At 77.6% G+C, this 57048-nt stretch carries 52 protein-coding genes and 1 pseudogene (1 of these 53 only partly in view); 21 read left to right on the forward strand and 32 right to left on the reverse strand.

The annotated features are described in order from the left end of the window. Positions 1-586: 586 nt before the first annotated feature. Positions 587-2062 carry a cardiolipin synthase gene (cls, locus tag ACRYMN_RS01315; protein ID WP_432491395.1) on the reverse strand — a complete coding sequence of 492 codons (1476 nt, stop codon included), beginning with the start codon at positions 2060-2062 and terminating at the stop codon, positions 587-589. Positions 2063-2073: 11 nt separating this feature from the next. Beyond that, on the reverse strand, positions 2074-2721 hold the full coding sequence (locus ACRYMN_RS01320) for a VOC family protein (protein WP_432491175.1): 648 nt from the start codon (positions 2719-2721) through the stop codon (positions 2074-2076). An 87-nt stretch (positions 2722-2808) separates the two neighbouring features. Between ACRYMN_RS01320 and ACRYMN_RS01325 the strand changes: the two genes are divergently transcribed. The 3 genes from ACRYMN_RS01325 to ACRYMN_RS01335 all read left to right on the forward strand — a co-directional run bounded on the left by ACRYMN_RS01325 (position 2809) and on the right by ACRYMN_RS01335 (position 6496). Beyond that, entirely contained in the window at positions 2809-4962 is a 2154-nt protein-coding gene (locus ACRYMN_RS01325) for a RecQ family ATP-dependent DNA helicase (protein WP_432491177.1), read from the forward strand. Positions 4963-5099: 137 nt separating this feature from the next. Next, positions 5100-5471, forward strand: a complete 372-nt coding sequence (locus ACRYMN_RS01330) for a VOC family protein (protein WP_432491397.1) — start codon at positions 5100-5102, stop codon at positions 5469-5471. 74 nt (positions 5472-5545) lie between these two features. Beyond that, entirely contained in the window at positions 5546-6496 is a 951-nt protein-coding gene (locus ACRYMN_RS01335; RefSeq protein WP_432491179.1) for a PfkB family carbohydrate kinase, read from the forward strand. A gap of 68 nt (positions 6497-6564) precedes the next feature. Here ACRYMN_RS01335 and ACRYMN_RS01340 read toward each other — a convergent pair whose 3' ends face one another. Beyond that, positions 6565-7179, reverse strand: a complete 615-nt coding sequence (locus ACRYMN_RS01340; protein ID WP_432491181.1) for a DedA family protein — start codon at positions 7177-7179, stop codon at positions 6565-6567. Positions 7180-7323: 144 nt separating this feature from the next. On the opposite strand from ACRYMN_RS01340, the gene ACRYMN_RS01345 reads away from it, so the two are divergent. Beyond that, positions 7324-7677, forward strand: coding sequence for an ArsR/SmtB family transcription factor (locus tag ACRYMN_RS01345; protein ID WP_432491183.1), 354 nt, complete (start codon positions 7324-7326; stop codon positions 7675-7677). Then, entirely contained in the window at positions 7674-8639 is a 966-nt protein-coding gene (locus ACRYMN_RS01350; protein ID WP_432491185.1) for a cation diffusion facilitator family transporter, read from the forward strand. The genes ACRYMN_RS01345 and ACRYMN_RS01350 overlap by 4 nt, the downstream gene beginning before the upstream one ends. 59 nt (positions 8640-8698) lie before the next feature. Here ACRYMN_RS01350 and ACRYMN_RS01355 read toward each other — a convergent pair whose 3' ends face one another. Further along, positions 8699-9607 (reverse strand): TIGR03620 family F420-dependent LLM class oxidoreductase, encoded by a 909-nt coding sequence (locus ACRYMN_RS01355; RefSeq protein WP_432491187.1) that lies wholly within the window; start codon positions 9605-9607, stop codon positions 8699-8701. 142 nt (positions 9608-9749) lie between these two features. Between ACRYMN_RS01355 and ACRYMN_RS01360 the strand changes: the two genes are divergently transcribed. Beyond that, positions 9750-10103 (forward strand): DUF3817 domain-containing protein, encoded by a 354-nt coding sequence (locus ACRYMN_RS01360; protein WP_432491189.1) that lies wholly within the window; start codon positions 9750-9752, stop codon positions 10101-10103. Positions 10104-10127: 24 nt separating this feature from the next. Here ACRYMN_RS01360 and ACRYMN_RS01365 read toward each other — a convergent pair whose 3' ends face one another. The 4 genes from ACRYMN_RS01365 to ACRYMN_RS01380 all read right to left on the reverse strand — a co-directional run bounded on the left by ACRYMN_RS01365 (position 10128) and on the right by ACRYMN_RS01380 (position 14036). Beyond that, the gene (locus ACRYMN_RS01365) at positions 10128-11174 is read right to left on the reverse strand and encodes an FAD-dependent oxidoreductase (protein ID WP_432491191.1); all 1047 of its coding nucleotides are present in this window, start codon (positions 11172-11174) and stop codon (positions 10128-10130) included. A gap of 92 nt (positions 11175-11266) precedes the next feature. Continuing rightward, on the reverse strand, positions 11267-11845 hold the full coding sequence (locus tag ACRYMN_RS01370) for an NYN domain-containing protein (RefSeq protein WP_432491193.1): 579 nt from the start codon (positions 11843-11845) through the stop codon (positions 11267-11269). Positions 11846-11894: 49 nt separating this feature from the next. Further along, the gene (locus tag ACRYMN_RS01375; RefSeq protein ID WP_432491195.1) at positions 11895-12911 is read right to left on the reverse strand and encodes a cell wall-binding repeat-containing protein; all 1017 of its coding nucleotides are present in this window, start codon (positions 12909-12911) and stop codon (positions 11895-11897) included. 123 nt (positions 12912-13034) lie between these two features. Then, positions 13035-14036: a helix-turn-helix transcriptional regulator gene (locus tag ACRYMN_RS01380; protein WP_432491197.1), complete on the reverse strand. Its 1002-nt coding sequence runs from the start codon at positions 14034-14036 to the stop codon at positions 13035-13037. Positions 14037-14101: 65 nt separating this feature from the next. Between ACRYMN_RS01380 and ACRYMN_RS01385 the strand changes: the two genes are divergently transcribed. Further along, the gene (locus ACRYMN_RS01385) at positions 14102-14647 is read left to right on the forward strand and encodes a DinB family protein (RefSeq protein WP_432491199.1); all 546 of its coding nucleotides are present in this window, start codon (positions 14102-14104) and stop codon (positions 14645-14647) included. A 75-nt stretch (positions 14648-14722) separates the two neighbouring features. Next, positions 14723-15292 (forward strand): hypothetical protein, encoded by a 570-nt coding sequence (locus tag ACRYMN_RS01390; RefSeq protein WP_432491201.1) that lies wholly within the window; start codon positions 14723-14725, stop codon positions 15290-15292. A gap of 42 nt (positions 15293-15334) precedes the next feature. Here ACRYMN_RS01390 and ACRYMN_RS01395 read toward each other — a convergent pair whose 3' ends face one another. The 5 genes from ACRYMN_RS01395 to ACRYMN_RS01415 form a co-directional block, all read right to left on the reverse strand. Continuing rightward, the gene (locus ACRYMN_RS01395) at positions 15335-15958 is read right to left on the reverse strand and encodes a hypothetical protein (protein ID WP_432491203.1); all 624 of its coding nucleotides are present in this window, start codon (positions 15956-15958) and stop codon (positions 15335-15337) included. Positions 15959-15969: 11 nt separating this feature from the next. Next, positions 15970-16830 (reverse strand): Sir2 family NAD-dependent protein deacetylase, encoded by an 861-nt coding sequence (locus ACRYMN_RS01400; protein WP_432491205.1) that lies wholly within the window; start codon positions 16828-16830, stop codon positions 15970-15972. A gap of 60 nt (positions 16831-16890) precedes the next feature. Next, positions 16891-17634, reverse strand: coding sequence for an SDR family oxidoreductase (locus tag ACRYMN_RS01405; protein WP_432491207.1), 744 nt, complete (start codon positions 17632-17634; stop codon positions 16891-16893). A 10-nt stretch (positions 17635-17644) separates the two neighbouring features. Beyond that, positions 17645-18559: an AlkA N-terminal domain-containing protein gene (locus tag ACRYMN_RS01410; protein WP_432491399.1), complete on the reverse strand. Its 915-nt coding sequence runs from the start codon at positions 18557-18559 to the stop codon at positions 17645-17647. Positions 18560-18645: 86 nt separating this feature from the next. Next, positions 18646-20100, reverse strand: a complete 1455-nt coding sequence (locus ACRYMN_RS01415; protein WP_432491209.1) for a DNA polymerase IV — start codon at positions 20098-20100, stop codon at positions 18646-18648. A 109-nt stretch (positions 20101-20209) separates the two neighbouring features. Between ACRYMN_RS01415 and ACRYMN_RS01420 the strand changes: the two genes are divergently transcribed. Together ACRYMN_RS01420 and ACRYMN_RS01425 are read left to right on the forward strand one after the other, a co-directional pair. Continuing rightward, positions 20210-20965, forward strand: a complete 756-nt coding sequence (locus tag ACRYMN_RS01420; RefSeq protein ID WP_432491211.1) for a sulfite exporter TauE/SafE family protein — start codon at positions 20210-20212, stop codon at positions 20963-20965. Between the two features lie 24 nt (positions 20966-20989). Further along, positions 20990-22051: a winged helix DNA-binding domain-containing protein gene (locus ACRYMN_RS01425; protein ID WP_432491213.1), complete on the forward strand. Its 1062-nt coding sequence runs from the start codon at positions 20990-20992 to the stop codon at positions 22049-22051. A gap of 25 nt (positions 22052-22076) precedes the next feature. On the opposite strand, the gene ACRYMN_RS01430 is transcribed toward ACRYMN_RS01425, so the two are convergent. Together ACRYMN_RS01430 and ACRYMN_RS01435 are read right to left on the reverse strand one after the other, a co-directional pair. Continuing rightward, on the reverse strand, positions 22077-23030 hold the full coding sequence (locus ACRYMN_RS01430; RefSeq protein WP_432491215.1) for a phosphotriesterase family protein: 954 nt from the start codon (positions 23028-23030) through the stop codon (positions 22077-22079). A 189-nt stretch (positions 23031-23219) separates the two neighbouring features. Continuing rightward, a complete protein-coding gene (locus ACRYMN_RS01435; RefSeq protein WP_432491217.1) occupies positions 23220-24359 on the reverse strand; it encodes a pyridoxal phosphate-dependent aminotransferase in 1140 nt (379 codons plus the stop codon). 173 nt (positions 24360-24532) lie between these two features. Here ACRYMN_RS01435 and ACRYMN_RS01440 point away from each other — a divergent pair, with 173 nt between their 5' ends. The 3 genes from ACRYMN_RS01440 to ACRYMN_RS01450 are packed head-to-tail and all read left to right on the forward strand — an operon-like array spanning position 24533 to position 26423. After that, on the forward strand, positions 24533-25027 hold the full coding sequence (locus tag ACRYMN_RS01440) for an anthrone oxygenase family protein (protein WP_432491219.1): 495 nt from the start codon (positions 24533-24535) through the stop codon (positions 25025-25027). 33 nt (positions 25028-25060) lie between these two features. Beyond that, positions 25061-25540, forward strand: coding sequence for a heme-degrading domain-containing protein (locus ACRYMN_RS01445; protein WP_432491221.1), 480 nt, complete (start codon positions 25061-25063; stop codon positions 25538-25540). Between the two features lie 49 nt (positions 25541-25589). Continuing rightward, on the forward strand, positions 25590-26423 hold the full coding sequence (locus ACRYMN_RS01450) for a putative protein N(5)-glutamine methyltransferase (protein ID WP_432491223.1): 834 nt from the start codon (positions 25590-25592) through the stop codon (positions 26421-26423). On the opposite strand, the gene ACRYMN_RS01455 is transcribed toward ACRYMN_RS01450, so the two are convergent. Then, positions 26378-26734 (reverse strand): cupin domain-containing protein, encoded by a 357-nt coding sequence (locus tag ACRYMN_RS01455; protein WP_432491225.1) that lies wholly within the window; start codon positions 26732-26734, stop codon positions 26378-26380. The genes ACRYMN_RS01450 and ACRYMN_RS01455 overlap by 46 nt on opposite strands. 215 nt (positions 26735-26949) lie before the next feature. On the opposite strand from ACRYMN_RS01455, the gene ACRYMN_RS01460 reads away from it, so the two are divergent. Continuing rightward, positions 26950-27537: a DUF1697 domain-containing protein gene (locus ACRYMN_RS01460; protein ID WP_432491227.1), complete on the forward strand. Its 588-nt coding sequence runs from the start codon at positions 26950-26952 to the stop codon at positions 27535-27537. A gap of 51 nt (positions 27538-27588) precedes the next feature. On the opposite strand, the gene ACRYMN_RS01465 is transcribed toward ACRYMN_RS01460, so the two are convergent. The 3 genes from ACRYMN_RS01465 to ACRYMN_RS01475 form a co-directional block, all read right to left on the reverse strand. Continuing rightward, positions 27589-27726: a hypothetical protein gene (locus ACRYMN_RS01465; RefSeq protein WP_432491229.1), complete on the reverse strand. Its 138-nt coding sequence runs from the start codon at positions 27724-27726 to the stop codon at positions 27589-27591. 21 nt (positions 27727-27747) lie between these two features. Next, positions 27748-28056 carry a hypothetical protein gene (locus ACRYMN_RS01470; RefSeq protein WP_432491231.1) on the reverse strand — a complete coding sequence of 103 codons (309 nt, stop codon included), beginning with the start codon at positions 28054-28056 and terminating at the stop codon, positions 27748-27750. 180 nt (positions 28057-28236) lie between these two features. Beyond that, the gene (locus tag ACRYMN_RS01475; RefSeq protein WP_432491401.1) at positions 28237-31704 is read right to left on the reverse strand and encodes a replicative DNA helicase; all 3468 of its coding nucleotides are present in this window, start codon (positions 31702-31704) and stop codon (positions 28237-28239) included. A gap of 519 nt (positions 31705-32223) precedes the next feature. Here ACRYMN_RS01475 and ACRYMN_RS01480 point away from each other — a divergent pair. Then, positions 32224-33504 (forward strand): MATE family efflux transporter, encoded by a 1281-nt coding sequence (locus ACRYMN_RS01480; protein WP_432491233.1) that lies wholly within the window; start codon positions 32224-32226, stop codon positions 33502-33504. A 141-nt stretch (positions 33505-33645) separates the two neighbouring features. Next, the gene (locus tag ACRYMN_RS01485) at positions 33646-34188 is read left to right on the forward strand and encodes a riboflavin kinase (RefSeq protein ID WP_432491235.1); all 543 of its coding nucleotides are present in this window, start codon (positions 33646-33648) and stop codon (positions 34186-34188) included. A 112-nt stretch (positions 34189-34300) separates the two neighbouring features. Here the strand turns inward: ACRYMN_RS01485 and rplI are convergent, their stop codons facing one another. The 6 genes from rplI to ACRYMN_RS01515 form a co-directional block, all read right to left on the reverse strand. Then, entirely contained in the window at positions 34301-34753 is a 453-nt protein-coding gene (gene rplI / locus ACRYMN_RS01490; RefSeq protein WP_432491237.1) for a 50S ribosomal protein L9, read from the reverse strand. 17 nt (positions 34754-34770) lie between these two features. Beyond that, positions 34771-35007, reverse strand: coding sequence for a 30S ribosomal protein S18 (gene rpsR, locus ACRYMN_RS01495; RefSeq protein ID WP_012085900.1), 237 nt, complete (start codon positions 35005-35007; stop codon positions 34771-34773). 161 nt (positions 35008-35168) lie between these two features. After that, positions 35169-35753, reverse strand: a complete 585-nt coding sequence (locus ACRYMN_RS01500; RefSeq protein ID WP_432491239.1) for a single-stranded DNA-binding protein — start codon at positions 35751-35753, stop codon at positions 35169-35171. Further along, complete coding sequence (gene rpsF / locus ACRYMN_RS01505) at positions 35753-36049, reverse strand: 30S ribosomal protein S6 (protein ID WP_242123198.1); 297 nt, start codon at positions 36047-36049, stop codon at positions 35753-35755. Before rpsF ends, ACRYMN_RS01500 begins: the two co-directional genes overlap by 1 nt. 212 nt (positions 36050-36261) lie before the next feature. After that, on the reverse strand, positions 36262-37716 hold the full coding sequence (locus tag ACRYMN_RS01510; RefSeq protein WP_432491241.1) for a hypothetical protein: 1455 nt from the start codon (positions 37714-37716) through the stop codon (positions 36262-36264). Positions 37717-37730: 14 nt separating this feature from the next. Further along, on the reverse strand, positions 37731-40187 hold the full coding sequence (locus tag ACRYMN_RS01515) for a transglycosylase domain-containing protein (protein WP_432491243.1): 2457 nt from the start codon (positions 40185-40187) through the stop codon (positions 37731-37733). A gap of 303 nt (positions 40188-40490) precedes the next feature. Here ACRYMN_RS01515 and ACRYMN_RS01520 point away from each other — a divergent pair, with 303 nt between their 5' ends. Then, the gene (locus tag ACRYMN_RS01520; RefSeq protein ID WP_432491245.1) at positions 40491-41864 is read left to right on the forward strand and encodes an MFS transporter; all 1374 of its coding nucleotides are present in this window, start codon (positions 40491-40493) and stop codon (positions 41862-41864) included. A gap of 58 nt (positions 41865-41922) precedes the next feature. Here the strand turns inward: ACRYMN_RS01520 and ACRYMN_RS01525 are convergent, their stop codons facing one another. The 3 genes from ACRYMN_RS01525 to ACRYMN_RS01535 all read right to left on the reverse strand — a co-directional run bounded on the left by ACRYMN_RS01525 (position 41923) and on the right by ACRYMN_RS01535 (position 46898). Beyond that, complete coding sequence (locus tag ACRYMN_RS01525; RefSeq protein ID WP_432491247.1) at positions 41923-43845, reverse strand: serine/threonine-protein kinase; 1923 nt, start codon at positions 43843-43845, stop codon at positions 41923-41925. A gap of 112 nt (positions 43846-43957) precedes the next feature. Next, positions 43958-46303, reverse strand: a complete 2346-nt coding sequence (locus ACRYMN_RS01530) for a molybdopterin-dependent oxidoreductase (RefSeq protein ID WP_432491249.1) — start codon at positions 46301-46303, stop codon at positions 43958-43960. Between the two features lie 58 nt (positions 46304-46361). After that, on the reverse strand, positions 46362-46898 hold the full coding sequence (locus tag ACRYMN_RS01535; RefSeq protein WP_432491251.1) for a Uma2 family endonuclease: 537 nt from the start codon (positions 46896-46898) through the stop codon (positions 46362-46364). A 119-nt stretch (positions 46899-47017) separates the two neighbouring features. On the opposite strand from ACRYMN_RS01535, the gene ACRYMN_RS01540 reads away from it, so the two are divergent. Next, complete coding sequence (locus tag ACRYMN_RS01540; RefSeq protein WP_432491253.1) at positions 47018-48925, forward strand: diguanylate cyclase domain-containing protein; 1908 nt, start codon at positions 47018-47020, stop codon at positions 48923-48925. Positions 48926-48947: 22 nt separating this feature from the next. Here the strand turns inward: ACRYMN_RS01540 and ACRYMN_RS01545 are convergent. After that, positions 48948-49614, reverse strand: a pseudogene (locus tag ACRYMN_RS01545) (response regulator). After that, entirely contained in the window at positions 49611-50756 is a 1146-nt protein-coding gene (locus ACRYMN_RS01550; protein ID WP_432491255.1) for a sensor histidine kinase, read from the reverse strand. The pseudogene ACRYMN_RS01545 and the gene ACRYMN_RS01550 overlap by 4 nt, the downstream one beginning before the upstream one ends. A 301-nt stretch (positions 50757-51057) precedes the next feature. On the opposite strand from ACRYMN_RS01550, the gene ACRYMN_RS01555 reads away from it, so the two are divergent. The 3 genes from ACRYMN_RS01555 (at position 51058) to ACRYMN_RS01565 (ending at position 54274) form a co-directional block, all read left to right on the forward strand. Further along, a complete protein-coding gene (locus ACRYMN_RS01555) occupies positions 51058-51975 on the forward strand; it encodes a CPBP family glutamic-type intramembrane protease (RefSeq protein WP_432491257.1) in 918 nt (305 codons plus the stop codon). Positions 51976-52043: 68 nt separating this feature from the next. Then, on the forward strand, positions 52044-53075 hold the full coding sequence (locus ACRYMN_RS01560; RefSeq protein ID WP_432491259.1) for a glycoside hydrolase 5 family protein: 1032 nt from the start codon (positions 52044-52046) through the stop codon (positions 53073-53075). A 182-nt stretch (positions 53076-53257) separates the two neighbouring features. Further along, positions 53258-54274 carry a hypothetical protein gene (locus tag ACRYMN_RS01565; RefSeq protein ID WP_432491261.1) on the forward strand — a complete coding sequence of 339 codons (1017 nt, stop codon included), beginning with the start codon at positions 53258-53260 and terminating at the stop codon, positions 54272-54274. Positions 54275-54312: 38 nt separating this feature from the next. Here the strand turns inward: ACRYMN_RS01565 and ACRYMN_RS01570 are convergent, their stop codons facing one another. Together ACRYMN_RS01570 and ACRYMN_RS01575 are read right to left on the reverse strand one after the other, a co-directional pair. Beyond that, the gene (locus tag ACRYMN_RS01570) at positions 54313-56616 is read right to left on the reverse strand and encodes an ATP-binding cassette domain-containing protein (RefSeq protein ID WP_432491263.1); all 2304 of its coding nucleotides are present in this window, start codon (positions 56614-56616) and stop codon (positions 54313-54315) included. Positions 56617-56774: 158 nt separating this feature from the next. Beyond that, positions 56775-57048, reverse strand: partial view of an alpha/beta hydrolase gene (locus ACRYMN_RS01575; RefSeq protein WP_432491265.1) — the 3' portion only. Its footprint extends 443 nt past the window's final position; only the last 274 of its 717 coding nucleotides appear in the window; its start codon lies off the right edge, out of view — the gene reads right to left on this strand; its stop codon occupies positions 56775-56777.

Genomic DNA, 57048 nt, shown 5'->3' on the forward strand with positions numbered 1-57048 from the left:
AACCATAGACACCTCCCGGGCGAACCCGGAAAGCACCAGATCTTATGACTAGCTTGGTTTGACCTCTGATCTCGAAACCCCCACCCCCTGGCGAGGGAGCGGAGGACCAACACCAAAGGAATCCCCAACAGCAGCACCACCCGGCCCCGAACGAGACCAGGCACCACCACTGCCACGGGGTTGATTGTCTGGCATCAACACTTGGCACACTGTTGAGTTCTCAAGAACCGGACGCACCGGCACCCACCAGTCCACTCGGACCAGCCGGTCACCGCGCTTTTCGGCTCCGCCACCTTACCCCAGCACCAGGGCCCTCAAACACCAGGACCTCGATCTGCGACCAGGCGCCGGGAGCCGGCACCGCTCGGGGCAACCCCGTACCCATCGGACAGGCACCGGGTGCGCTGAAGCACCCGGTCGAAGATCCTCAGGAGTGGGGGACGACACCCTCACCCGCCACGGGGACCGGCCGGTGACCCGTCCGTTCCTCCCCGCTGCGCGGTGTGACCACTACGTTAACCACGCCCCACCGGGCGGTCAAATCGCGGTGCTCCGGGCGGGGCCGGGCGTCCCGGCCGCCGCGCGATCACTGCAGGGCGGACGTCAGCCGGGCCAGGTTCTCCTTGATCACGTGGGTGCGCGAGCGCGCGAGCCACTGCTCCAGGGTCAGCTCCGTGCAGCGCCGGCGGTAGTCGTCCTCCACGCGGCGCAGGTCGTCGGCGAAGGAGCGCCCGCAGACCATGAGGGTCAGCTCCAGGTCCAGCAGGAAGGAGCGCATGTCCATGTTGGACGAGCCGATGACCCCCACCTCCTCGTCCACCGTCAGGTGCTTGGCGTGCAGGACGTACGGTGCCGGGTAGCGGTGGATGCGCACCCCGGCGCGCAGCAGCTCCTCGTAGTAGGAGCACTCCGCGTAGTGCACCAGGGCCTGGTCGCCGTGCTCGGAGACGAAGAGCTCGACCTCCACCCCGCGCTCGGCGGCGGTGGTGATCGCGTTGAGCATCGACTCGTCCGGCACGAAGTACGGGCTCGTGATCGAGATGCGCCGCTGCGCCGAGTAGAAGAGGGCGTTGAAGAGCTTGAGGTTGTTCTCCCCCTCGAAGCCGGGACCGCTGGGCACCACCTGGCACTCCAGCCGGCCCGGCGAGCCCTCCGGGGAGACCTCGGGCCGCTCCGCCTCGAGCAGCTCGTCGGTCTCGGAGTACCAGTCGGTGATGAAGATGGCGTCCACGCCGGAGACGACCGGCCCCTCCAGGCGGACCATGAGGTCCTGCCACTGCAGGCCGCGGCGCACGTTGCCGCGCCGGTCGTAGCTGCGGTCGATGACGTTCTGCGAGCCCACCCAGGCGACGTCGCCGTCCACCACGAGCAGCTTGCGGTGGTTGCGCAGGTCGGGGCGCTGGTACTTCAGCTTGTGCAGCTGCACCGGCAGCATCGGGTGCCACTCGATGCCGCAGTCCTCCAGGAAGCGCACCGTGCGCCGGTAGCCGGGGTAGCGGATGGCGCCGAGGTGGTCGATGAGCACCCGCACCCGCACGCCGCGCCGCGCCGCGCTGCGCAGCGCCTCGAAGAACGGCTCGCTCGTCGGGTCCAGGGTCATCAGGTAGAACTCGACGTGCACGTGGTGGGTGGCCGCGTCCACGGAGCGGGCCATCGCGCGGATCGTCTCGTCGTAGTCGCCGCACAGCTGGGCGCTGTTGCCCCCCACCAGCGGCATCGAGCCGAGGTTGCGGTTGAGCTCTACGATCCCGGCCAGCCAGGGCGGCCAGGGGTGCTCGGTGCTCACCAGGTCCATCCCGCGCGTGGAGTCGAGGATCAGCTGGTTGATCTCGCGCTGCTTGCGGCGGCGCGCGCGCGGCAGCTTCGGGTTGCCGATGACCAGGAAGGCGATGACGCCCACGTAGGGGATGAAGAAGATCGTCAGCAGCCACGCCAGCGCCGAGCTGGGGCGCCGGTTGACGGGGACGACGGCGATGGCGGTCAGGCGCACGACGAGGTCGACGACCAGCAGCGCGACCGCCGACGCCGTCAGCGAGGGCGCCCACTCGGGCAGCGCGGGGATCACCGGCCGCCTCAGACCTGCACGACGCCGCGGGGCGTCTCGAAGGTGACCGCCCGCAGGCCGCGCTGGCCCTCGGAGTCGGGGTCGAGCCAGGTGAAGCTGATGCGGTCGGCGGCGAACTCCGGGGACAGGCCCATCCAGCGGCGCACGTGGTCCGGGTCGCCGGCGATGGTCAGCCCCGCCAGGCGGGTGCCGCCGGCCAGCGCGATCGCGGAGGGGTGCTGGGTGCGCGGGCCCTGCCACTCGATGAGCAGGGGCAGCTGGGGGTCCTCGCGCAGGCCCGGGGCGCCGATCTGCCGCCAGCGCAGCTCCACGCCGTCGGGGCGGCGGCGCACGCCCTCCTCGGCCACCTCGCCCAGGCGCTCCTCGTAGGCGGGCAGCCCCTCGACGGTCACCGCCCAGGTGAACCAGCCCCCGCCCGCCTCGGAGCGGCAGCGCACCGCCTGCCCGAAGACGGCCTTCTCGGCGACGGGGTGGTCGAGGACCTCGACCACCTCCACGTAGCAGCCCTGCGACAGCGGCAGGACGACGTTGCGGGTGCCGAAGCGCGGGTGCGGACCGCCGTCGACGACGCGCACGCCGAGCAGGGACGCCAGCCTGCGGGCGGTGGCCTGCAGGCCCTCGGGACCGGCGGCGTAGCCGACGTGGTCGACGCGCATGGCCACAGCCTCTCAGGCGCCCGGGACGCCCCCGCGCCCCGGGGCGGCGGCCGGGCCGTGTCCGGGGCGGGTGGCAGCATCCACGACGTGCCCGCAGCAGCCCCCTCCCCCGCCGTGCCCGACACCACCGACCGGGCCGCGCTGCGCGCCGAGGCGGAGGAGGTGCTGCGCCGCCTCGTCGGCGACGGCGGCGCCCGGCTGCGCGAGGACCAGTGGACCGCGATCGAGGCGCTCGTGGCCGACCGCCGCCGCGCCCTGGTCGTCCAGCGCACCGGCTGGGGCAAGTCGGCGGTGTACTTCGTGGCCACCGCGCTGCTGCGCGCGCGCGGCGCCGGTCCCACCGTGATCGTCTCGCCGCTGCTGGCGCTCATGCGCAACCAGGTCGCGGCCGCCGAGCGGGCCGGGGTGCGCGCGGTGACGGTGAACTCCACCAACGCCGAGGAGTGGGGGCGCGTGTACGAGGACGTGCGCGCCGGCGCCGTCGACGTGCTGCTCGTCTCCCCCGAGCGCCTGAACAACCCGGGCTTCCGCGACGAGGTGCTGCCGCCGCTGGCCGCGACCACCGGCCTGCTCGTGGTCGACGAGGCGCACTGCGTCTCCGACTGGGGGCACGACTTCCGCCCCGACTACCGCCGCATCCGCACGCTGCTGGCCGACCTGCCCGAGGGTATCCCCGTGCTGGCCACGACGGCCACCGCCAACGCGCGCGTCACCGCCGACGTCGCCGAGCAGCTGTCGGTCACGGGCACGCGCACGCTGGAGGACGTGCTCGTGCTGCGCGGGTCGCTGGACCGCGAGTCGCTGCGGCTGGCGGTGCTGCGCCTGCCCACCCACGCGCACCGCCTTGCCTGGCTGGTGGAGCACCTGCCGCAGCTGCCCGGCTCGGGCATCGTCTACGTGCTCACCGTCTCCGCGGCCGCCGACGTCGCCGACCACCTGCGCGCGCACGGCGTCGAGGCTGTGGCCTACACCGGCCAGACGGACCCCGCCGAGCGCCTGCAGGCCGAGGACGACCTCGTCCACGACCGCGTCAAGGCGCTCGTGGCCACCAGCGCGCTGGGCATGGGCTTCGACAAGCCTGACCTGGGCTTCGTGGTGCACCTGGGCGCCCCGTCCTCGCCGATCGCCTACTACCAGCAGGTCGGCCGCGCCGGCCGCGGCATCGACAGCGCCGAGGTCGTCCTGCTGCCCGGCGCGGAGGACCGCGACATCTGGCGCTACTTCGCCTCGATCGGCTTCCCCGGCGAGCAGGACGTGCGCGCGGCCCTGGCCGCCCTGGACGAGGCGGGCGCACCGGTGTCCACCCAGGCGCTGGAGACGCGCGTGGCGCTGCGCCGCAACCGGCTGGAGATGATGCTCAAGGTCCTCGACGTGGACGGCGCGGTGCGCCGGGTCCGCGGGGGCTGGCGGTCCACCGGCCGCCCGTGGAGCTACGACGCCGAGCGCTACGCGCGCGTGGCCGAGACCCGCGAGGAGGAGCAGCGGGCGATGCTCGACTACCAGGCGACCACCGGTTGCCGGCTGGAGTTCCTGCGCCGCGCGCTGGACGACCCGGACGCCGCGCCCTGCGGGCGCTGCGACAACTGCGGCGGCTACGACGTGCCGCGCGACGTCGACGAGGGGGCCGTCGAGCGCGCCGGCAGCGACCTGGCGCGGCCCGGGGTGCCGGTGGAGCCCAAGAAGCTGTGGCCCTCCGGGCTGGCCTCCCTGGGGGTGCCGCTGTCGGGCAAGATCGCCCCCGCCGAGCGCCCCGGCGAGGGGCGGGCGGTCGCGCGCACCACCGACCTCGGGTGGGGCTCGGCCGTGCGCGAGCTGTTCGCCCCCGGCGCACCCGACCAGGACACGCCCGTGCCGCTGCGGCGCGCGGCGGCCGCCGTGCTCGACGACTGGGCGCGCGGGCTGGGCCTGGACGGCGTCGTGGCGATGTGCTCGGCGTCGCGGCCGCGGCTGGTGGCGCACCTGGCCGACGGCCTGGCGCGCTACACCGGCCTGCCGCTGGTGGCGACGTTCGAGCTGTCGCCGGACGCCGGCCCCACCCGCAGCGACGTCAACTCCGCGCACCGGCTGGCGCAGGTCAGCGAGCGCTTCCGGCTGCCGGCCAGCGCCGCCGTAGAGGGGCGCACCCTGCTGCTCGTGGACGACCGCACCCGCAGCGGCTGGACGCTGGCCGTGGCCGCCCGCGAGCTGCGCCGCGCCGGCGCCGCGCAGGTGCACCCGTTCGTGCTGGCCGACGGCGAGTGACCGGCGCGGGCGCGGGACCCTCCCAGAACCCCTCTCAGGACCCTTCGACGACGCAGGAGGACGCGGTGGACGAGGAGAGCGGCCCGGCGGCGGGCACGGTGCACCCCGGGGGCACCCGCCCGGCGGTGCGGCTGGGCATGGTGGTGCTGGACACCCCCGACCCGCGGGGGCTGGCCACCTTCTACGCGCAGCTGCTCGGCTGGCGGGTGGACCCGGCAGACACCTCCGACGACTGGGTCAGCGTGCGCGGCGGGGGCGGCACCGCGCTGGGCTTCCAGCGCGCCCCGGAGCTGCCGCGCCCGACGTGGCCGGCCGGGGACGTGCACCAGCAGCTGCACCTGGACCTGGACGTCGACGACTACGACGAGCCGGAGGCGCGCGCCCTGGCGCTGGGCGCCACCGTGCTCGACGCCGGGCGCGACCACCTGGGCTTCCGCGTGTACGCCGACCCCAGCGGCCACCCGTTCTGCCTGTGCCGGCAGGACCCGGCCGGCGAGCCGCAGGAGTAGCCCCACCGCCCCCGAGCGCGCTCCCCGCGGTGCACGGCGTGCGCGAGCGCGCGGGCGCTGCGACGCTTCGCACCGTGACCCCGGAGCGCGCCACCACAGGCATCGTCGAGGGCGTCGTGGCCGTCGTCGGGCAGGTGGGTCGCGACCTCGTCCTCGCCGTGGACGACGTGCCCGGCCCCGGCGGGTCGGTGGAGGTGCGCGAGCGCCGCGAGGTGCTCGGCGGCAAGGGCGCCAACCAGGCGGTCGCCGCCGCGCAGCTGGGCACGTCCGCGGCGCTGGTGGGCGTGGTCGGCGACGACCCGGCCGGCGAGCAGGTGCTCGAGCAGGCCCGGCGCGACGGCATCGACGTGCGTTGCGTGGTGCGCCGCCCGGGCGCCACCACGGCGCTGCTCGTCGACGTCGTCTCCGGCGGGCGGCGCCGGCTGCTGGAGCACGTGCCGCAGGAGGTGCTGCTGACCGTGCAGGACGTCGAGGCCGCCACCGGGCTGCTGCGTCGCGCCGCCGCGGTCCTGGTGCAGCTGCAGCAGCCGGCCGGGGCCGTCTCCGCGGCGCTGCGCACCGCCCGCGGGGCGGGCCGCTTCGTCGTCGTCGACGGGGCCTCGCAGGACCCGGCGCTGCGCGAGGAGGTGCTCGCCTGCGCCACCGTGCTGCGCGCCGACGCGCACGAGGCCGAGCTGTTCCTCGGCCGTGAGCTGCACGGCCCCGAGGAGGTCCTGGCCGCGGCGTCCGAGCTGGTCGCCCGCGGACCGCGCCTGGTGGTGCTGGAGGCCGGTGCGGCGGGCAACGCCGCGGCGTGGCGGGGCGGCGGGGAGCTGGTGCCGCTGACCGACGTGGACGTGGTCGACCCCACCGGCGGCGGCGACTCCTTCACCGCCGCGCTGACCGTGGCGCTGCTGCGCGGCGAGGAGGTGGAGCGGGCGGTGCGGTGGGCCACCGCCGCCTCCGGCTCGACGGTGCGCCGCGCCGGCGGACGCCCGGCGCTGTCGGCGGACGAGCTCGACGAGCAGGCGGACCTGCTCGTCTGACGCCACCTCCCCCGCGCGGTGCCCCGCGGGGGCGGCGCGCAGCGGGCGCCGCGGCGGCCGGGCGGTGCTCAGCGGTGGCGCGAGGAGCGCAGCACCTGCACCAGGACGGGCACCAGGGTGATCAGCACGAAGACCCCCACGAGCGGGAGCAGGTAGCCCTCCAGCCCCGGCACGCGGCTGCCCAGCAGGTGGCCGAGCAGCACCAGGCCCGTCGACCAGACCAGCCCGCCGACGACCTGCCACACCGTGAAGGCGGCCACCGGCATCCCCAGGGTGCCGGCGAGGGGGTTCATCAGCGTGCGCACGACGGGGACGAACCGGGCCAGGACCACGGCGCGGCGGTAGCCGTAGCGCTGCAGCACGGCGCGGGCGCGCTGCACGCCCGCGCTGCGGCGCGGGTGACCCGGCCGCTCCAGCAGCGCCGGGCCCGCGCGGCGGCCGATGAGGTACCCGGTCTGCGCCCCCAGCAGCGCCCCGGCGGCCGCGCCGGCCAGCACGGCGCCCAGCGGCAGGTGCGCGCCCGAGCCCGCCGGGGTGGCGGCCAGCAGCCCGGCGGTCAGCAGCAGGGAGTCGCCCGGCAGGAAGAAGCCCACGAGCAGGCCCGTCTCGGCGAAGAGGACGGCGAAGACGCCGAACGCGCCGGCGGAGGCCAGCAGCGCCTCCGGGTCGAGCAGTCCGCTCACCGTGCTCCTCCCGTCCGCCCCGGTAGACGCTACGGAGGCGCACCGGCGGCGGCAACCGCGGCGGCAGCGGCCGGGTCCGCCACAGGGGCCGGCGGGGCGGGCGGCGGCAGGACATCGGTACACGTTCGCGTGTACCGTCGAGGGGTGAGCGGCTCCCCCGCGGACGTGCTGTCCCGCTTCGGCCACGCCCTGTCCGACCCCACCCGCGCGCGCCTGCTGCTGGCGCTGCGCGAGGCCCCCGGGTACCCGGCCGAGCTCGCCGGCAGCTTGGGGGTCTCCCGGCAGAGCCTGTCCAACCACCTGGCGTGCCTGCGCGCGTGCGGGCTGGTCGTCACCGCGCCGGAGGGCCGGCGGGTGCGCTACGAGCTGGCCGACCCGCGGCTGCACCACGCGCTGGACGACCTGCTCGGCGTCGTCCTCGCCGTGGAGCAGGCGCTGTGCGCGCACGCGCACGCCGACGCGCACGCCGACGCGCACGCCGGCGCGGTGGCGCGGTGAGCGCCGGCCACGGCCACGGCCACGGCCACGGCCACGGCCACGGCCACGGCCACGGCCACGGGCACGGGCACGCCGAGCAGGACCGCCGGCGGCTGGCGGGCGCGCTGGCCGTGACGGCCGCGGTGCTGGTGGCCGAGGTCGTCGGCGCCTGGGTCTCCGGCAGCCTGGCCCTGCTGGCCGACGCCGCGCACGTGCTCACCGACGTGGCCGGCCTGGCGGTCGCGCTGGTCGCCGCCCACCTGGCCACCCGCCCGCCGAGCCCGAGGCGCACGTGGGGCTACCGGCGCGCCGAGGTGCTGGCCGCGACGCTGCAGGCGGCGGCGCTGCTGGCCGTGGGCGCCTTCGTCCTCGTCGAGGGCGTGCGCCGGCTGCTGGAGCCGCCGCCGGTGTCCTCCACGGCGATGCTCGTCTTCGGCGCCGTGGGCCTGCTGGGCAACGTCGTGGCGCTGCTGGTGCTGCTGCGCGGCGGGGGCGCGCGCGGGGTCAACGTGCGCGCCGCGGTGCTGGAGGTGGTCAACGACGCCCTCGGCTCGGTGGCCGTGCTCGTGGCCGCGGCCGTCATCGCGCTGACGGGCTGGACGCGCGCGGACGCCGTCGTCTCCGTGCTCATCGGCGCGCTCATCGTGCCGCGCACGGTGAAGCTGCTGCGCGAGACGACGGGCGTGCTGCTGGAGGCGACACCGCCCGGGCTGGACCTCGACGAGGTGCGCCGGCACCTGCTGGAGCTGCCGCACGTGCAGGAGGTGCACGACCTGCACGCCAGCCAGATCACCTCCGGGCTGCCCGTGCTCTCCGCGCACGTCGTGCTGGACGACACGTGCTTCCTGGACGGGCACGCCCCGGAGATCCTGGACCGGCTGCAGGCGTGCGTGGCCGAGCACTTCCCCGTGGCCGTCGAGCACGCCACGTTCCAGCTCGAGCCCGCCGGCCACGGCGGGCACGAGACCGCCACCCACGACTGAGCGCGAGCGGCGGCCGCCGGGCCGCCGGAGAGCCGCCGGGGAGCCGCCGTGAGGGGCCGTCAGCCGATGAGGGCCTGCGCCAGCTCGTGCCAGGAGCGCAGCGGGAACTCGTCGCCGGAGGCGGTGAGGACCTGCACGGCCACCTCGTCCGCGCCGGCGTCGACGTGCCGGGCGATGCCGGCGACGACGGTGGCGGTGTCGCCCCAGGGGATCAGCTCGTCCACGAGCCGGTCGCTGCCGCCGTCGGCGAAGTCCTCGTCACCGTAGCCGAAGCGGCGCAGGTTGTTCGTGTAGTTCGGCAGGGACAGGTAGCCGGTGGCGTAGCGGCGGGCGACCTCGCGGGCGCGCACCGGGTCGCTCTCGTGGACGACGGCGACCTCCGGTGCCAGCAGCGCCCCCTCGCCGAGGACCTCGCGCGCGGAGGAGGTGTGGGCGGGGGGCGTGAAGTAGGGGTGCGCCCCCAGGGAGCGCTCGCGCGCCAGGTGCAGCATGCGCGGGCCCAGCGCGGCCAGCGCGCGCCGCTCGCGCGGCACGCCCCCGTCGGCGTCCAGGGCGTCGAGGTGCTCCACGGTGCGCGAGTAGGGCTTGGAGTAGTCCTGGCCGGAGCGCTCGACGATGGCGGCGTGGCTGTTGCCCAGGCCCAGCAGGAACCGGCCGGGGTGGCGGCGCTCGAGGTCGGCGAACCCCTCGCGGGTCTGCTCGGGCGTGGCGGCGTACACGCTGACGATGCCGCTGGCCACGCCGATCTCCTCGGTGGCCTCGAGCAGCTCGCCGAAGACCGGGTGCAGGCCCGGGTCGAAGCCGCCGGAGAGCCAGATGCGCGCGTACCCGAACGCCTCGACCTCGCGGGCGGCCGCGCGCGCGTCCTCGCGGCGCGCGGGGTCGGCCCACGGGGCGCCGCCCCACAGGCTGATGCGCGCCCGCGCGGCGGGCTTGGTGCTGTCGGGGGCCAGGAGCGGGTCCGTCACGCCCTCACGCTAGGCAGCGCCCGGGCACCGCGCACCCGCACCACCGGGGGCGGGGTGATCGAGGACACGTCGCCGGCGGCGCCCGTGCCCGCCGCGACGCGCGAGACTGGGAGCGACCCCGCCGTCGCCGAGGAGGAGAGCCGTGCCCGCCGCCGCCCGCTGGTTCCGCGTCATCGCGTTCGTCGAGGCGGCGTCCTGGACGCTGCTGCTCGTCGCGATGTTCCTCAAGTACGTGCTGGACGTCGAGACCCCGCACGAGGGCGGCGTGCCGATCGCCGGGCCGATCCACGGCGCCGCGTTCGTCGTCTACCTGCTCTCCGCGCTGTGGGCGGCGTGGCGGCTGAAGTGGCGCCCGGGCACCGTCCTGCTGGCGCTGGCGGCCAGCGTGCCGCCCCTGTTCACGGTCGTGTTCGAGCGGTGGGCCGCGCGCACCGGCCGCCTGGCCGGCCCGGCCGCCGCACCGCGGGCGCGCGCCGGAGCGGGCGCCCGCGGCTGACCGCGACGCTCAGCCCACCGGCGCTCAGAGCACCGGCGCGGCCGCCCCCGCGCGCCGGCGCGCGACCGCTGCGGCGGCGTCCTCGGCGATGAGGTCCGCGTTCAGGGCCGCCCCCGCCATCACCCCGGCCGCGGCGGAGGAGCCCACCTGCGCCATCGGGTCGGCGACGTTGCCCGCCACCCGCAGGCCCGGCACGTCGGTGGACCCGGCGGGCCCGGCGCGCAGCGCGCTGCCCACGACGTGCCCCATCACCTCCACGTCCACCGGCGCCAGGCCCAGCCCGGCCAGGAACGGCGCGCGCACCACCGGGCGCGAGGCGACCGCCAGCGCCCGCGCGGGCAGGACGCGACCACCGGCCAGCTCCACGCCGACCAGCGCGTCGCCCTCCACCCGCAGGGCGGCGGCCGGGCCCTCGACGACCGCGATGCCCAGCGCGTCGAACTGCTCGCGCTGCTCCTCCGACGGCTCGGCGCCGTGCAGCACGAGCGCGACGTCGGCGCTGAGCTGGCGCCACACCAGCACCTGGTGGAAGGACAACGGGCTCGTCGCCAGCACGGCGATCGGCTGCTCGCGCACCTCCCAGCCGTGGCAGTACGGGCAGTGCACGACGTCGCGGCCCCACCGCTCGCGCACCCCCGGCACCTCGGGCAGCTCGTCGACGACCCCGGCGGTCACCAGCAGCGCCCGCGAGCACAGCGCGCGCCCGTCGGCCAGGACCACCTCGAACCTCTCCGCGCCGGGCTCGGCGCCCTCCAGCCGCCGGGCGGCGGCGACCTCGCCGTCGACGACCTCGCCGCCGTAGCCGGCCAGCTCGCGCCGGCCGATCGCCAGCAGCTCGCGCGGCGCGACGCCGTCGCGGCTGAGGTAGTTGTGCGCGCCCTCGGCGGGCGCGTTGCGCGGCCGCCCCGCGTCCACCACGACCACCCGCCGGCGCGAGCGCGCCAGCGCCACCGCCCCGCTCAGGCCGGCGGGACCACCGCCGACGACCACCACGTCCAGGACCCGCGCGTCCCGCTCCGGCACCTGCTGCGGCACCTGCTGCGGCACCTGCTCCAGCACCTGCTCGTCCACGTGGACCACCTCCGCGCAGGACGCTCGCCCGCCGGGGCCGCGGCGGTCGAGCGTTCGTGCCGGAACGGCAAACGAGCGGCTCCGGCGGGCGGCTACAGGTAGCGCAGCGGGTCGAAGTCGGCCAGCGGGATGATGCGCACGCGCGGCAGGACGACGTTGAAGGCGCGCACGTCGTCCTCGAGGTCGTACACGCGCAGGCCCCGCTCCGACAGCGCGGCGTACTGGTTGTTGACGAACTCGCGGAACGCGAACAGCCCCACGCGGCGGGTGCCGTCGAGCAGGGCGTCGATCTGCGGCAGGAAGTCGCCGTCGTGGCTGGCGAGCAGCACGTCGCCCTCGCGCCCGGCCAGCGCCTCCAGCGTGCGCTGGATGCCGATGTCGACGACCTTCTCGCCGGGCCCGCCGGACAGCGGGATGGGCTGGTAGCCCAGCGCCAGCAGCGCCTGCACGAACGACATCGGCAGGTAGCCGGAGGTGGCGTTGAGGAAGAACAGGCCCTTGGCGGGCTGCTGGTGCGTGGTGCGCGCGAAGTCCAGCAGCCGCTCCCAGCGCGGGCGCTGCTCGGGGGCCGGACGACCCTCGAGGATCGAGGCGCCCAGGGTGGCGTCGATGTTCTCCCCGTCGACCACCACGTAGGTGGTGGAGCTGCCGCCGGTCGTCGCGCTCGTCACGCCCCGAGGCTAGCGCCCGGGCACCGGCGGGCGCGGGCGCGCCGGGCCGTCACGGCGCGCACTGGTCGGTCACCCCCGAGGAGAGCACGCCGGGGCCGCCGAGGATCGCGCGGTACGTGAGGCGCGGGTCCGTGGAGTACTCCGCCACCACCGTCGGCGCGCAGTCCTGGTGCACCAGCAGCAGCGGCGAGCCGCCGGCGCCGGTGACGGCGGCCAGCGGGGCGCCGGAGAGCGCGTCGGGGAAGTCCTCGCCGGAGGCGAGGAAGACGGAGGTGGCCTCGGGGAAGACGACCTCGGCCACGCGCGCGGAGGTCTCGTAGCGGTCGGCGCCGTCCAGGCGCACCAGCCCGTCGGGGTCCTCCAGCAGCGCGGCGGCCTCGCGCTCGACCGCCTCGCCCACCGCCCCGGTCCCGCCGAGCACGACCAGCCGCGACAGCGGTTCGGCGCGCAGCCAGGTCGTGGTGCGCCCGGGCAGCCGGTCCGGCTCGGTCAGCAGCAGCGGCCCGCCCGCGGCGGCGGCCAGGGCCGCGCCGGGCAGCGCGTCGGGGAAGGCGTCGCCGCGCACGAGCACCGCGACCTCGACGGGGTCGGGGAAGAACTGCTCGGCCAGCAGGGCGGCGGTGGCGTAGCGGTCCTCGCCGGCGGTGCGGGTCACCAGCGCGTCCGGCAGCAGCTCGCGCACCCGCTCCAGGACCCGCTCGCCCACGCGCACCGGGCCGCCGACGACGTGCACGGCCGGCGGGGACAGGCGCACCAGCTCGGCCTCCACCGCCGCCGGCAGCGCGCCGGCGCGGGTGAGCAGCAGCGGGGCGCCGAACCGCGCCGCCGCGGCGCCGGCGGCCAGCCCGTCGGGGAACACCTCGCCGGAGGCGAGGAAGACCCGCTCGACGTCGGCGGGCGCGAACTCCGCGGCCACGAGGGCGGAGGTGGCGTAGCGGTCCGCGCCGCCGAAGCGCTGCACCACCGACGGCGGCAGGACCTGCGCCGCGGCCGGCGCCGAGCCCCACGGGCCGGCCAGCAGGGCGAGCGCGGCGCAGGCGAGGGCGGGACGGGTGCGGACGCGCACGGCGGCCTCCTGGTGCGGTGGTGGGGAGCGGCGGGGGACCCCGCCCGCGCGGGAGCGTAGGAGCGCAGCGGCGCGCCCCGCCGGGATTTCCCGGGCGGGCGCTCAGCCCCGGTCGGCGGGCGCTCAGTCCCGGTCGGCGGGCGCGCGGGCCGCGTCGTCGGGCGCGGGAGCCGGGGCGGTCGCCGCTGCCAGGCGCTGCGCCCACGTGGCCAGGTGCTCGCGCAGCTCGGCCGGCTCCAGCACCGTGAACGGCGCGCCCGCGCGCAGCAGCGCGAACGCCGCCCAGTCCAGCGAGGTCGTCGTCGCGCGCACCTCGCAGCACCCCCGGCCCGCCTCCTCCACCCGCGCCCACGGGCCCAGCTCGCGGCGCACCGCCGCCGCGGGCGCCCGCACCAGCGCGCGCACCGCGTGGCGCGGCGAGGCGCCCGTGAAGCGGTGCCGCACGAACTCGCCGGCGTCCCCGCCGGGCACCTCGCGCGGCGCGAACGCCCGGCCGGTGGGGCGCACCCCGCGCACGCGGTCCAGCCGGAAGACCCGCCAGTCGTGCCGGTGCAGGTCGTGCGCCAGCAGGTACCAGTGCACGCCCGAGCGCACCAGGCGGTGCGGCTCGGCGCAGCGCACGGCCGCCTCCCCGCGCGCGCCGGTGTGCTCGAACTCCACCCCGGTGCGCTCGCGGCACGCCTGCGCCAGCGCCGTGAGCACCTGCGCGTCCACCGCCGCGACCGGCTCGCTCCAGCGCGCCGGCACCGTCGCCTCGCCCAGGGCGCCGGCGCGGCGGCGCAACCTCGCCGGCAGCACCGCCGTCACCTTCGCCAGCGCCCGCACCGAGGCCTCCGCGGTGCCGGCGACGGCGCTGTCCGCGGCGGCCTGCAGGCCCACCACCAGGGCCACGGCCTCGTCGTCGTCCAGGACCAGCGGCGGCAGGCTCGCGCCGGGCAGCAGCCGGTAGCCGCCGGCGCCGCCGCGGTGCGCCTGCACGGGGTAGCCCAGCTCGCGCAGCCGGTCCACGTCGCGGCGCAGCGTGCGCAGCGACACCTCCAGGCGCGCGGCCAGCTCCGCGCCGGTGACGAGGCGGTGCGACTGCAGCAGCGCCAGCAGCTCCAGCGCGCGCGCCGTCGTAGACACGGGGACCTCCCGACTGCTCCGGGCACCGGTCAGGGAGTGGCACCTTCCCGCACGAGTGTGGAGGCATGACCACGACGACGACCACCCCCACCACCCCCGCGAGCGCCCCCGGGAGCGCGTCCTCCCGCGAGGTCGAGGACCTGCTGAGCACGCTGGCGCAGCACCGGGGCTTCCTGAAGCACACCGTGCGCGGCCTGAGCGACGAGCAGGCGGGCCTGCGCACCACCGTCAGCGAGCTGTGCCTGGGCGGGCTCGTCAAGCACGTCACCCTCGTCGAGTCCGGCTGGACCGCCTTCCTCACCGAGGGCCCCGAGGCCGTCGCCGGCGCCGGCGGGGACTCCTGGGCCGACGGGTTCCGGATGACGCCCGGCGAGCACCTGGCCGACGTGCTCGCCGCCTACGACGCCGTCGCCGCCCGCACCGAGCAGGTCGTGCGCGCCCTGCCCGACCTCGACGCCGAGCACGAGCTGCCCTCGGCGCCGTGGTTCACCCCGGGCGCGCGCTGGTCGGCGCGGCGCGTGCTGCTGCACGTGCTGGCCGAGACCGCGCAGCACTCCGGGCACGCCGACGTGCTGCGCGAGTCGCTGGACGGGCAGAAGACGATGGGCTGAGCGCGCCCCCACCCGGCGCCACGGGACCGGGGGCCGGCGCGCATCGACCGGCCCCCGGCGGGGTACGTGCAGGCCATGAGCGGGAAGTCGTCGAAGGACTACGGCGAGGACTACACGGAGCCCGAGCTGCGCGAGCGGCTCAAGGAGGAGATCAAGGCCGGCGACAAGGGCGGGCGGCTCGGGCAGTGGAGCGCGCGCAAGAGCCAGCTGCTCACCCACGAGTACGAGGCGCAGGGCGGCGGCTACCGCCACCCCGGCGAGCGCAGCGAGTCCCAGCAGCACCTGCAGGAGTGGACCGAGCAGGACTGGCGCACCGCCGACGGCTCGGCGCAGGCGCGCACCGGCGACGGCACGAAGCGCTACCTGCCCGACGCCGCCTGGGAGCTGCTCAGCGACGAGGAGAAGCGCGCCACCGACGAGCGCAAGCGCTCCGGTAAGGGCCAGCACGTCGCCAACACCGAGGCCGCCAAGCACGCCCGCGAGGCCGCCGAGCTCATCGACCTGACCGCGGCCGAGGCCGCCGAGCGGGTGCGCGGCATGGACGACGCGGACGAGCTCGCGCGCGCCGAGAAGGCGGAGAAGGACCTCGGCAAGGGACGCAAGACGGTGCTGGAGGCCATCGGCAGGCGCCGCGAGCAGCTCTGAGCAGCCCGCCCGCGCCCCGCCCGCACCGGACGGGCCCGCCGCTCAGGCGGGCGCGTCCGGGCCGGGCGGGCGGCGCAGCCCGGCGGCGCGCAGCTGCAGGTCCGCCAGGGCGCGCACCGCGCCCGCGTCGCCCGCGCGCCAGGCGGCGACCGGGTCCGGGTGCGCGGCCAGCAGCTGCGCGGGCTCGCTCAGCTGCAGCGCGCGCAGCGCCAGCAGCTCCTCGCCGCCCGGGGTGCGCAGCAGCCGGCGCGCCTCCTGCGCGCGGCGCCACCAGCGCAGCCGCGGCACCAGCCGCAGCAGCGTGACCAGCACCACCGGCACCGCGGCGGTCGCCACCCCCAGCACGGTGGCCAGCTGCAGCACGCCGTCGACCTGCTCCTGCCCGGCGGCGGCCAGCGAGCCGGCCCCCTCGGCGGCGCGACCGAGCGGAGCGGCCAGCTCCTCGCCCACCAGCGGCACCTCGCCGGCGCTGCGCCCGGCGGCGTCGAGCTGACGGGCCAGGTCGCGCGCACCACCGGCGAGGCCGCGGGCGGGGTCGGCCAGCGCCGCGACGGCACCGGCCACCGCGCGCCCCAGCAGCACCGAGAGCACCACCAGCACCAGCCACACCGCGTCGGCGGCGACCTGGCGGGCGCGCACGCCGGGAAGGTCCGCGTACCAGCGCACCGCCGCGCCCCTCAGCGCACGCCGGCGAGCTCGCCGGCCAGCGCAGGCAGCACCTCGCCCAGCGGGGCGTCCACGCGCACGTCCGCCTTCGCGTCCCCGCGCGTCGGCCCGGAGTTCACGATCGCCACCGGGGTGCCGCGCTTGGCGGCGTGCAGCACGAAGCGGTAGCCGGACATCACCGTCAGGGACGAGCCCAGCACCAGCAGGGCGCGCGCGGCGTCGACCAGCGCGAAGGAGGCCTCCACGCGCTCGCGCGGGACGGTCTCGCCGAAGAAGACCACGTCGGCCTTGAGGGCGTCCTCGCTGCAGCGCCGGCACGGCACCGTGCGGAAGCCTGCCAGCTGCTCGTCGGTCAGGTCCGCGTCGCCGTCGGGGTTCAGGGCCCGGAACTCGCGCACCCGCGCGTCGAAGGCCGGGTTCGCCGCGCGCAGCCGCACCGCCAGCTCCGCGCGCGGGCTCACCTCCGCGCAGCTCAGGCACACCACCCGGTCCAGGTTGCCGTGGATCTCCACCACGCCGCGCCCGCCGGCCGCCACGTCCAGGCCGTCGACGTTCTGGGTGATCGTGCCGTCGACCAGGCCGGCGGCGCCCAGCGCGGCCAGCGCGCGGTGCCCGGCGTTGGGGCGCGCGCGCCGGAAGTGCTCCCAGCCGACGTGGCTGCGGCCCCAGTAGCGCCGCCGGGCCTCCGCCGAGCCGGTGAACTGCTGGTACGTCATCGGGGTGTGCCGCTGCAGGGAACCGCCGGGGCCGCGGTAGTCCGGGATGCCCGAGTCCGTCGACAGGCCCGCGCCGACCAGGGCGACCACGCCCCCGCCGGCGACGAGGTCCCGCAACCGCCGCTGACCGTCGCCGCCGGGCTCGCGCTCGTCCACGCGCCCATGCTGCCCGCCGCGCGCCCCGCGCGCAGGACCGGCCCCGGGGCGCTGCCGGGCTCAGCGCCCGCCGCTGACGTCCAGCGTCGTGCCGGTGACGTAGGAGGCGGCGTCCGAGAGCAGCCACACCACCGCCTCGGCGACCTCGGAGGCCTCCCCGCCGCGGCCCATCGGCACGGTGCGCTGCAGGCGCTCCACGCGCCCGGGGTCGCCGGCGGAGGCGTGGATGTCGGTGCGGATCAGCCCCGGGCGCACCCCCACCACCCGGATGCCCTGACCGGCGACCTCGCGCGCCAGGCCCACCGTCAGCGCGTCCACGGCGGCCTTGGAGGCGGCGTAGTCGACGTACTCGCCGGGGCTGCCGAGCACCGCCGCGCGCGAGGAGACGTTGACGACGGTGCCCCCGCCGTGGCGGGCCATGCGCACCACCGCCTCGCGCGCGCACAGGAACGCGCCGACGACGTTGACCTCCATCAGCCGGCGCACCCGGGCGGCGTCGATGTCCTGCACCCGCGCCGCGGGGGCGTTGACGCCGGCGTTGTTGACCAGCCCGGTGACCGGGCCGAGCTCCTCGGCCTCGGCGAACAGGTGCCGCACGTCGGCCTCGTCGGAGACGTCGGCGCGCACCGCCTTCACCGGCGTGCCGAGCTCGGCGGCCTGCTCGGCGACCACCTCGGCGGCCTCGCGGCGGGTGGACCAGCTGAAGCACGTGGGCACCCCCCGCGCCGCCAGCGCCTGCACGACGGCGGCGCCGATCCCCCGGCTGCCGCCCGTCACCACCACGGTCCCCTGCGCCTGCTGCACGCCGGGCACGCTACCCACCCACACCGCCACTGTCCGTCACCGCCCGTCCCGGCGCGGGAGCACCGGGCGCGTCGGCGGGACCCGCGAAGGCCTGCGCCGTCCACAGGTGCAGCAGCGCGTACCCGCGCCAGGGCCGCCACGGCTGCGCCCGCGCCAGCGCCTCGGCCTGCCCGACGCCGCCCAGCGCGCGGCGCAGCACGAGGTCGCCGGGCAGGAAGGCGTCGTCCTCGCCCAGGGCGCGCAGCGCCACGTAGTCGGCCGTCCACGGGCCCACGCCCGGCAGCGCCAGCAGCTGCGCGCGCGCCGCGGCGGCGCGCCCGGCCGCGCGCGCGCCGTCCAGGTCCAGCCCGCCGGCCAGGGCCGACGCCACCGCGTGCAGGGCCCGCGAGCGCGCCCCCGTCACCCCGGTGGCCGCGCGCAACGCCTCCGGGCCGGCCGCGGCCAGCACCGCCGGCTCGGGGAAGGCCAGCAGCCCGCCGCCGCCGGGACGGCCGAACGCGGCCACGAGCCGGCCGCCGAACGTGCGCGCGGCGGCCAGCGAGACCTGCTGGCCCAGCACCGTCAGCAGCGCCGTCTCCGCCCCGGACACCGCGCGCGGCACCCGCAGGCCCGGGCGGGCGGCCACCAGCGGCGCCAGCGCGGGGTCGGCGCCCAGGTGCGCCTCGGCGGCGGCGACGCGGCCGTCCAGGTCCAGCCAGCGGCGCACCCGCGCGCCCACCTCCGCCAGGGCCGCCGCCGGGGCGCGCACGACGACGCGCTCGCAACGCTGCGCGGTGCCCAGCACGACCGCCACCGGCACCGGGCCCGCGGCGGTGGGCAGCAGGCGCTCGTGGGTGCCGGTGGCGCCGTCGTGGCGCTCGGCGCCGGGCAGGGCGTGCGCGCGCAGGAAGCGCAGCAGCGGGTCGGCGGGCAGGCCGCCGGGCACGTCGAGGACGAGCTCGCCGGTCGGGCCGTCCCCGTCGCTCGCGCCGTCGCCGCCGGCCGCGCCGTCGCCGCCGGCCGCGGGGCCCGTCACGACGCCGCGCGCCGCGGCGGCGCGCCGGAGCGCTGCGGGTCGAAGACCGGCGGGTCGGCGGGCACGAGGTCGGGGTCGTCCTCGCGGAAGGTGCGCACCCGCCCGGGCGGGGTGTGCGGGCCCTCGAAGCGCACCGTCACCCGGCCCACGCCGGAGCCCTGCACCCAGCCGGGGCCGTGCTCGGCGTGCTCGACGTCCTGCCCGGGGCGCCAGCCCGCCCGCGCGGGCGGGCCGTACGGGTGCCCCGAGCCGCCGGGCACCAGCGCGCCCGGCTCGCCCTCCTCGCCCTCCCCGGCACCCTCCGCCTCGTCCGGCCCGCCCGGCGGCGCCGCGCCCGGCTCCAGCAGGTCCGCCAGCAGGTCCGCCTGCGCGAACTCCGACAGCCCCGACACCCCCACCCCCAGCAGGCGCACCCCGTCGGCGACGTCGACGCCCTCGAGCAGCTCGGCGGCGTGCGCGGCGATCTCGCGCGCCGCCGACGTCGCGTGCGGCAGGGTGCGCGAGCGGTTCAGCGTGGTGAAGTCGTAGCGGCGCACCTTCAGCGTCACCGTGCGCCCCGAGACCCCCGCGGCCACCAGGCGCGCGGCGACCCGCTCGGCCGAGCGGCGGGTGCGCTCGGCCAGCTCGCGCCGGTCGGTCAGGTCCAGCGGGAAGGTCTCCTCCGCCGAGACGGACTTCGCCTCCCGCTCGGGCACCACCGGGCGCGGGTCCACCCCGCGCGCGAAGGCCAGCAGGCCGGTGCCGTGGGCGCGCCCGAGCATGCGCACCAGCTCCCCCTCGTCGGCGGCGGCCAGGTCGCCGACGGTGCGCAGCCCGCTGCGCACCAGCCGGTCGCCGGTCACCGCGCCCACGCCGGGCACCCTGCGCACGCTCAGCGGCGCCAGCAGCGCGTGCTGCTCGGCGGGGGGCACCACGACCAGGGCGTCGGGCTTGCGCAGGTCCGAGGCGATCTTCGCCACGAGCTTGCTGGGCCCGGCGCCCACCGACACCGTCAGCCCGGTGCGCTCGCGCACCGCCGCGCGGAACTCCGCGGCGACCCGCGCGACGGCCGCCGCGTCGAGGTCGTCGTGCGCCGCGCCGAGGTCCACGTACGCCTCGTCCATCGAGACCGGCTCCACCAGCGGCGACAGCTCCCGCGCCAGCGCCATCACCTGCTCCGAGACGACCCGGTAGGCGCTGAAGCGGCCGGCCAGGTAGGCCGCGTTCGGGCACAGCCGGCGCGCCTGCGCCGTCGGCATGGCCGAGCCGACGCCGAAGACGCGCGCCTCGTAGCTGGCGGTGGCCACCACCCCGCGCCCGCCGGTGCCGCCGACCACGACGGGCCGCCCGCGCAGCGAGGGCTTGTCGCGCTGCTCGACCGCGGCGAAGAAGGCGTCGAGGTCCAGGTGCAGCACGCCGGGGCGGGTCGGGTCCGGGCGCGAGCGCACCGGGGACGCACCGGGGGGCAGCACCCGACGAGTCTGCACCCCGCCGCCGACACCACCGGGCCGCGACACCACCGGGCGGCGCTCGCGGCGCGGACGGCTAGCCTCGGGCGGTGACACCACCCCCGGACGCCCCGTGGACCTGAGCACCCCGGAGCTGGTCCTGCTCGTCGTCGCCGCCCTCGTCGTCGGCTTCGCCAAGACCGCGATCGGCGGCGCCGGCACCCTGGCGGTGGCGGCGTTCGCGGCCGTGCTGCCCGCGAAGGAGTCCACCGGCGCGATCCTGCCCCTGCTCATCGTCGGCGACCTGTTCGCCGTGGCCGCCTACCGCCGCCACGCCGACTGGGCGCTGCTGCTGCGGCTGCTGCCCAGCGTCCTGCTCGGGGTGCTGCTGGGCGTGTGGTTCGTCGACGTCGTCGACGACACGCTCATGCGCCGCTCCATCGGCGCGGTGCTGGTGCTGCTCGTGGCCACCCACCTGCTGCGCCGTTACCGCCTGCACCGCGCCGGCACCGACGCGCTGCCCGCCTCCCCCGCCCGGCGCCGGCTGCTCGCCGCCGCGCTCGGGCTGCTGGCCGGGTTCTGCACGATGGTCGCCAACGCCGGCGGCACGCCCATGTCGATCTACCTGTTCACGATGGGCCTGGGCGTGATGTCCTTCCTGGGCACCGGGGCGTGGTTCTTCTTCCTGCTCAACCTCATCAAGCTGCCGTTCAGCGCGGGGCTGGGCCTGGTCAGCGCCGAGTCCCTGCGCCTGGACCTGCTGCTGGTGCCGGCCGTCGTGGTGGGCGCGCTGCTGGGGCGCTGGCTCGTGCGCCGGATGGACCGGGACCTGTTCGAGAACGTCGTGCTCGGCGCCTCGGGGCTGTCCGGGCTGAACCTGCTGCGCTGAACCCGTTGCGCTGAGGAGGCCGTCGTGGAGCTGTCGCCGCGCGAGGTGGGGCTGTGGCGGCTGGTGGCCCAGCGCGTCGCCGTGCCGCTGGACGGCGCGGCCGCCGCCGTGGAGCACCTGCTGTGCGTGCAGGCGCAGGACCTGCGCGCGGCCGCCACCGCCGTGGCGCTGCGCACCGCGCCGGGTGCGCCCGGCCTGGCCACCGCCCTCGACGCCGGCGCGGTGGTGCGCTCCTGGCCGCTGCGCGGCACCCTGCACCTCGTGCCGGCGGTGGACCTGCCGTGGCTGCTGGCGCTGTGCGCCCCGCGGGTGCTGCGCTCGACCACCGCCCGCCGCGCCGCCCTGGGCATCGACGACGCCGACGCCGACGCCGCCCGCGCCGCGGCCGAGGACCTGCTCGCCGGCGGGCGCGGCGCCGTGCGCGCGCAGCTGCTGGCCGCGTTCGAGGCCGCCGGGCAGGGCACCGCGGCCGGGCGCGGCTACCACCTGCTGCTGCACCTGTCGCTGCGCGGGACGCTGTGCCTGGGGCCGCTGCGCGGCGGTGAGCAGGAGTTCGTCCTGCTCGCCGAGCACGTGCCCGCCCCGCGCGCCCTGGACGGCGAGGCCGCCGCGGCCGAGCTGGCCCGCCGCTTCCTGCTCTCGCACGGGCCGGCCACCGTCGCCGACCTCGCGCGCTGGGCCGGCCTGCCCGTCACCGCCGCGCGGCGCGCGGCGGCCGCCGTGCGCGCTGAGCTCGCCGCCGTGCACGTCGACGGCGTGGAGCACCTGCACGACCCCGCCCTGCCCGACCTGGTCGCCGCGCACCGCCGCGCCGCGGCCGGCACCCACCTGCTGCCCGGCTTCGACGAGTTCGTCCTCGGCTACGCCGACCGCTCGCACGTGCTGCCCGCCGAGCACGCCGCGCGGGTGGTGCCCGGCGGCAACGGGGTCTTCCGCGGCACCGTGGTGCACGGCGGCGCCGTCGTGGGCACGTGGACGCGCTCGGGGGACGCGGTGAGCACCGAGCCGTTCACCGCGTTCGCGCCCGCCGTGCAGCGCGGCGCGGCCCGCTGCGCCGCCGCCCTGCCCAGCGGCCGCCTCGGCTGACCCCGCTCCCGGCGGGCGGCGACGGCTACCGCGCGAAGGCGCGGAACGGGTTGCGCACGCACAGGTCGTCGAGGACGTCGTCCCCCACGCCCGCCGCCCGCAGCGCCGGCAGGAACGAGCCGGTCAGGTCCGTGAACGGCCGGGGGGTCCCCCCGCCGGGCAGGGCCGGGTCGAACCACCCCGCGTCGTGGGACAGCAGGAGCCGGCCGGCCTGCCCCGCCTCGAGGCTGTCGAGCACCAGCGCCAGCGTGCGCGCGTGCCCGTCGCGCCCGCTCTGCCCGACGTCGTCGAACTCGATCCACGCGCCGCGCTCGACGATCGCCCGCCGCAGACCGGGGTCGGTGATGGTCTGCGTGTGGATCGACAGGAAGCGCTCCGGCGCCAGCCCCTCGGCCACGGCGAGGTCGATCTGCCCCAGCACGACCCGCCCGTCCGTGGTGTGGGAGCCGACGAGCGCCCCGGTGCGCGCGGCGGCGCGGGCCGCGGCGCGCACGACGCGCTCCTCGACCGGCCGGATGCCGTCCTCGGCCGCCGAGATCTTGACGAACCCCGCCAGGACGCCGGAGCCGTCGACGCCCTCGGTCAGCTCGCGGTGCATCCACGCCTCGAGCTCGTCGTCGCTCGCGGCGTACACCCAGTCCGGCACCCACGGTTCGCGGTAGACCCCGGTCGCGACCACCACGGGCACGCCCGTGCGGCGGCTGACGTCGAGGACGAGGTCGACGCGCCGGCCCAGGCCGGGGGGCGTGCACTCCACGAGCGCGGTGACCCCGGCCGCGGCCGCCGCGGCCAGCAGCGGTTCGACGACCGAGGCGAACTCGCCCGGGTCGACCTCCGCGGGACCCGCGGAGCCGGCGGGGCGGAAGTCGACGAGCAGGTGCTCGTGCGGCAGGACGAGGCCCACGTCCCCGGCGCCGAGGGGGCCGAGCGTGGTGCGCAGGCGTCGTTGCCCGGCGGCGGTGTCGAGGGGCTCTGCCACGTCGTCTCCCCGGGTGCGGTGGGTGGGCCCCGGCCCAGGGCCCGACATCCCAGGGATCCTAGGAGCGCCGTCGCGCCGGCCAGGGCCGGTACCGCCCGCCCGCACCGGGTGCCCGAGCGCGACGTCGAGCACGGGGCGCTGCACCTGCCGCAGCCGGAGCCGTGCGGCGCCCCGACCGGGGGCCGCCCCTCAGGGCACGGGCAGGCGCGAGAGGCCCTCGAGCAGCTCGGCGCGCCCGCCCGCCGCGCACACGCGCACCCACCCCTCGCCGCGCGCGCCGAACGCGCTGCCCGGCGCCACCGCCACCCGCCGCTCGCGCAGGAACCGCTCCGTCCACGCGGCCACGTCCCCGCCCGAGGCGTGCGAGACGTCCACCCACAGGTAGAACGCCCCGTCCGGGCGCTGGTGCGCGACGCCCGCCCCCTCCAGCAGCGCGCACGCCGCCGCCACGTTGCCGCGGTAGAACTCCCGCGCCCGCTCCACGACGTCCTGCTCGCCCTCCAGGGCCGCCAGCGCCGCGAGCTGCGCGGGGGCGTTGACGCAGCTGACCACGGCCTCCTGCGCCGAGCGCAGCACCTCGCCCCAGCCCGCCGGCGCCACCAGCCACCCCACCCGCGCGCCGGTGAGCGCGTACGTCTTGGAGAACGAGAAGACGCTGAGCACCCGCCCGTCGTCGTCCAGCGCCGCGGTGCTCACGTGCGGCACGCCGTACGTGAAGCGCTCGTACACCTCGTCGCTGATCACCCACAGGTCGTGCCGCGCCGCGAACGCCAGCAGCGCGCGCAGGTCCTCCTCGCCCAGCACGGTGCCCAGCGGGTTCGAGGGGGAGTTCACCACCAGCACGCGGGTGCGCGCGGTGGTCACCGCCTCCAGGTCGGCCACGTCGGGGCGGAAACCGCGCTCGGCGCGCAGCGCGTACGGCACCGGCACCGCCCCGACGTGCCGGGCCGTCATCGCGAAGTTCGCGTACCCCGGGTCGGGCACCAGCACCTCCTGCCCCGCGTCCAGGGTCAGCGCCATCGCCTGGTGCAGCGCCTGCATCCCGCCGGCGGTCACCCAGACCCGCTCCGGCTCCACCCGCAAGCCGTTCTCGCGCGCCAGCTTCGCCGCCACCGCCTCGCGCAGCGGCGCGATGCCGCCGTTGGCGGTGTAGTGCGTGACGTCGGCCTCCCACGCCCGCGCGCCCGCCGCCAGCACGTGCCCGGCCACCGGCAGCACCGGCTCACCGACGTTGAGCAGGATCGCGCCCTCGACGTCCTGCGCCAGCTCGAACACCCGCCGGATGCCCGAGGACGGGATCGACCTGGCGTGCGCCGCGATCTCCGGCACGAGTGCTCCTCCCGCTCACCACCCGGCACCGCGCCGGTCGGGCGACCCTACGGCCGCCCCTCCGCCGGGCGACCGGGACCCGCGAGCGCGGCGCCCCCGTGCGTTCCCGTGCGTTCCCGTGCGTTCCCGTGCGTCCCCGTGCGGCCGCGCCTCCGGTGCGGCAGGGTCGCCGGGTGACCTCCCCGGCGGACCTCGCCGCCCGCGCCGCCCGCGCCGCCCCCACCGCCCACGACGCCTGCACCGCCGCGCTGGTCCTGGCGGTCGTGCCGGACCTGGGCGGGCACCGGCGGCGCGCCCCGGGCTTCGGCGAGTTCGTCTCCCACCAGCAGCACGCCGACACGGTGATGAGCCGCCTGGCGCCCGCCCTGTCGGTCGCCGTCATCGCCACCGGGACGGCGGCCGCGGCCTCGCTGGCCCGGCGCGCGCCGGTGGCCGCCGCGTGGCGGGCCGCCGGGGCGGCGTGCGTGGCCGGCGCGGTGGCCCTGACGGTGCGGGTGCACGTGCCGTTCAACCGGCGGCTGCGCACGTGGGACCCGCGGGTGGAGGTGCCCGGCTGGCGCGAGGGCCGCGCGCGCTGGGAGCGCGCCCACCAGGTGCGCCGCGCGCTGGCCGTCCTGGCGGGGGCGTGCGCGCTGGCCGCCCGGCGCCGCACCCGCGCGCCCCGCTAGCGTTCGGCTCCCCACCGCCCGGAGGAGCCCGCGATGACCGACGACCCCACCGCCCTGATCGCCGAGCTGCAGGAGCAGGAGCGCACCCTGGTGTTCGCCTCCTTCGACAACCTCACCGCCTGGCGGCTGGGCACCCTGATCGCCGAGCGGGCCCTGGCCGAGGACCTGCCCGTGGCGGTGGCCGTGCGCCGCAACGGCCAGCGCCTCTTCCACGTCGGCCTGCCCGGCTCCTCCGCCGACAACGACGTGTGGCTGGAGCGCAAGATGGCCGTGGTCGACCTGTACGGGTGCTCCTCCTACCTCGTGGGCACCCGCTTCCGCGCCTCCGGCGGCGACTTCGACACCGACTCGCGCCTGGACACCGCCCGCTTCGCCGCGCACGGCGGCGCGTTCCCCGTCCTCGTGCGCGGGGTCGGGTGCGTGGGCTCCGTGGCCGTGTCCGGGCTCCCGCAGGCGGAGGACCACCGCGTCGTCGTCGAGTCGATCGCCGCGTTCCTCGCGGCGGGCGCGTAGCGCGAGCGCGCGGGTGGCGGGCGCCCACCGGCCCGGCCACACTCGCCCCGTGCCGGACGACGAGCTGGTGCGGCGCCTGCGCGCCGCGGGGTGCGTCTTCGCCGAGCGGGAGGCGCAGCTGCTGCGCGCGGCCACGGACGACCCGCGCGAGCTGGACGCCCTCACCGCGCGCCGCGTCGCCGGGCAGCCGCTGGAGCACGTGCTGGGCTGGGCCGAGTTCTGCGGGCTGCGGCTGGCGGTGGCGCCGGGGGTGTTCGTCCCGCGGCACCGCTCGGAGCTGCTCGTGGACCTCGCCGCCCGGCGCCTGCGCACCGGGGACGTGCTCGTGGACCTGTGCTGCGGCACCGGCGCGCTGGCGGCGGCGCTGTCGGCGCGGGTGCCCGGCCTGCTCGTGCACGCCGCGGACGTGGACCCGACCGCGGTGCGCTGCGCGCGGGCGAACCTGCCGGGTGCGCACGTGCACACCGGCGACCTGTTCGCCGCGCTGCCCGCGCACCTGGCCGGCGCGGTCGCCGTCGTCGTGGCGAACGTGCCGTACGTGCCCAGCGCGCAGGTGGCGCTGATGCCGCCGGAGGCGCGCGAGCACGAGGCGAGCGCCGGGCTGGACGGCGGCGCCGACGGCCTGGACGTGCTGCGGCGCGTCGTCGCCGGGGTGGGCCGCTGGCTGCGCCCGGGCGGCGCGCTGGTGGTGGAGGTCGGCGAGGCGCAGGTGCCCGCGGCGGTGCGCGCCGCGCGCGCCGCGGGGCTGGAGGCGGCCACCGCCACCGACGAGGACGGCGAGACGACGGCGCTGGTGGCGCTGCGGCCCAGCGCCGAGCCCGCCGCGGCCGGGCCGGCTCAGACGGCGCGGTCCTCCGGGGTCAGGCCGGTCACCGCGGTGTAGAGGACCACCGAGTCCTCCAGCGCCTCGAGCGCCTGGCGCTCGTGGGTGATCACGACCAGCTCGCCGCCGCCGACCTCGACGCCGGTCCCACCGGTGCCGCCCGTGCCGCCCGTCAGGCGCACGCGCCCGCTGAGCACGTGCACGCTGCCGGCGTGCGGGGGGTTGTGCTCGCCGAGGTGGGTGCCGGCGGTCAGGGCGATGACGGTCTGGCGCAGCCGGTTGTCGTGCACGAGCAGCTCGGCGCTGCGTCCGTGGGCGGAGCCGCGGGCCGTCTCCAGGTGCACCTCGGCGAGACCACGCAGATCGACCACGGTCGTCCTCCCAGCTCTTCGTCGGGCCCGGCGCCACTCAGTCTGGCGCGCCGTGGGCGGCGGCGCACGCGGGGCGGCGCCGCGCGCCGGGCACCGTTCCCGGCGGGCTTGACACGTGCACCGCGAGGGCGTGGGGTTGCCCGGTGCCGACCGGGCGTCCCGGGGACGCCGACACCGGCGACGGCGCTGGGCGCGGCACGGGAGGGCGGTGGCACGTGCGGTACGTCGTCCTGCTGCGCGGCGTCAACGTCGGGGGCCGCAACAAGGTCCCCATGGCGGTGCTGCGCGAGCGCCTGGCGCGCGACTTCACCGGGGTCGCCACGTACATCCAGTCCGGCAACGTGGTGCTGGAGTCGGAGCTGACCGCCGCCGGGGTGAGCGCGCACGTCGAGGACGTCCTGGCGGCCGGGTTCGACCTCGACACCGGCCCGGTCCGTGCGCTGACGCTGGGCGCGGAGGCCTTCGGCTCCGTCCTCGACGACGCCCCGGCCGGGTTCGGCTCCGAGCCGGGCACCTACCGCTACGACGTGGGGTTCTACGTCGGCGTCAGCGCCGCCGAGGTGGAGCCGCACGTCCCGGCCGACCCGGCCGTGGACGAGGTGGCGTTCGGCCCGTTGGCGTTCTACCACCGGCGCCTGAACGCCCTGGCGACGCGCAGCCGGGTCACCCGCATCGTCGGCACACCGGTCTACGCCTCGCTGACCCTGCGCAACTGGCGGACGACCACCACCCTGGCGGAGATGGTGGGCGCTCCGCACGAGGCGCACGGCACGTCTCCCGGCGGCGACGCGGCCGGGGCCTGAGGCCGTCGCGCCGGGGCCGCCCCCCGCCGCCCGGGTGGCGCCGCGGCCCGCTCAGCCGCCGGGCTGCGCGGCCTGCGGCACGGTGCAGCAGGGCGCGTCGGCGCCCTCGCGCAGCGCCCCGCACTCCGGGCAGACGCGGTCCAGCCAGCAGACGGCCTCGCCGCCCTCCTCGGCGCCGTCGCCGGGCACGCGCGCGCCCTCAGGGCGCCGTCACAGCGCCGGCGCGACGCGCCGGCCGGTGACCTGCGACTTCGGGAACAGGCCGGCCTTCGAGCTGCCCCGCAGCTCGTCGCCTTCGACGACGACGTCGAACGCGATGTTGAGCTTGATGGGCCGGGTGATCGACTGCTTCCAGGTGAGGCGCTCGCCCCGCAGGACGACCTCCTTCAGGGCGACCTCGCCGGCGTCCGAGCGGGCCACGCCCCGCAGGTCCGTGTCGTCACCGGTGAGCTCCACGGTGGTCCGCTGCTCCCCGACGGGGGTGGCGATGGTCAGGTTCCAGGTGCCGGCGACGCTCACGGGGTTCCCTCCGGGGGTTCGGGGCGGCTCTGCGGTCGGTCCACCGCCGGTGCGCCCGCGGGGGCGCTCCCCCGGCCGAGGGACGGCAGGAGGCTCTCACGAGGGCGGCGCCCGGTGCCCCGCACGGCGCGGACCCGGCAGGTCCGTGCCGTGCCGGGCACGCGCCGGTCGCGCCCCGCGTCAGGTCGCCATGTCCACGAAGCGCGAGTAGTGGCCCTGGAAGGCGACGGTGATGGTGTCGGTGGGGCCGTTGCGGTGCTTGGCGACGATGAAGTCCGCCTCGCCGGCGCGCGGGGACTCCTTCTCGTACATGTCCTCGCGGTGCAGGAGGATCACCATGTCGGCGTCCTGCTCGATGGAGTTGTGGACCGCGATCCCGTTGGCGACGAAGTTGTGGCCACCGGCGACGGTGGCGTCGAACACCTGCTCCTCGCCGTCCGGCTCGACCGCCACGACCTCGTCCCACAGGACGTCGTTGACGGCCATGACCTCCAGGTCGGCGTCGCCGAGCACCTCGGCGACCCGGGAGAGGCGCGCGCGCGACGGCGCGTGCTTCCACATCGTGCTACCGCGGAACCGCGTGCCCATCGCCTCCGCGAACTCGCGGTGCGTCATGCCCTCCTCCACGAGGACGCGGCGCACGTCGTCCCACACCTGCCGCGGCACGGTGTCGACGTTCGGGTTGCCGCTGACGTCGCGCACCACCTGCAGCAGGCGCTCGGCGGAAGCGCCGCGGGCCCCGTGCACCCCGACCTCCTGCAGGAAGCGGCGCTGGTCGTCCACGCCCGACACGTCGAGCGTCCACCCCGGGCGGTGCGAACCCTTCGGGGTCGCCTGCCGCACCCTCGTGGAGATGCCGAAGCGCAGCAGCAGCCTCGACACGTCGTCCACGAGGCGTCGGCTCGTCGAGGCGTAGTGGACGCGGCCGCCGCGTCCCGCCGCGTTGACGGTGACGGACCCGTCCGTCGCCCACAGGTGGCGCAGGAAGAGGGCGATCTGCCGCTTGGGCAGGTGGAACAGCTCGGTCGGCACGAACTCCTCGTGGCTGCGCAGCCCGAATAGGCCCAGGTCGTCGAGCCACTCGGCGAGCGGGTTCCTCCGGCCGCGGGCCAGGCGGTACGGCGCGGGCAGGCGCAGCGTCGTGCAGCGCGCCGCCGGGTACTGGTCGCGGACCGCGGTGATGCCGAACGCCGACGCCGCCTCCTCGGTGACGGCCGTGAGGTTGGCCTCGTCGACGCTCGCGCAGCGCAGCGGCTGGCGGCGCACGAACGAGCCGTCGCCGAGGAGGTGCGCCAGCAGCACGACCCGGTCGTCCGCCCAGGTGCCCACGCGCTCCGGGCCGGGCACGTGGCGCGGCACCGCCAGGCGGTCCCCCGCGCCGATCTCACCGAGGGGCTTCCAGCCGCCGTAGGTGAGGAACGGGTGGTTCGCGGTGGCGCGCACCTCCTTGCCGGAGGCCAGGCGCAGCCGGAAGACCGGCTTGACGCCCGTGGGGAAGACGTGGGTGAGGTGCCGGCGCACGTAGCGCAGGGAGTCGTCCAGCGCCCACACCGGAACGTCGCGCGCCTGCAGGGCGAACAGCTCCTCCATCGTCGTCTCGGCGCCGGTGTCGGCGCGCAGCACGCGGGTGTCCGCCGTCAGGCAGCCCGACTCGCGCAGGTCGCTCATCTGCGGCTTCTTGTCGGTGCGCTGCTCGGGACCGCGGTTCAGCTGCGAGAGCGCGATGACCGGCACCTCGAGCTCCTTGGCGAGGAGCTTGAGCGCGCGGGAGAACTCCGAGACCTCCTGCTGGCGGCTCTCCACCCGCTTGCCGGACGTCATCAGCTGCAGGTAGTCGACGATGACGAGCTTGAGGTCGGCGCGCTGCTTGAGCCGCCGGCACTTCGAGCGGATCTCCATCAGCGACATGTTCGGCGAGTCGTCGATGTACAGCGGCGCCTCGGAGATCGAGCCCATGGTGCGCGCCAGCTTCGTCCAGTCGTCCTCGCGCATCGTGCCCTTGCGCATGTTCTGCAGGGGGATGCGCGCCTCCGCGGAGAGCAGGCGCATGGAGATCTCGTTGCGGCCCATCTCCAGGGAGAAGATGACCGACGCGAGGCCGTGCTTGATGGAAGCCGCGCGGGCGATGTCCAGCCCGAGGGTGGAGTTGTGGGTGGGCACCATCGAGCGGCCGGCGAGGTACAGGTGGTCGTCGTTGTCGACCTCGACGCAGCGCACCGGCACCGGCTCGACCGCGACGACGTCGACGATCCAGCGCTGGGGCTCGGGGACGACGCGGTCGGCGAGCGCCTCCTTCAGCGCGAGCCTCTTGCTCTCGAGCCGGAACACGTCCTCGGTCGGCTGGAAGCCGAGGGTGGTGCGGCCGGCGTGCACGCGCTGGAAGACGCGGTGACCGAGGGAGTGCAGCAGCTCCAGCACGTCCGAGGCCAGTCGCGGCTCGTCGGTGCTCCACTCCACGAGGCCCGAGGTCGTGACCGATCCGCCGACGTCGAGCAGGCCGGCCAGGAGCGCGCGGCGCTGCGCCGAGGACGCGCGCAGGTACTGCTGCGGCACGGAGCGCACCGGCGCGGAGAGCTCACCCGCAGCTCCCTCGACCTCGAGCTGGACGACCAGCTCGGGTGCGGGCGCTCCCGGGCCGCGGGTGGCGCCGGTCCAGCCGGACAGGCGCGCGCCCAGCAGGTACGGCGGCTGCGCGAGCCGGGCGGCGGGCAGCTCCAGGGGCCTGCACGCCGCGACGCGGTGCGCGACGCCCCGCTGCAGTTCGTCGGCCAGGTCGGCGGTGGTGCGCACCGCGGCGGCACGCGTCACGGTGCTGGTCAGCCACTGGTGCTGCGCGTCGGCGACGACGGTGCTGCCGTCGGAGAAGACGACCTCGTAGCAGGGCCGGTCGTCCATGACGTCGGTGGCCGCGACCACGCGCGTCGGCCGCCCGTCGGCGCCGAGGACCTCGTCGCCGACCCGGACCTCGCCCATCGTGGTCCACCCGGTGGGGGTGGGCAGGGGCGTGTCCAGGGCGAGCGCCTTGCCCACGGCCGGCCTGGCCGCGATGACGATCATCTGGCCGGGGTGCAGGCCGTTGGTGAGCCCGTCGAGGTCGGCGAAGCCGGTGGGCACGCCGACCATGCCCTCGCCGCGGTGGGAGCTGGCCTCGATCTCGTCGATGGCGCCCTCGATGACGTCGCCGAGGACGGCGTAGTCCTCCTTCACCCGCTTCTCGGTGACGGCGTAGACCTCGGCCTGGGCGGAGTTGACGATGGCGTCGACGTCCATGCCGTCGGCGCCGTAGCCCATCTGCACGATGCGGGTGCCGGCCTCGACGAGGCGGCGCAGGACGGCGCGCTCGCGCACGATGCGGGCGTAGAAGCCGGCGTTCGCGGCGGTGGGCACCGTGGAGATGAGGTCGTGCAGGTAGGGGGTGCCGCCCACGCGGGCGAGCTCGCCGCGGTTGGTCAGCTCGGCGGAGACCGTCACGGGGTCGGCCGGCTCGCCGCGCGAGTAGAGGTCGAGGACCGCGTCGTAGATCAGCTCGTGCGCGGGGCGGTAGAAGTCGACGCCCTTGAGGACCTCCACCACGTCGGCGATGGCGTCCTTGGAGAGCATCATGCCGCCCAGCACGCCCTGCTCGGCGGCGATGTCCTGCGGGGGCATGCGCTCGAAGGGCTCGCTGCCCACCTCGGGCCCGCGGTCGCTGCCGCGGTCCCCGCCGCGCCGGGGGCCCTGCGGCCCGCCGCGCTTCGCCGGAGCGTCGTCGAACGTCGTCACGCTGCTGCGCCCCTCTTCCCGCACCCGGCCGCCGGCCACCGCACGGCCGCGCACCCTCACCGGTGTCGCCCACCGGTCTACCGGCCGGGTCCGACACCCCGGTCCCGGCACCTTCGCGCACGCGGTGAGCGGCGGTCAAACCGCCCTGTGCACAGGGCGGTTGACAACCTGTGGACGACGTGGGGGTGCCGGTGCACAGGACGTGGACAAGCCTGGGGACAACTCGCCGATCCGGACCCCCCGCGGCCGGGTCACCACCCCTGAGCTGCGACGATGCCGTCCACCAGGTGTGGAGGAGAAATCCACCGGGACGACGGGGGGACGACCGTGGGGTTGCGGTCCGGTAACGGTTCACCCCGCACGCTCAGGGCCGGTGCGCAGGACGCCGAGATAGCGCGGTTGGCCGTGCCCGCGCTGGGCGCCCTGGTGGCCGAGCCGCTGTTCCTGCTGGCCGACTCGGCGATCGTGGCGAGCCTGGGCACGCTGCCGCTGGCGGGCCTGGGGGTGGCCGGCGCGGTGCTGGCCACGGCCGTGAGCCTGTTCGTCTTCCTCGCCTACGGCACCACCGCCTCCGTCGCCCGCCGCCTCGGCGCCGGCGACGAGCGCGCGGCGCTGGCCGCCGGTGTGGACGGGGTGTGGCTGGCGCTGGCGCTGGGCGTGGTGACCGCCGCGCTCGTGCACGCCGCGGCCGGGCCGGTCGTCGACGCGCTGGGCGTCTCCGCCGCCGCGCGCCCGTACGCGCTGACGTACCTGCGGGTGAGCCTGTGGGGCCTGCCGGGGATGCTCGTCGTGCTGGCCGCCACCGGCGTGCTGCGCGGGCTGCAGGACACGCGCACCCCGCTGGTGGTCGCCGCCGGCGGCGCCGCGCTCAACGTCGCCCTGAACGTGCTGCTCGTGCACGGGCTCGACCTGGGCATCGCCGGCTCCGCCGCGGGCACCGCCGCCACCCAGGTGCTCATGGCGCTGGTGCTGGCCGCGGTCGTCGCCCGCGGCGTGCGGCGCACCGGCGCCCCGGTGCGCCCGCACCCGCTGGGGGTGCTGCGCAGCGCCCGCGACGGCGTGCCGCTGCTGGTGCGCACCCTCTCGCTGCGCGTGGCGCTGCTGCTGACCACGCACGTGGCCGCCGCGCAGGGCGACTCCGCGCTGGCCGCCCACCAGGTCGCCTCGACGGTGTGGACGACCACCGCGCTGGCCCTGGACGCCCTGGCGGTGGCCGCGCAGGCCCTCGTGGGGCGCTCGCTGGGCGCCGGCGACGTCGAGGGGGTGCGCGCCACCGTGCGCCGCTGCGTGCGCTGGGGACTGGTCGTGGGCGTCGCGCTGGGGGTGCTGGTGGTGGTCACGGCGTGGCCGGTGGCCGGGCTGTTCGCCCCGCAGGAGCAGGTGCGCGGGGACCTGGCCGCGGCGCTGGTGGTGCTGGGGGCGTGCCTGCCCGTGGCCGGGTGGGTCTTCGTCCTCGACGGCGTGCTCATCGGCGCCGGGGACGGGCGCTACCTGGCCCGCGCCGGGGTGGTGGCGCTGGCGGCGTACGCACCGGCCGCGCTGCTGGTGCTCGCGCTGGCCCCCGCGGGGCGCACCGGGCTGGTGTGGCTGTGGGTGTGCTTCGCCGGCGCCTACTCGCTGGCCCGGCTGGCGACCCTGGTGCGGCGCGAGCGCTCCGCGGCCTGGCTGGTCACCGGCGCCGGGTGACGCGCCTGTCGCGCTCGACCTGCGCGCCACCGCGACGGGACCGTGACGCCCCTTGCGCGCAACCACCGTGAAACGTCACCGTTGCCCGGGGGAAACGGGTGCGCGGTTCACTCCCCGTGAACGTCGACGACAGGAGGACGCGTGAACCGTCACGGTGGCACCGCCTCCTCCGGCGCACCGAGGCCGCGCGGCGCCGTGCCCGCACCGCGGCGCCCGTCGGCGTCCCCCGACGTGGTGCTGCGCCTGGGCGGGGTCGTCGAGCGGGGCGCGGGCCGCGGTCACCTGCTGGGCTTCGCCACCGCCAACGTGCCGGTGGCCTCGCTGCCGAACGCGGGCGCGGGGCTGGTGGACGGGGTGTGGGCCGGCACCGCCCAGGTGGACGGCGGGCCGCCGCGCGCGGCGGCGCTGTCCCTGGGCCGGCGCCCCACCTACGGCCCGGACGGCCCGCGGGTGCTCGAGGCGCACCTGCTCGACCTCGACGCCGACCTCGAGGGGTGCGCGCTGGTCGTGGCGCTGCACGTGCCGCTGCGCGGGCAGCAGCGCTTCGCGGGCTCCAGCGCCCTGGTCGCGCAGCTGGAGCGCGACGTGGCCGCCGTGCGGCGCTGGGCGGCCGGTCCGGGCGGGCTACCGGGCGGGCTACCGGGCGGGCTACCGGGCGGTCCGCCGGCGGCGCCGCTGCTCTGACGACGCGGCCGCCGGGCCGGTGGCGGTCCGCCGGCGCGGTGGGCCCGGACGCACCGGGGGCCGGCCGCGCCGTGCGCGACCGGCCCCCGGTGGTACCGCTGCGGTGGTCCGCTCAGCCCTGGGCCGCGACGACGTCGATGGTGACGGTCGCCGAGACGTCGGGGTGCAGGCGCACGAGCGCCTTGTGCTGGCCGACGGTGCGGATCGGCTGGACCAGCTCGACCTTGCGCTTGTCGACCGCGGGGCCGCCGGCGGCGGTCACGGCCTGCGCGACGTCGGCCGGGGTGACGGCGCCGAAGAGGCGACCGCCCTGGCCCGCGCGGGCGACGTACGCCACCGTGCGGGACTCCAGCGACTGCTTGACGGACTTGGCGTCGTCCAGGCTGGCGATCTCGCGGGCCTTGCGGGCCTTGCGGATCGACTCGACCTGCTTCTCGCCGCCCTTGGTCCACGGGGTGGCCAGGTTGCGCGGGAGCAGGAAGTTGCGGCCGTAGCCGTCCTTGACCTCGACGACGTCGCCGGGCGCGCCGAGCCCCGACACCTCGTGGGTGAGGATGAGCTTCATCTCGTCCCTCCTCGTCCTCAGCGGGCGGAGCTGCTGTAGGGCAGCAGCGCCATCTCGCGGGCGTTCTTGATCGCCTTGGCGATCTGCCGCTGCTCCTGCACGGACACGCCCGTCACCCGACGCGCGCGGATCTTGCCGCGGTCGGAGATGAACTTGCGCAGCAGCGCGGTGTCCTTGTAGTCGACGGCCTCGATCTTGGCCGCCTTGAGCGGGTTCTGCTTCTTCTTGGGCTTGCGCACGGGCACCTTGGCCATCGTGGTGCTCCCCTCTCGTGAGAGCCCGGGGTTCGGCCCCGGGATGACGTCGTTCGTGGTGCTCGGCCGCCCGCGACGGGTGTCGCGGGGCGCCGAGGGTCAGGCCCGCGGGCCTGGATCGGTGCTGCGGGTGGTGCGGGTGCCGCCGGGGCGGCGGGCCGTCAGAACGGCGGGTCGTCGTTGGACGAACCGCCCCAGCCGCCGCCGGAGCCGCCGCCGGAGGGCCCGGTGGCCCAGGGGTCGTCCTGCTGCTGGCCGCCGCCGCCGGAGCTCGCGCCCCAGCCGCCACCGCCGCCACCGCCGGAGCTGCCCCCGCCGCCGAAGCCGCCACCGCCGGCGTTGCCGCCGCCGCCGAAGCCGCCGCCCCCACCGCCGCCGCCGCGGGAGGTCTTGTTGACCTTCGCCGTGGCGTAGCGCAGGGAGGGGCCGACCTCGTCGACCTGCATCTCGATCACGGTGCGCTTCTCGCCCTCCTTCGTGTCGAAGGTGCGCGACTGCAGGCGGCCGGTGACGACCACCCGGGTGCCGCGCGTGAGGGACTCGGCGACGTTCTCGGCCGCCTCGCGCCAGATGGAGCAGCGCATGAACAGCGTCTCGCCGTCCTTCCACTCGTTCGACTGGCGGTCGAACGTGCGGGGGGTCGAGGCGACGGTGAAGCTGGCCACGGCCGCCCCCGAGGGCGTGAAGCGCAGCTCGGGGTCGTTGGTCAGGTTCCCGACCAGCGTGACGACGGTCTCGCCGGCCATCAGGCGGCCTCGGCGCGGAGCAGCTTGGTCCGCAGCACCGCCTCGTTCAGGTTCAGCTGGCGGTCGAGCTCCTGCGCCACGGCGGGCGTGGTGTTGAGCTCGACGACGGCGTAGATGCCCTCGGACTTCTTCTTGATGTCGTAGGCCAGGCGGCGGCGGCCCCAGATGTCGACCTTGCCGACCTCGCCACCACCCTGGCGGACCACGTTGAGGAAGCGGTCGAGCGACGGGCCGACCGTGCGCTCCTCCAGCTCCGCGTCGAGGATCACCATGAGCTCGTACTGACGCGCGCTCATTCCCCACCTCCTTCGGTCTCAGGCGGCCACGGTCTCTCCGTGGCAGGAGGGTCTCGGTGCGTCGTCCGCGCCCGGTGTGCGGGCGCAGGACCACACGAGTCTACCGGCCCTCCGGGGAGCACGGTGCCGCGCCAGCGGCCCGCCGCGGCGGGCGTCCACAGGCGCCCGGGTCCGCGAGCCCCGCGCGGGCGGCTGGGGAGACCGCGGCGCCCTCAGGCCACCTTGACCACGAGGGCGTCCGGCGCGCCGTCGAAGTCGCCGCCGGCGGGGTCGTCGACGCCCGCCGACCGCACCGGGTCGCGCCACGGCGAGCGCACGTCGCGCACCACCGAGGCGACCAGCCAGGCCACCGCCGCCAGGCGCACCAGCAGCAGGAGCGCGTACACCTGCGGGGGCAGGGCGCGCTCCGGCTCGGACTGCCCGGCGATGAACAGCCACACCGCCGCGGAGGAGGCCGCCTCCGCCGCCCACCACAGCAGGTGCTCGCGCCAGCGCGGCACGGCCAGCACCGCCAGCGGCGCCAGCCACAGCGCCGCCTGCACCGGGAACGCCGGCGCCAGCGCGCTGGCGCCGGCCACGAGCAGGAACGCCACCTGCGGCAGGCGCGGGCGGCGCGGGGCCCACAGCACCAGCAGCGCCACCAGCAGCAGCCACACCGCCCACGCGCACAGCACCAGCGCCGTCACCGCGGCGCCGGACAGGCCCGCGGCGGTGGCGTCACCGCCGGCCCGGGCGGTCAGCTGCGGCAGCAGCCACGGCGAGCCGTACCCGGCGGGGCTGCCGAAGGGCGCGGTCAGGTGCTCGCTCCACGCCCCCGGCGACGTCAGGGCGAACGGGGCGCTGACCGCCGCCCACGCCGCCGCGGCGGTCAGCACCGTCGTGGCCGTCGCGCGCCGGCGCCCCGAGCGCAGCGCCAGCAGCACCAGCGCCACGAGCAGCAGCACCGAGTGGGTGCGGGCGGCGACGGCCAGCCCCAGCAGCAGCCCGGCGGCCACCGGCCGGTGCCGCGCCCACAGCGCCAGCCCGGCCGTCCCCAGCGCCACGCCCACCAGGTCGAAGGAGACCAGCGCGGTCAGCACCAGCAGCGGGCTCAGGGCCAGCAGCAGCGCGTCCCAGCGCCGGCGCGCGCCGGCGGCGACGGCCACGGCCACGACGGTGGCCAGCGCCGCCAGGAGCACGACGACGGCGCCGGCGTCGAAGTAGGCGCGCTGGGCGGCGGCGCCGACCTCGCCGGTGCCGAGCGCGGCGCGCACCGGCACGCCCACCAGCCAGGCCACGGCGGCGCTGACCGGCGGCTGCACCAGCGCCACGCCCTCGGAGTACGGGCCGGCCCCGCCGGCCAGGCCGGAGGAGGTGTAGACGACCGGCAGGTCGGAGTAGCAGGCGCGCACGAACTGGTCCGGGCTGCTCCAGCCCTGGCTGCGGCAGTGGTGCTTGGTCAGCGCGCCCAGCGCCACCAGCGCCGAGGTCAGCAGCACGAGCACCGGCAGCGGGCGCACCCACCACGGGCCGCCCGCGCCCAGGTGCCGGCCGGCCGGGCCGCCGAGGACCTCGGAGGCCGCGCGCGCCACGGGGTCGGTGGCGGTGGGCGCCAGGGGCGCGGTGGCGGCGGGGGTGGGCGGCGCGCCGGGGCCGTCGGGCGGGGGCGGGACCGTGCCGGTGCTCACGCCCCCAGCTTGGCTCACCACCCGGCGGCCGCGCCCCACCCGCCCGCGCCGGTCCCGCCCGCGCCGGTCCCGCCCGCGCCGGTCCCGCCCGCGCCGGTCCCGCCCGCGCCGGTCCCGCCCGCGCCGGTCCCGCCCGCGCCCGTCCAGCCCGCGCCCGTCCCGCCGGCGCCGTCCGTGCCGCCGGGACCGGGGCCACCGCCGCGGCGGGTGGTCGCGTCCGCGGCCGCACCCCCGTCCGGGGCAGCGCCGTCCGCGGGCCCGCCGCCGGGCTCGCCGCTGCCGCCGGGCCCGCCGGAGCCGCCGTTCGCCCCGCCCGCGGGGGTGCTCGCGGTGGCGCGCGGGGCGCCGGGGGCGGCCGTGGCCGTGGCGGTGCCCTCCGGGGAGGCGGTGGCCGTGGCGGTCGCCGTGGGCGAGCTCGTGGCCGTCGCCGTCGGCGAGCTCGTGGCCGTCCCGGTCGGCGAGCTCGTGGCGCTGCCCGTGGCCGTGGCGCTCGGGCGCGCGCTGCGGGTGCCGCTCGGCGAGGACGTCGCCGGGGACGACGAGCCGCGCGAGGAGCCGACGTAGGCGGGTTCGGGGAAGTCCTCCTCCTCGGTGCCCTCCAGGGCGGCGCCCATGAAGGCCGTCCAGATGCGCACCGGGTACGAGCCGCCGGTCACCTCGCCGCGGCCGAGGTCCAGGGCGACGGAGGAGCCGTCCTCGCCGCTCTGGTACAGCGCCACGGAGGCCGCCAGCTGCGGGGTGTAACCGGCGAACCAGGCGGACTTGTTGCCCGAGGAGGTGCCGGTCTTGCCGGCCGCGGGGCGCCCCAGGTTGCGCGCGTAGCGGCCGCTGCCCTGCTGCACGACCTGCTGCATCGCGTACGTGGCGTCGGCGGCGACGTCCTCGGAGAAGACGCGCTCGCGGGCCGGGGAGGCGGTGTAGGTGCGGGTGCCGTCGGCGTCGTCGACGCTGGCGACGGTGTGCCACCTCGTGCGCACGCCCTGCGCGGCGAACGTCGCGTACGCCTGGGTGACGTCGATCGGGTGCGGGGAGGCGGTGCCCAGCACGTTGGAGATCGTGGTGTCGTCGTCGCCGAGGTCCTGGGTGTCCACCGGGTAGCCGGCGCGGATCGCCACGTCCCGGGTCGCCTCGGGGCCGACCTCCTCGTTGAGCTGCGCGTAGACGGTGTTGACCGAGTTGGCGGTGGCGGTGAGCAGGTTGATGCGCCCGTAGGACTGGTCGCCGAAGTTGCGCGCCGGCCAGCCGTCCACCGTCATGGGGCTGGCGCCGCTGAGGGTGGTGCGCAGCGAGACGCCCTTCTCGAGCGCGGCCACGAGGGTGAACGGCTTGAAGGTGGAGCCGGCCTGCGCGGTGTCCTGGGTGACCGCGTTGCGGCTGCGCTCGAGGAAGTCGGCACCGCCGTACATGGCGACCACGCCGCCGGTGGCCGGGTCGATCGCGGACAGCGCCACGTGGAAGCCCTCGGGGCGGCGCGCGGGCAGCTGCTCGTCCACGGCCTCGACGGCGGCGGCCTGGGCACGCGCGTCGAAGGTGGTGACGATGCGCAGCCCCCCGCGCTCGACCTGCTCCTCGGTCAGGCCCGCGGTGCCGGTCAGCTCGCGCTTGACGGTGTCGAGCAGGTACCCGGCGGTGCCCTGGTAGGAGTTGGAGCGCTGCGGCTCGCGCGTCTCGGGCACCCCGGCGGCGGCGCGCTCCTGCGCGGACAGCCAGCCCTCCTCGACCATGCCGTCCAGGACGTAGGAGACGCGCTGGGCGGCCGCCTCGGGGTCCTGGCGGGGGTCGTAGTTGCTCGGCGCCTTCAGCAGCGCGGCCAGCAGGGCGCCCTGCGAGGCGTCCAGCTGCTCCACGTCGACCCCGAAGTACTCGCGCGCGGCGGCCTGGACGCCGTAGGCGCCGCGGCCGAAGTAGACGGTGTTGAGGTAGTCCTCCAGCGTCTGCGCCTTGGACTGCTGCTGGTCGATCTTCAGCGCGAGGAAGAACTCCTCCGCCTTGCGGGTGTAGGTCTGCTCCGAGGACAGGTAGTAGTTCTTCACGTACTGCTGGGTGATCGTGGAGCCGCCCTGCTGGGTGCCGTCGCTGACGTTGCTCCACAGCGCGCGGGCGATGCCGGTGGGCGAGACGCCCCGGTTCTCGTAGAAGCTGCGGTCCTCGGCGGCCAGCACGGCGTGCTGGACGACCTCGGGCACCTGCTCGATGGACACGTCCTGCCGGTTGACCTCCGAGAAGGTGCCGATGGGCGTGGTGCCGTCGGAGTAGTAGACGGTGCTGGTCTGCGCGTCGGCCAGCTCGTTGGGGCTGGGCACGTCGACCAGCGCGTACGCCGCGGCGAAGCCGCCGGCGCCCAGCACGGCGCCGGCCACCAGCAGCCCGCCCAGCCACGCCAGGACCCGGCGCCCGCGCCGGCGCGCGGCCGGACGGGCCGGCCGTCGCTGCGGGCGGGCGGGAGCGGGAGCGGGACGACGTGCAGCCACTGCGCTTCGGACCTCCGGACGTCGGGGTGCGCCGCGGGCGGGGCTCGCGGCGCGGCGTGGGCGCTGCCGGTCCATCGGCAGGCACCGGCCGGGGCTGCGGCGGGTCCGCGGGGCCGCTCGCGCGAGCGGTCGCCCGGGGTCACCACCGGCCACCGGCGTCCCCAGTATGCGCGCCCGCCGGCGCCGCACCCGCCGACGAGCCCCGCGCACCCGGCCCCCGCCCCGGCTGCGCACGGGACCTCCACCCGGACGGGTGCGCACCACCCGCGCGGGCGCGCCGCAGCCGCGCCGTAGCGTGGGGCGGTGCCGCGACCGGGGGTCCTCGCCGAGCTGGCCCTGCTGCTGCGCACGCGGCGCTACCGGCACCTGCTGGCCGTGCGGCTGGCCGGGCAGGGCGCCGACGGCGCCTTCCAGGCCGGGCTGGCCTCGCTGTTCTTCTTCTCCCCCGAGCGGCAGGCCACCCCCGCGGGGGTGGCGCTGGCCGCGGCGGTGCTGCTGCTGCCCTTCACCGTGGTCGGCCCGTGGGCCGGGGTGCTGCTGGACCGCCGCCCGCGCCGCTCGGTGCTCGGCGCGGGCGGCGTGCTGCGCGCGGGGCTGGTGCTGGCCACCGCCGGGGCCCTGGCCGCCGGGTGGGGCGACGCCGTGCTCGGTGCGCTGGCGCTGGCGGTGCTCTCGGTCAACCGCGCGCTGCTGGCGGGGCTGTCCGCGGCGCTGCCGCGCGTGGTGGCCGCCGAGCGGCTGGTGCTGGCCAACGCCGTCACCCCCAGCGCGGGCACCGTCGCCGCCGGGGCGGGCGCGACGCTGACGGTGGCGCTGACCGCGGCCGCGGGCGGCGGTGCGCGGGCCGACGCGGCGGCGCTGCTGGCCGCCGCGGCCGGCTACCTGCTGGCCGGGGTGCTGGCGCTGCGCTTCCCGCGCGCGCTGCTGGGCCCGGACCTGCGGCCCGCGACGACCGGGGCGACCGGGGCGACCGGGGCCGCCGTGGCGGCCGGGGTGACGGCGACGGCGGCGCTGCCCGGCGCGCGGGCGGTCGCGGTGGTGCGCGCCGCCGCCCGCGACGCGCTGGCCGGGCTGGGCCACCTGCGCGAGCGGCCCGCGGCGCTGGCGGCGCTGGGCGTGGTGGCCTGGCACCGCTGGGCGTTCGGGCTGACGACGGTGGCGGTGGTGGTGCTGTGCCGCACCGTGCTGGCCGCGCCCGACGACCCCGCCGCGGGGCTGGCCGCGCTGGGCGTGCTGCTGGGCGCGGTGGCCGCCGGGGCCGGGGCCGCCGCCGTGCTGGCCCCGTGGGGCGCGCGCGGGGGGCGGGTGCCCGGCTGGATCGCCGGGTGCCTGGTCGTGGCGGGCGCCGGGCAGGTCGCGGTGGGCCTGAGCACGTCGCCGGCGGTGCTGGCGGTGGCGGCCGCGGCCCTGGGCCTGGGCGGGCAGGGCGCGAAGATCGGCGTGGACACCGTCGTGCAGCGCAGCGTCGACGACGCCTACCGCGGGCGCGTCTTCACCGCCTACGACCTGGTCTTCAACGTCAGCTACTGCCTGGCCTGCGCGATGGCGGTGGTGCTGGTGCCGGCGGACGGGCGGCTGGGCGCGCTGGGCGCCGCGCTGGGCGCCGGCTACCTCGCGCTGGCGCTGGCGGGCGCGCGCGCCGGCGCACGGGGCGGCCGGACCGCCCCTGGGGGCTGAGGCGCCCGCGGGAGGCGGCCGGCCCCGGCGAGCAGGACCGGCCCCGGCGAGCGGACCGCTACGGGGCCGGCGCCGTGCCGGTGGGCGCCGCGGACGCGGTGGGCGCGGCGCCGTCGGACGCCGTGCTCGACGCCGTGCTCGTCGGCGACTGGCCGGCGCTCGTCGTCGGCTCGGGCGCGACCTCCTCCGCCGGCGGGGTCGTGTCCGGCGGGTCCTGCGTGGCCGGCGGGTCGGGAGCCTCCGAGGAGGGCGGCGGCGGGCTCGTCGGCGGGGTCACCGGCGGCGGCGTCACCGGCGGCGTCACCGGCGGGGGGCCGGCCGGCGGCGGGGTGATCGGCGGGGGCACCACCGGCGGCGGGCTCGTCGTCGACGGCGGCGGGGGCGGCGGGGTCGACGACGGCGGGGGCACCGCGACCGGCGGCGGGGTCGTCGAGGGCGGCGGCGCGGGCGAGGTCGTGCCCGGTCGGGGGCTGCTCGGGCGCGGGGTGGCCGGCTGGCCCGCCGGCGGCAGCGGCGCCGTGGACGACGGCGCGGGTGGCGCGCCGGGGGTGCCGGGCGTGCCGGGGGTGCCAGGGGTGGTGGGCGTGCCGGGGGTGCCAGGGGTGGTGGGCGTGCCGGGGGTGGTGGAGGGGGGCGTGCTGCCGGGCGCGCTGGAGCCGGTGCTCGACGGGCCGGCGCTGCCCTGCGCGCCGTCCGCGTCCGCGGTGCCCTCCGCGCCGTCCGTCGCGTCGGTGCCGCTCGCGCCGCTCGTGCCGTCCGTGCCCTCCCCCGTCGTGGGCGGCGCCGGCTCGGGCGGCACGCCGGTGGGGCGCGGCTGGACGATGGCGACCGGGTTGGGCACCTCCTCCAGCCGGCCCTGCTGCACGGCGGTGACGGCCACGGCCGTGCCCGCGGTGGCGAGCAGCAGGGCGGCGACGACCACGGCGACGGGGCGGCGCGGCAGCACGCGGGTGCGCGAGCGCGAGGGCACCGCCAGGTGCGCGGGCGCGCGCGGGCCGGCCGGGGCGGGGGCGGCCGGGGCGCTGGGGCGCGGCGCGGCGACGGCGCGCAGGGCCTCCACCCAGGCGGGCAGGTCGTCCGGGCGACGGCGCGGGTCCTCGTCCAGGCCCTGCAGCAGCAGGTCGGCCAGGGCGGGGTGGGCGGCGGTCTGCGGGGCGACGGCGAGCTGGCGGCGCACCAGGTCGGGGTCGACGGCCCCGTCGGGGCCGGTGGCCGGCGGCTGGCCGGTGAGCACGTGCACGGCGGTGGCGGCGAAGCCGAAGACGTCGGAGGCGGCGGAGGGCAGCGACCCCGCGCGCACCTCCGGCGCGGTGGTCGGCGGGGCGTGCTGCTCGGCCGGGCCCGTGCGCAGGCCGCCGAGGCTGGCGCCGGCCAGGCGCACCCCGTCGGCGGCCCACGAGCCGCCCAGGCGCACGGTGCGCGGGCCGATGTCGCCGTGCACCAGCGGCGGGACGTCCTCGGTGCCGCGGTGCAGGTCGTGCAGCACGGCCGCGGTGCCGGCCAGCACGGTGAAGCGCTCCTCCAGGCCCGCGCCGGGGTCGTCGCGCAGCCAGTCGGCCACGGAGCGGCCCGGGGCGTGCTCGAGGACGGCGTAGTCCCAGGCCGGTCCGTCCAGCTCGAGGCGGCCGGGGGCGTGCGGGGCGGGGCCGGAGAAGGTGTGCACGACGCCGGCGAGGCCGGGGTGGCGCACGCGGGCCAGGCCGCTGGCGCGCTCGCGCCACACCTGCTGCACCGCGGCCGCGGACGGGTCGGCGTCGGGGGCCGGGCGCAGCGCGACGAGGGTGAACAGCGTGAAGAGCACGTCGGCGGCGGCGGCCCCGTGGTCGAGGACGTTCCAGGCCTCGTCGGGGCCCTCGGCCTCGCCGAGCAGCTCGTAGCGGTCGGGGTCGTCGGGGGGTCCGGCGCGGTGGCGGACCACCGAGGGCACGTCGTCGGCGGAGGTCAGCCAGTCGTCCGGCCAGCCCTCGGTCACGTGGGGCACCTCCGCGCCTCGGCGGTGCGGCGCGCGCACCGGGTGGAGGTCCAATGATGCCCCACGGCACCGCCCGTTCGGGTGAACACGGGCACCTCCGGCGGCGGGCGCGGCGCCCGGTTCAGGCCCCCGCGGCCGCCACCGGCGCGGACCGCGCGCTCTCGTGCACGGGCTGGTCGAACGCCGTCACCCTGGGTACCGGGCCGGTGTGGGCGCCGACCTCCACGGCGGCGTGCTGGCCGGTGCACGCCTGCGCGAGGCGCGAGGAGCCGACGTCGCGGGTGAGGACGTTGACGTTGCCGTAGCCGCACGTCACGCCCGCCTCGGCGCCGGCGTCCGGGTCCCACCAGGCGCCGGTGGACATCTGCACCACGCCGCGGCGCACCGCGTCGGAGACGACGAGCCCGCCCAGGCAGCTGCCGCGGGCGCTGCGCACCACGACGACCTGACCGTCGGCCAGGCCGCGCGCGGCGGCGTCGTCGGGGTGCAGGCGCACCGGCTCGCGCCCGGCGACCTTGCCGGCCTGCGAGTGGGCGCCGTGGTCGAGCTGGCTGTGCAGGCGGGCGGCGGGGTTGTTGGCGACCAGCCACAGCGGGAAGCGCTCGTCGGGGGCCTCGTCGGTGGGCAGGTGGACCGGGTGGCCGGGGCAGTCGTCGTAGCCGAAGGACTCCACGGTCGGCGAGTGCAGCTCGATGCGGCCGCTGGGGGTGCGCAGCGGGAAGCGCGAGGGGTCGGCGCGGAAGGAGGCGAACATGACCTTCGCCTCGGCGTCGTCGGGCAGCGCGAACTCGCCGAGCTCGCGGAAGCGCGCGTACGGCGGGGCGTCGTACCCGGCGCGCGCGCCCGGGCCGGTGCGCCACTGCTCGTACAGGTGCTCCACCCACCCGGCGGCGTCGCGGCCCTCGGTGAAGCGCTCCCCCGCCCCTAGGCGCGCGGCCAGCGCGGACAGGACGGCGTAGTCGTCGCGGGCCTCGCCCAGCGGCTCGTGCACGCGGCCCATGTGGATCAGGCGGTCGTCGTAGCGGGCGGCGCCGACATCCTCGCGCTCCAGCGTGGTGGTGGTGGCCAGCACGACGTCGGCGTGGCGGGCGGTGGTGGTCCAGAACGGCTCCTGCACCACGACGGTCTCCGCGGCCCGGAACGCCCGGCGCAGCCGCTGCAGGTCCTGGTGGTGGTGGAAGGGGTTGCCGCCGGCCCAGTGCACCAGCCGCAGGTGCGGGTACGTCTCGTGCCGGCCGTCGACCTCGTACGGCTCGCCGGGGTGCAGGAGGGCGTCGGCGATGCGGGCGACGGGGATGCGCGCGCGCAGCGGGTCGCCCAGCTGCGGCAGCGTGGGCAGCGGCTGGCTGCCCGCGCGGCGGCCGACGCCGCCGGTGGAGGCGTAGCCGTGGCCGAAGCCGCCGCCGGGCAGGCCGACCTGCCCGAGCAGGCAGGCGAGCGCCACCGCCGCCCACAGCGGCTGCTCGCCGAAGCGGGTGCGCGCCACCGACCAGCTGACGGTGACCATGGTGCGCCCGGCGGCGGCGCGGCGCGCCAGGTCGCGGATCGTCGCCGCGGGCACCTGCGTGATCGCCTCGGCCCACTCGGGGGTCTTCACCACGCCGTCGTCGGCGCCCTCCAGGGAGGCCAGGAAGCGCTCGGTGCCCGAGCAGCAGCGCGCCAGGAAGTCCTCGTCGTGCAGGCCCTCCTGCACCAGCACCCGGCACATCGCCAGCAGCAGGGCGGCGTCGGTGCCGGGCACGGGCGCGACCCACTGCGCGTCCAGCTCGGCGGCCAGGTCGTCGCGCAGCGGGGAGACGAGCACGAAGCGCGCGCCGCGGGCCCTGGCCCGGCGCAGCCGGCCGGCGATCTCGTGGCGGCTGATGCCGCCGCTGGCGACCTCGGAGTTCTTCGCGGGCAGCCCGCCGAAGGCCAGGACGAGGTCGGTGTGCGCCTCGATGCTGGACAGCGCCGTCGGGGAGAGCAGCGGCTCCTGGTTGCCCACGACGTGCGGCATGAGGACCTCGCCCACGCCGTGGCTGTACGTCCACGACGAGCGCACCGCGCCGCCCAGGCAGTTCCAGAAGCGGTGCACCTGGCTCTGGGCGTGGTGGAAGCGCCCGGCGCTGGCCCAGCCGTAGGAGCCGGCGAAGACGGCGGTGGGCCCGTGCCGGGTGAGCACGCGCGAGAGCTCCCCGGCGAGGCGGTCGAGGACCTCGTCCCAGCCCACGGCGAGGAACTCGTCCTCCCCGCGCCGCGCGTCCGGGCCGGGGCCGTCCTCCCACCAGCCGCGGCGCACGTGCGGGCGCAGCACCCGCGCGGTGGTCGTGGCGGCCACCGGCACGTTGCCCAGCAGCGGCGAGGGCTCGGGGTCGTCGGGGTGGGGGTGCACGTGCACGCGCCCGTCGGCGCCGGTGGTGGCGGAGAAGGCGCCCCAGTGCGAGGAGTGCGGGGTGCCGAGGCGGGTGCGCGGGCCGGTCGTGCTCACCGCACCAGGATCCCCGATGCGCCGGGCCGACCCGCGCGCCCGGTGCGCCCGGGGCCGCTCAGGCGAACAGGGCCCCGACGTCGAGGACGACCCCCCAGCGCTCCAGCTCGTGGGTGCCGGCGCTCAGGGCGCGGTCCAGCTCGTAGGCGCCGTCGACGAGGCGGTGCACGTACACCGTGTGGTCCCACGGCGAGACGATCCAGTACTCCGGGCACCCGTGTCGGGCGTACCTGGCCGTGTTGCGCACCCAGTCCTTCGACTGGTTCGACGGGGAGAGCACCTCGACGCACAGCAGCACCGGGCCGTCCCAGTACTGGGCGCCCTCGTCGACCTCCGCAGCCGCGTCGATGACCACGACGTCCGGCTCGTACTTGTCCGCCCCCGGCTTCCAGCCCCACTCGTGGAACACCTGGCGCCCGTCGCGGTCCAGCAGGTTCGCCAGCCGGACGATCAGCCGCTGGTGCCGCCCGGTCACCACGCCGCGCGGGAGGAAAGCCCCGTCCACGTACTCGCCGCGCACGTCGTCGCCCAGCGCACGGTAGTCCTCCCAGGACATCGGGACGCCGCGGGCACCCTCCTGCACCTCAGCCGCCACGGTGCGAGCGTAGCCCGCAGGACCCCCGGCGGTCAGGGCGTGCACGGATCCCCGCCGTCCCTCGCGGGTCCACCCGTGCGGGCGCTCAAGGTCGGGCGCGCACCTGCCGATGAGGGCGCATGAGCACCGCGACGCAGCGTCACGACGGCGGGCCCGCGCTCGCCCGTGCGGGGGAGGCGGGTGTCGCCGGGGGCAGGAGGGGATCCCGGCGGGCACCCTCCCCGCGCACGGCGGGCGCGCGCCTGGCCGTCACGACCGCGGCGCTGGTGGGGCTGCTGGTGGCGCTGGCGCCCGTCGTCGCCGGCGGCGGCGCGCCGACCACCGCGGTGTGGTGGCCGGCGGCCGGTGCGGGGCTGGCGCTGGCGGTGCGCCGGCCGTCCCGGCGGTGGTGGTGCGTCGCCGGGACGCTGGTGGGCAGCGCGCTGGCGCTGCGCTGGACGGGGGCGGACCCGGCGCTGCCGACGGCGCTGGTCGCCTGCGCCCAGGCGCTGCAGTGCGCGGTGGGCGCGTCGGTGACCGGGCTGCTGACCGGTGGGCGCCCGGTGCGCCTGCGCACCACCGGCGACGCCTGGCGGCTGGCCGCCGGCGCGGTGGCGGGGGTGGTCGCCGCGTGCGCGCTGCTGCAGCCGGTGGCGGCGCCGGGCACGGTGCTGCACCTGGCGCCGGCGCAGCTGCTGGGGGTGCTGCTGGTGGCGCCGCTGCTGCTGCCGGCGGGCACGCCGCGGGCGGTGGACCGGCGCACCCGCGCCGCGCGCACCGAGTGGGGCGCGGCGCTGGTGGTCTCCGCGGCGGTGGCCGCGGCGCTGTTCGGGCGCCTGGACCCGGGTCCGTGGTCGTTCCTGGTGGTGGTGCCGGTGCTGTGGGGCGCGGCGCGCCTGGGGCTGGGCCGGGCGCTGACGTGCCTGCTGGTGGTGGCGGTGGTGGCGACCACCGGCACGGCCGCGGGCCTGGGCCCGTACGGGGGGTTCAGCGCGGGGCACCGCACCGCGGTGCTGCAGGCGCTGCTGTTCACGTGCGGCGCGGTGACGATGGTGATGTCGCTGGTGGTGCGCGCCCGCGAGGGCGCCGTGGTCGAGGCCGGCCGGCGCGAGGAGCTGTTCCGCCGCACCTTCGACGACGCCCTGCTGGGGGTGGCGCTGCTGCGGCTGCGCGCCGACGGCACCGCCGTGGTGGCGCGGGTCAACGAGCGGCTGGTCTCGATGCTGGGGCACGACGTGCCGGTCGGCTCGGACTGGTCGGCGCAGGTGCACGAGGAGCACCGCGGGGCGTTCGTGGAGGCGGTGCACGAGATGGTCGAGCAGGTGCGCGCCGGCGACAGCGCGCACTGGCACGCCGAGGTGCAGCACGGCGACGGCGACGTGTGGCTGGAGCTGGCCGCCTCGGCGTGGCCGACCTGGCGCGGGGACGGGCGCGCCGGGGAGGTGGCCGCGGTGGTGCAGGTCGCCGACGTGACCCAGCGGCGCCTGGTGCAGCGCAGGCTGCGCCGCGCGGCGCTGCACGACGCGCTGACGGGCCTGCCCAACCGGGCGCTGCTGGAGGACCGGCTGCGCCACGCGCTGCAGGCCGCGGCCCGCTCGGGCCGGCGGGTGGCGCTGCTGTACTGCGACCTGGACGACTTCAAGCCGGTCAACGACACCGGCGGGCACGCCGCCGGCGACCACGTCCTCATCGAGGTGGCGCAGCGCCTGGGCGCGGCGGTGCGCCCGGGCGACACCGTCGCGCGCCTGGGCGGCGACGAGTTCGCCGTGGTGTGCCCGGACCTGCCCGACGCCGAGGCCGCCGGGGCGGTCGCCGAGCGCGTCGTGGCCGCGATGGCCGAGCCGTTCGAGGTGGCCGGGTGGAGCTTCCCGGTGGGCATCAGCGTGGGCGTCTCGATCGCCGCGCGCGGCGCGGACGCGCAGCGGGTGCTGCAGGACGCGGACGCGGCCATGTACGAGGCGAAGGGCGCCAAGGGCTCCGGGCGCGGCGGGCGGGTGCGCACCAGCGGCGGGCGCGTGGTGGACCTGCGCTCGGCGCGCGAGCGCTAGGCCCGGCCCCGGCGCGGGCGCCTCAGCCGCCGACGTCGACGACCCGGTTCTGGTAGGCCCACACGACGGCCTGCAGGCGCGAGCGCACCCCGAGCTCGGGCATCATCCGCGCCAGGTGGGACTTCACGGTGGAGACCTCCAGGTGCAGCGCGCGGCCGATCTCCTCGTTGGACATCCCCTGCGCCAGGTGCGCGAGGACCTCCAGCTCGCGCGCGGTCAGCAGCTCGCCGGCGCGGGCGGCCGTCACCGGCTGGGTGCGCCGGCGCGCGAGCATCTCCGCGACCACCCGCTTCGTCAGCGTGTCCGCCAGGGTCCCGTTGCCGGCGGCCGACGGAGCGCACGGCGTCGACCACGGTGGCCGGCTCCGCGTCCTTGAGCAGGAAGCCGGACGCGCCGGCCTCGAGCGCGCCGAAGAGGTGCTCGTCCACGTCGAAGGTGGTCAGGACGAGCACCGGGACCGGGTCGGTCACGCCGGGCCCGCACAGCTCGCGCGTGGCGGTGATCCCGTCGGTGCCGGGCATGCGCACGTCCATGCAGACGACGTCGGCGCGCAGCCGCCGGGCGGCCTCGACCGCCTGCGCGCCGTCGGCGACCTCGGCGACGACCTCCAGGTCCGGCTCCAGGCCCAGCAGCGCGCCCAGCCCCGCGCGCACCAGCGGCTGGTCGTCGGCGACCACCACGCGGATCACCGGACCGCCCCCTGCGCGCGCGCCGCCTCCCGCGGCTGCCCCGCCCCCCGGTGGGTGGGCACGTCCAGCGCGACGCGCCAGCCGCCGCCGGGCTCGGGGCCGGCGCTCAGCCGGGCACCGGTCAGCTCGGCGCGCTCGCGCATGCCGACCAGGCCCAGCCCCCCTCCCGGGCGCTGGTCCCGCCCGGGCCCGGGCGGCGCGGCGGAGGCCGGCGGGGGGACCGGCGCGGGGCCGTTCACGACGCCGACCCGCAGCACGGCCGGGTCCCGGGCGTCCAGGACGACCTCGCAGCGCGCCCCGGGCGCGTGGCGGACGACGTTGGCGAGGCACTCCTGCACCATGCGGAAGGCGGCGAGCTGGGCGAGCGGCCCGATCGCCCCCCACCGCCCGGCCGGGTCGCCCAGGAGGGTGAGGCTCGCGTCGACGCCCGCCGCGCGGGCGCGCTCGACGAGCGCCGGCACCGCCGCGAGCGCCTCCACCGGGCGCGCGGTGTCCTCGGGGGCGTCGCGCAGCAGGCGCACGAGGGCGCGCAGCTGGTCGAGCATCGCGGAGGTCTCGGTCCGCACCCGCTGCACGGCCGCCTTCGCGGCGGCGGGGTCGACGTCGATCTGGCGCCCGATCGCCCCGGTCATCACGGCGATGCCCGACAGGTGGTGCGCGGCGATGTCGTGCAGCTCCCGGGCCATGGCCGCGCGCTCGCGCGCCACGGCCGCCTCCACGCGGGCGTCGTGCTCGCGGGCGAGCGCCTCGACCTGCCGGGCGCGGGCCCGCGCCGCCTCCCGCCGCGAGCCGACGACGACGCCCGCCGACGCCGGGAGCGCGACGACCACGAGCGCCTGGGCGAGGGGGGCGCCGAGCCGCACGAGCAGCGGGGCGCCCTCGGCGGGCTGGGCGAGCAGCGTCCCGGCGCCGACGAGCACCGCGGCGGCGCCCAGGACCGGCAGGGCGCGGCGCAGCGTCCCGGCGGGCGTCCCGGCGAGCGTGGCCGAGCAGGCGGCGACGAGCACGGCGAGGGTGGTGGTGCCGACGAGCTCACCGAGCCCGGCCAGGGCCGCCACCGGCACGCCGGCGGCCACGAGAGCGAGGACCGCGCGCGGGTGCGCGCGGCGCCGTACCAGGGCGAGCGCCTGCGCGACGACCACGGCGACGCCCGACCACCACGGCGACGCCCGACCACCACGGCCCGCTGCCGGGCGCGGGGACGGGGCCTGCGACGTCGGGGTCCGCCCGCACCGCGGGCACGAGCAGGAGCAGCGCCGCGACGGCGAGCAGGCAGGTGACGCCCGCGACGACGACGTCGCCGCGGGTGGGTGTCCGGCGCAGCGGCATGGCGCCATCCTGGCAGCGCCGCGCACCGCGGGCCGTGGTCCTTTCGATGCAGGTGCGCAGGTTCCCGCTCCCGCCGCTCGAGCGGCACCGGCCGCCACGACCAGGCTCGGCCCCGTGACCACCGCCTCCGCCACCGCCGCGCACCGGCCGCGCACCGGCGGCCCCCTGGCCCCCGTGCGCGCCCACCCCCTCGTCAGCTTCTTCGTCCTGGCGAACGCCACGAGCTGGATCGCCTGGACCCCCTACGTGCTGTCCCGGCACGGCCTGGGCCTGTGGGACCTGCGCTTCCCCGAGGTCCTCAGCAGCAGCCAGATCCTCGGGGTGCTGCCCGGCGCCTACCTCGGCCCGATCGCCTCGGCGCTGCTCGTCACCGCCGTCGCCGACGGCCGGGAGGGGTTGCGGCGCTGGACGAGCCGGATGTGGCGCTGGCGGGTGCGCTGGCACTGGTACGCCACCACGCTGCTCGGGGTGCCCGCGGCGATGCTGCTCACCGGGTTCGCCTTCTCCGGCGGGCGGGTCAGCGCACCGTCGCTGCTCGCGGTCTCCGCGTACGTCCCGGCGCTGCTGGTCCAGGTGGTCACCACCGGTCTCGCGGAGGAACCCGGCTGGCGCGACTTCGCGCTGCCCCGCCTGCAGGACCGGTTCGGCCCGCTGGCCGGCTCGATGGTGCTGGGTCCGTCCTGGGCGCTGTGGCACGGCCCGCTGTTCCTGACGGAGTGGGGCGGCTGGCCGCACGCGCACTGGTCGCGGCCGGTGGCGTTCGTGGTGTTCTGCCTGGCGTTCAACCTGGTGATGACGTGGGTGTTCAACAGCACGGGGCAGAGCCTGCCGCTGGCGGTGCTCGCCCACGTCAGCGTCAACAACTTCGCCTCCGTCCTGTGGACGGACCTCTTCCCCACGATCGACGAGGACCGCGCGATGGTGGCGATGGCCTCCGGGGCGGTGGTGGCCGCCGTCGCGCTCCTCGTCGCCACGCGGGGACGGCTGGGGCTGGCCGGGCCCCGCGCGGTCGCGACCCGGGCCGGCGGGTGAGCGGGAGGGCGGGTGCTGCAGCTAGCCTGCCGGGGCACCGGTCGGCGGGAACCCAGGGAGCACAGGCGATGGAGCCCAGCGAGGTCCACGGTTTCAACTACGCCGGTTCGTGGGGGTCCTCGGGCCTGGACCTGTGGGAGCACCACGACCACGGCCGGATGGCGGTGGAGGTCGCCCGCGGCAAGGCGGCGTTCCCGGGCTGGAACACCGCCCGCTGGTGGCTCTCGCACGAGGCGTTCCAGCGCGACCCGGCGCGGTTCCTGGCGAACCTCGACGCCGGTCTCGGCCTGTTCGCCGCGCACGGCATCGCGGTCGTGCCGGTGCTGTTCAACCGCTGGCGCGACCCGGTGTGCGACTTCGGCGGCGTGCCGCTGGACCACCTGCTCCCGCACGCCAGCGCCTGGAGCCGCGCCGACGACCTGTTCGCCGACCCGGCGGCCGACGGCGACGCGGTCGCGCCGGTGCAGCGGATCCTGCGCCGGTACCTGGTGGAGGTGGTCGGCGCCCACGCCGGCGACGAGCGGGTCTGGGCCTGGGACCTGTGCAACGAGCCGCTCATGGGCGCGTACGTGCACGACGAGCGCAGCCCGCTGCGCGTGGCCGAGCTGCGCTGGCTGGCCTGGTGCCGCGGCGTGGTCCTGGCGGCCGGGGCGCGCCAGCCGCTGACGATCGGGAACTACGCCGACGTGGCGGCGCTGCGCGCCACCGAGCCCCTCAGCGACGTCCTCGGCTTCCACCCGTACTGGATGTGGCAGGGCGTCGGCCCGGAGACGCACGTGCACACCCGCGCCGGGTTCGAGGCGTACCTCGACGAGTGCGTCGCCTTCGCCCGCTCGGTGGGCAAACCCCTGTACGCCAGCGAGACGGTGTGGGGCGCGCGCGACGACGCCACGCACGTGGAGGTGATGCGCTTCACCCTCGGGCGGCTGCGCGAGCGCGGCATCGGTTTCACCGTGCACGCCCTGCACCACAGCGGCGTGGCCGACCTGCACCGCGACGAGTTCGGCCCGGTCGGGCACCCCGAGTGGCTGCACTTCCTCGACGCGGACGGCAGCGTGCGCCCCGGGCACGAGGCGTTCAACGAGTTCGCCCCCGCCTGAGCCACCCCTGCGCCCGCCCCGCCCCGGCGTTAATCCGCGCGGGGGTTCACGCTGCGGTACTAGCGTGCTGCCGTTCATCACCCGCCGCAGCGGCGGGTGAGGACGCCCGCGAGGGGACCGGGGGGAACGCGGTACCCCTCTGCCGCGGGCCCACCACCAGCGCACCACGCGAGGGGGCACCTGTGAAGCGCACCGCACGCACCACGGCCGCTCTGGCCGCCGCACTCGTCCTCGTCGGGGCACCGCCCGCGACGGCCGCCGGCCCGGCGGGACCGCCGGGCACCGCGGGGACGGCCGCGGACCCGAGCCCCGTGCCGGTCGAGGGCCCGGCGGTCAGCCTGGGCACGGAGTTCACGGGCCTGAGCGACGGCGACCTCGTCGCGGGCAACCGCCTGGTCGAGGGGCGCCTGGGCGCGATCAGCCGCGCCTGGGCGTGGCAGGAGGGGGAGCTGACCGACATCGGCCCCTTCGACGGCGAGGGTTCCACCCGCGCCACGGCGGTGGGCGCCGCCGGTCAGGTCCTGGGCACCAGCACCTCCCCGAGCACCGACGAGGTCGGTTTCCTGTGGCAGGACGGCGCCGTGCGCGCCCTGGGCACCGGCCAGGACCGCTTCGTGCCGGTCGACGTGGACGACGCCGGCCGCGTCCTGGGCACCGGGACCACCGCCGACGGCGCGCGCCGCGCCATGCTCTGGCGCGACGGCGCCCTGACGACGCTGCCCGCCCCGAGCGGGTGCACGCAGACGTACGCCACCGCCCTGGACGAGCGCGGCACCGCCGTCGGCACCTGCTACGCCGGCACCGAGCGCCGCTACGCCCTGTTGTGGCAGGACGCCGGGCGCCGCGTGCGCGCGCTCGACCCGTCCATGCGCGTGCTGGACGTCGACGGTCGCGGCCGGCTGGCCGGGCAGGACCTGAGCACGCAGCGGGCCACGGTGTGGGCGCCGCGCGGTCGCGGCGGGTGGCGGGCGCTCGACCTCGGCGCCGCGCCGGGCGCGAGCGCGGAGGACTTCGGCCGGGACGGCGAGGTGGCCGTGACGGAGCCGGACGCCGGTGGTGCGGGTTCGCGCGTGCTGCTGTGGCGGCACGGGCGGCTGAGCGCCCTGCCCGGCGGCGAGGGCTACGAGGCCGTGGCGGCCAACGCGCTCGGTCACGTGCTGGGCGCCTCGTACGGCAACCCAGCGCTGCTCTGGCGCTGAAGGGGCGGGGGCGGTGACCACCGGGTCACCGCCCCGCCTCACCCGCCCAGGGCGGCGGCCAGGTGCTCGCCGGTGAGGGTGGAGCGGGCGGCGGCGAGGTCGGCGGGGGTGCCCTCGAAGACGACGCGCCCGCCGTCGCGGCCGGCGCCGGGGCCCAGGTCGAGCACCCAGTCCGCGTGCGCGACGACCGCCTGGTGGTGCTCGACGACGACGACGGAGGTGCCGGAGTCGACGAGCCGGTCCAGCAGGGCCAGCAGCTGCTCCACGTCGGCCGGGTGCAGCCCGGCGGTCGGCTCGTCGAGCACGTACGTGCCGCCGGGCCGGCCCAGCTGCGCGGCCAGCTTCAGGCGCTGGCGCTCCCCGCCGGACAGCGTCGTCAGCGGCTGGCCCAGCGTCAGGTACCCCAGCCCGACGTCGGCGAGGCGCTCCAGGACGGCTCGCGCGGCCGGGGTGCGCGCCTCACCGGCGCCGAAGAACCCCAGCGCCTCGCCGACGGGCATGGCCAGGACCTCGCTGATGTCGCGCCCGCCGAGGCGGTGCTCGAGCACCGAGGCGCGGAACCTGCGGCCCTCGCACTCCTCGCACGTGGCGGCCGCGCCGGTGACGACCACCAGGTCGCTCTGCACGACGCCGGCGCCGCCGCACGCCGGGCAGGCGCCCTCGGAGTTCGCGCTGAACAGCGACGCGCTGACGCCGTTGGCCTTCGCGAACGCCTTGCGCACCGGGTCCAGCAGCCCGCTGTAGGTGGCCGGGTTGCTGCGCCGCGAGCCGCGGATCGGGCTCTGGTCGATGCTCACCACGCCCTCGCGCCCGGCGATCGAGCCGTGCACGAGGGAGCTCTTGCCCGAGCCGGCCACCCCGGTGACGGCGACGAGCACCCCGAGGGGCACGTCGACGTCGACGTCGCGCAGGTTGTGGCTGCGCGCGCCGCGCACCGGCAGCCACCCGGTGGGCTCGCGCACCGACGCCTTGAGCACGGGGCGGTCGTCCAGGTGCCGGCCGGTGGCGGTGCCGCTGGCGCGCAGGCCGTCGACCGTGCCCTCGAAGCAGACGGTGCCGCCGGCCGAGCCGGCGCCCGGGCCGAGGTCGACGACGTGGTCGGCGATGGCGACGACCTCGGGTTCGTGCTCGACGACGAGCACGGTGTTGCCCTTGTCGCGCAGGCGCAGCAGCAGGTCGTCGACGCGGCGCACGTCGTGCGGGTGCAGCCCGGTGGTCGGCTCGTCGAAGACGTAGGTGACGTCGGTGAGGGCCGAACCCAGGTGGCGCACCACCTTCGCGCGCTGCGCCTCGCCGCCGGAGAGCGTGCCGGTGGGGCGGTCCAGGCTGAGGTAACCCAGCCCGATCTCGACGAAGGAGTCCAGGGTGCGCTGCAGCGAGGCCAGCAGCGGCGCCGCGGACGGCTCGTCCAGCTCGCGCACCCACCCGGCGAGGTCGCTGATCTGCATCGCGCACGCGTCGGCGATGCTCACCGCCCCGATCCTCGAGGAGCGCGCGGCCTCGCTGAGCCGGGTGCCCTCGCACGCGGGGCAGGTGGTGGAGGTCACCGCGCGCTCCACGAAGGCGCGCACGTGCGGCTGCAGGGCGCTGACGTCCTTGGAGAGCATCGACTTGCGGATGCGCGGCAGCAACCCCTCGTAGGTCAGGTTGATGCCCTCCACCTTCACCTTGGTGGGCTCGCGGTGCAGCAGGTCGTGCAGCTCGCGCTCGGTGTAGTCGCGGATCGGCTTGTCGGGGTCGAAGAACCCCGAACCGGCGTAGATGCGCCCGTACCAGCCGTCGGCGCTGAAACCGGGGATCGTGAACGGTCCCTCGCTCAGCGACTTCGACGCGTCGTAGAGCTGGGCGGGGTCGATGTCGTCGACGCGCCCGGTGCCCTCGCAGCGCGGGCAGGCCCCGCCGGTGACGGTGAAGCTGCGCTTCTCCTTCACGGTGGTGCCGCCGCGCTCGAACGTGACCGCGCCCGAGCCGCTGATCGAGGCGACGTTGAAGGAGTACGCCTGCGGCGGCCCGGCGCTGGGCCGGCCGAAGCGGCTGAACAGGATGCGCAGCAGCGCGTTGACGTCGGTGGCCGTGCCCACCGTCGAGCGCGGGTCGGAACCCATCCGCTCCTGGTCCACCACGATGGCGGGCGTCAGCCCCTCCAGGACGTCGACGTCCGGGCGCGCCAGCGGCGGCAGGAACCCCTGAACGAACGCGCTGTACGTCTCGTCGATCATGCGCCGCGACTCCGCGGCGATCGTGCCGAACACCAGGGAGCTCTTGCCCGAGCCGGACACGCCGGTGAACACCGTCAGCCGGCGCTTGGGGATGTCCACGACGACGTCGCGCAGGTTGTTCACGCGCGCGCCGTGCACGCGGATCAGGTCGTGGCCGTCGGCCGGGTGCGGTGCGGGGGGCGGGGACGCTGCCGTGGGAGGAGACGCTGCCGGGGGTGGGGGCGACGTCGCGGCCCTGCGCGTGCTCACCCGTGCGATCGTGCCACGCGCGGCCCGGCCCGTCACGACCCCGCCGCCGTCCGGTCCGGTCGCTCGGCGTGGCCGGCGAGGAGGGCGGCCAGCGCCACCGGCCGGCTCAGGACGACGCAGTGGCCCGCCTCGACCTCGTCCGGTGCCGCGAGGCCGAGGCGCTCGGCCGCCACGCGGCGCTGCACCGCGGGCGGCAGGAAGCGGTCGCGGGTGGTGACGACGTAGCGAGCCGGGATCGGAGGCAACGAGGCCGCCGGCCACGGCGCCCGCCCGAGCCGCGCGCTCGTCGGCCGCTCCCGGGCCAGG

It is taken from the genome of Kineococcus gypseus, assembly GCF_050871305.1.
Taxonomy (GTDB): Bacteria; Actinomycetota; Actinomycetes; order Actinomycetales; family Kineococcaceae; genus Kineococcus; species Kineococcus gypseus.

What these genes read in the sequence shown, in the direction of transcription:
- ACRYMN_RS01320 (WP_432491175.1), bottom strand. Translation starts at nt 2,721, where the DNA reads ATGCGCGTCGACCACGTCGGCTACGCCGCCGGTCCCGAGGGCCTGCAG.
- ACRYMN_RS01330 (WP_432491397.1), top strand. Translation starts at nt 5,100, where the DNA reads ATGGTGGTGCTGGACACCCCCGACCCGCGGGGGCTGGCCACCTTCTAC.
- ACRYMN_RS01385 (WP_432491199.1), top strand. Translation starts at nt 14,102, where the DNA reads ATGACCACGACGACGACCACCCCCACCACCCCCGCGAGCGCCCCCGGG.
- ACRYMN_RS01390 (WP_432491201.1), top strand. Translation starts at nt 14,723, where the DNA reads ATGAGCGGGAAGTCGTCGAAGGACTACGGCGAGGACTACACGGAGCCC.
- ACRYMN_RS01445 (WP_432491221.1), top strand. Translation starts at nt 25,061, where the DNA reads ATGACCGACGACCCCACCGCCCTGATCGCCGAGCTGCAGGAGCAGGAG.
- ACRYMN_RS01475 (WP_432491401.1), bottom strand. Translation starts at nt 31,704, where the DNA reads ATGCCCCCGCAGGACATCGCCGCCGAGCAGGGCGTGCTGGGCGGCATG.
- rplI (WP_432491237.1), bottom strand. Translation starts at nt 34,753, where the DNA reads ATGAAGCTCATCCTCACCCACGAGGTGTCGGGGCTCGGCGCGCCCGGC.
- rpsR (WP_012085900.1), bottom strand. Translation starts at nt 35,007, where the DNA reads ATGGCCAAGGTGCCCGTGCGCAAGCCCAAGAAGAAGCAGAACCCGCTC.
- ACRYMN_RS01500 (WP_432491239.1), bottom strand. Translation starts at nt 35,753, where the DNA reads ATGGCCGGCGAGACCGTCGTCACGCTGGTCGGGAACCTGACCAACGAC.
- rpsF (WP_242123198.1), bottom strand. Translation starts at nt 36,049, where the DNA reads ATGAGCGCGCGTCAGTACGAGCTCATGGTGATCCTCGACGCGGAGCTG.
- ACRYMN_RS01540 (WP_432491253.1), top strand. Translation starts at nt 47,018, where the DNA reads ATGAGCACCGCGACGCAGCGTCACGACGGCGGGCCCGCGCTCGCCCGT.
- ACRYMN_RS01560 (WP_432491259.1), top strand. Translation starts at nt 52,044, where the DNA reads ATGGAGCCCAGCGAGGTCCACGGTTTCAACTACGCCGGTTCGTGGGGG.